The 57671-nt window shown below is 61.6% G+C and carries 48 protein-coding genes, 1 tRNA gene and 2 pseudogenes (1 of these 51 running past the window's edge); 38 read left to right on the forward strand and 13 right to left on the reverse strand.

The window, feature by feature from the left end; all coding sequences use genetic code 11:
- The 3 genes from NKI16_RS15480 to NKI16_RS15490 form a co-directional block, all read left to right on the forward strand.
- Window positions 1-113: the 3' end of an ABC transporter transmembrane domain-containing protein gene (locus NKI16_RS15480; RefSeq protein WP_352570088.1), read on the forward strand. It extends 2602 nt beyond the left edge of the window; the window shows 113 of its 2715 coding nt (coding positions 2603-2715); its start codon lies off the left edge, out of view; it ends in the stop codon at window positions 111-113.
- Between the two features lie 157 nt (window positions 114-270).
- On the forward strand, window positions 271-720 hold the full coding sequence (locus NKI16_RS15485; protein ID WP_023675957.1) for a cyclic nucleotide-binding domain-containing protein: 450 nt from the start codon (window positions 271-273) through the stop codon (window positions 718-720).
- A 122-nt stretch (window positions 721-842) separates the two neighbouring features.
- Window positions 843-1697: an MBL fold metallo-hydrolase gene (locus NKI16_RS15490; RefSeq protein WP_352755869.1), complete on the forward strand. Its 855-nt coding sequence runs from the start codon at window positions 843-845 to the stop codon at window positions 1695-1697.
- Window position 1698: 1 nt separating this feature from the next.
- Here the strand turns inward: NKI16_RS15490 and NKI16_RS15495 are convergent, their stop codons facing one another.
- Together NKI16_RS15495 and NKI16_RS15500 are read right to left on the reverse strand one after the other, a co-directional pair.
- Window positions 1699-2523, reverse strand: a complete 825-nt coding sequence (locus NKI16_RS15495) for a polysaccharide deacetylase family protein (protein ID WP_352570086.1) — start codon at window positions 2521-2523, stop codon at window positions 1699-1701.
- On the reverse strand, window positions 2520-3608 hold the full coding sequence (locus NKI16_RS15500) for a glycosyltransferase family 4 protein (protein ID WP_352570085.1): 1089 nt from the start codon (window positions 3606-3608) through the stop codon (window positions 2520-2522). Before NKI16_RS15500 ends, NKI16_RS15495 begins: the two co-directional genes overlap by 4 nt.
- Window positions 3609-3682: 74 nt before the next feature.
- On the opposite strand from NKI16_RS15500, the gene NKI16_RS15505 reads away from it, so the two are divergent.
- The 8 genes from NKI16_RS15505 to NKI16_RS15540 all read left to right on the forward strand — a co-directional run bounded on the left by NKI16_RS15505 (window position 3683) and on the right by NKI16_RS15540 (window position 14501).
- Entirely contained in the window at window positions 3683-4861 is a 1179-nt protein-coding gene (locus NKI16_RS15505) for a DUF3095 domain-containing protein (RefSeq protein WP_352457190.1), read from the forward strand.
- 105 nt (window positions 4862-4966) lie between these two features.
- Window positions 4967-6310: a nucleotide sugar dehydrogenase gene (locus tag NKI16_RS15510; protein ID WP_352570084.1), complete on the forward strand. Its 1344-nt coding sequence runs from the start codon at window positions 4967-4969 to the stop codon at window positions 6308-6310.
- Between the two features lie 45 nt (window positions 6311-6355).
- Window positions 6356-7696, forward strand: a complete 1341-nt coding sequence (locus NKI16_RS15515) for an adenylate/guanylate cyclase domain-containing protein (RefSeq protein ID WP_352570083.1) — start codon at window positions 6356-6358, stop codon at window positions 7694-7696.
- A gap of 148 nt (window positions 7697-7844) precedes the next feature.
- Complete coding sequence (locus NKI16_RS15520) at window positions 7845-9740, forward strand: ABC transporter ATP-binding protein (RefSeq protein ID WP_352570082.1); 1896 nt, start codon at window positions 7845-7847, stop codon at window positions 9738-9740.
- Window positions 9737-11635, forward strand: a complete 1899-nt coding sequence (locus tag NKI16_RS15525; RefSeq protein ID WP_352570081.1) for an ABC transporter substrate-binding protein — start codon at window positions 9737-9739, stop codon at window positions 11633-11635. The genes NKI16_RS15520 and NKI16_RS15525 overlap by 4 nt, the downstream gene beginning before the upstream one ends.
- Before the next feature lie 2 nt (window positions 11636-11637).
- Entirely contained in the window at window positions 11638-12636 is a 999-nt protein-coding gene (locus NKI16_RS15530) for an ABC transporter permease (RefSeq protein ID WP_352570080.1), read from the forward strand.
- Complete coding sequence (locus tag NKI16_RS15535) at window positions 12633-13814, forward strand: ABC transporter permease (RefSeq protein WP_031211575.1); 1182 nt, start codon at window positions 12633-12635, stop codon at window positions 13812-13814. The genes NKI16_RS15530 and NKI16_RS15535 overlap by 4 nt, the downstream gene beginning before the upstream one ends.
- A gap of 207 nt (window positions 13815-14021) precedes the next feature.
- Window positions 14022-14501: a class I SAM-dependent methyltransferase gene (locus NKI16_RS15540; protein ID WP_352457162.1), complete on the forward strand. Its 480-nt coding sequence runs from the start codon at window positions 14022-14024 to the stop codon at window positions 14499-14501.
- A gap of 37 nt (window positions 14502-14538) precedes the next feature.
- On the opposite strand, the gene NKI16_RS15545 is transcribed toward NKI16_RS15540, so the two are convergent.
- On the reverse strand, window positions 14539-15954 hold the full coding sequence (locus NKI16_RS15545) for an adenylate/guanylate cyclase domain-containing protein (protein ID WP_352782297.1): 1416 nt from the start codon (window positions 15952-15954) through the stop codon (window positions 14539-14541).
- Between the two features lie 204 nt (window positions 15955-16158).
- Between NKI16_RS15545 and NKI16_RS15550 the strand changes: the two genes are divergently transcribed.
- From NKI16_RS15550 to NKI16_RS15560, 3 genes are all read left to right on the forward strand, one after another.
- Window positions 16159-16983, forward strand: a complete 825-nt coding sequence (locus NKI16_RS15550) for a hypothetical protein (protein ID WP_352782299.1) — start codon at window positions 16159-16161, stop codon at window positions 16981-16983.
- A gap of 72 nt (window positions 16984-17055) precedes the next feature.
- The gene (locus tag NKI16_RS15555) at window positions 17056-17580 is read left to right on the forward strand and encodes a GNAT family N-acetyltransferase (RefSeq protein WP_352450247.1); all 525 of its coding nucleotides are present in this window, start codon (window positions 17056-17058) and stop codon (window positions 17578-17580) included.
- A 203-nt stretch (window positions 17581-17783) separates the two neighbouring features.
- Window positions 17784-19175 (forward strand): hypothetical protein, encoded by a 1392-nt coding sequence (locus tag NKI16_RS15560; RefSeq protein WP_352570077.1) that lies wholly within the window; start codon window positions 17784-17786, stop codon window positions 19173-19175.
- A 97-nt stretch (window positions 19176-19272) separates the two neighbouring features.
- Here NKI16_RS15560 and NKI16_RS15565 read toward each other — a convergent pair.
- Window positions 19273-19498 (reverse strand): annotated as a pseudogene (locus NKI16_RS15565) (adenylate/guanylate cyclase domain-containing protein); the annotation flags it as partial.
- A 216-nt stretch (window positions 19499-19714) separates the two neighbouring features.
- Here NKI16_RS15565 and NKI16_RS15570 point away from each other — a divergent pair.
- Window positions 19715-23014 carry an adenylate/guanylate cyclase domain-containing protein gene (locus tag NKI16_RS15570; protein ID WP_352782300.1) on the forward strand — a complete coding sequence of 1100 codons (3300 nt, stop codon included), beginning with the start codon at window positions 19715-19717 and terminating at the stop codon, window positions 23012-23014.
- 19 nt (window positions 23015-23033) lie between these two features.
- The gene (locus NKI16_RS15575; protein WP_352577329.1) at window positions 23034-23714 is read left to right on the forward strand and encodes a redoxin domain-containing protein; all 681 of its coding nucleotides are present in this window, start codon (window positions 23034-23036) and stop codon (window positions 23712-23714) included.
- 85 nt (window positions 23715-23799) lie between these two features.
- Here NKI16_RS15575 and NKI16_RS15580 read toward each other — a convergent pair whose 3' ends face one another.
- Window positions 23800-26772, reverse strand: coding sequence for a trifunctional glycosyltransferase/class I SAM-dependent methyltransferase/polysaccharide deacetylase (locus NKI16_RS15580; protein ID WP_352782302.1), 2973 nt, complete (start codon window positions 26770-26772; stop codon window positions 23800-23802).
- A 161-nt stretch (window positions 26773-26933) separates the two neighbouring features.
- On the opposite strand from NKI16_RS15580, the pseudogene NKI16_RS15585 reads away from it, so the two are divergent.
- The 6 genes and pseudogenes from NKI16_RS15585 to NKI16_RS15610 form a co-directional block, all read left to right on the forward strand.
- Window positions 26934-27079: pseudogene (locus NKI16_RS15585) on the forward strand (IS110 family transposase); the annotation flags it as partial.
- A gap of 612 nt (window positions 27080-27691) precedes the next feature.
- Complete coding sequence (locus NKI16_RS15590; protein ID WP_031211579.1) at window positions 27692-28357, forward strand: DUF3450 domain-containing protein; 666 nt, start codon at window positions 27692-27694, stop codon at window positions 28355-28357.
- A gap of 94 nt (window positions 28358-28451) precedes the next feature.
- A complete protein-coding gene (locus NKI16_RS15595; RefSeq protein ID WP_352782303.1) occupies window positions 28452-31022 on the forward strand; it encodes an OmpA family protein in 2571 nt (856 codons plus the stop codon).
- A 15-nt stretch (window positions 31023-31037) separates the two neighbouring features.
- Window positions 31038-31529, forward strand: coding sequence for a Rab family GTPase (locus NKI16_RS15600; RefSeq protein ID WP_245274668.1), 492 nt, complete (start codon window positions 31038-31040; stop codon window positions 31527-31529).
- A gap of 3 nt (window positions 31530-31532) precedes the next feature.
- A complete protein-coding gene (locus NKI16_RS15605) occupies window positions 31533-32603 on the forward strand; it encodes an adenylate/guanylate cyclase domain-containing protein (protein ID WP_023675981.1) in 1071 nt (356 codons plus the stop codon).
- 440 nt (window positions 32604-33043) lie between these two features.
- Window positions 33044-35269 (forward strand): mechanosensitive ion channel family protein, encoded by a 2226-nt coding sequence (locus NKI16_RS15610; protein ID WP_023675982.1) that lies wholly within the window; start codon window positions 33044-33046, stop codon window positions 35267-35269.
- Window positions 35270-35401: 132 nt separating this feature from the next.
- Here the strand turns inward: NKI16_RS15610 and NKI16_RS15615 are convergent.
- Window positions 35402-35476 (reverse strand) — tRNA-Gly (locus NKI16_RS15615).
- Window positions 35477-35706: 230 nt separating this feature from the next.
- Here NKI16_RS15615 and NKI16_RS15620 point away from each other — a divergent pair.
- The 4 genes from NKI16_RS15620 to NKI16_RS15635 all read left to right on the forward strand — a co-directional run bounded on the left by NKI16_RS15620 (window position 35707) and on the right by NKI16_RS15635 (window position 38561).
- Window positions 35707-36204, forward strand: coding sequence for a prolyl-tRNA synthetase associated domain-containing protein (locus tag NKI16_RS15620; RefSeq protein WP_352577320.1), 498 nt, complete (start codon window positions 35707-35709; stop codon window positions 36202-36204).
- 85 nt (window positions 36205-36289) lie between these two features.
- Window positions 36290-37282 (forward strand): thioredoxin, encoded by a 993-nt coding sequence (gene trxA / locus NKI16_RS15625; protein WP_352782304.1) that lies wholly within the window; start codon window positions 36290-36292, stop codon window positions 37280-37282.
- A gap of 163 nt (window positions 37283-37445) precedes the next feature.
- Window positions 37446-38117, forward strand: coding sequence for an LON peptidase substrate-binding domain-containing protein (locus NKI16_RS15630; protein WP_023675985.1), 672 nt, complete (start codon window positions 37446-37448; stop codon window positions 38115-38117).
- A 204-nt stretch (window positions 38118-38321) separates the two neighbouring features.
- Window positions 38322-38561, forward strand: a complete 240-nt coding sequence (locus NKI16_RS15635) for a Trm112 family protein (protein WP_023675986.1) — start codon at window positions 38322-38324, stop codon at window positions 38559-38561.
- A 42-nt stretch (window positions 38562-38603) separates the two neighbouring features.
- On the opposite strand, the gene NKI16_RS15640 is transcribed toward NKI16_RS15635, so the two are convergent.
- The 3 genes from NKI16_RS15640 to NKI16_RS15650 are packed head-to-tail and all read right to left on the reverse strand — an operon-like array spanning window position 38604 to window position 44402.
- Window positions 38604-41912: an error-prone DNA polymerase gene (locus NKI16_RS15640; RefSeq protein ID WP_352923204.1), complete on the reverse strand. Its 3309-nt coding sequence runs from the start codon at window positions 41910-41912 to the stop codon at window positions 38604-38606.
- The gene (locus tag NKI16_RS15645; RefSeq protein ID WP_352636475.1) at window positions 41909-43387 is read right to left on the reverse strand and encodes a DUF6504 family protein; all 1479 of its coding nucleotides are present in this window, start codon (window positions 43385-43387) and stop codon (window positions 41909-41911) included. The genes NKI16_RS15640 and NKI16_RS15645 overlap by 4 nt, the downstream gene beginning before the upstream one ends.
- Window positions 43320-44402 (reverse strand): ImuA family protein, encoded by a 1083-nt coding sequence (locus tag NKI16_RS15650; RefSeq protein WP_352923207.1) that lies wholly within the window; start codon window positions 44400-44402, stop codon window positions 43320-43322. Before NKI16_RS15650 ends, NKI16_RS15645 begins: the two co-directional genes overlap by 68 nt.
- Window positions 44403-44585: 183 nt before the next feature.
- Between NKI16_RS15650 and NKI16_RS15655 the strand changes: the two genes are divergently transcribed.
- Together NKI16_RS15655 and NKI16_RS15660 are read left to right on the forward strand one after the other, a co-directional pair.
- Window positions 44586-45008 (forward strand): metallopeptidase family protein, encoded by a 423-nt coding sequence (locus tag NKI16_RS15655; RefSeq protein WP_352594348.1) that lies wholly within the window; start codon window positions 44586-44588, stop codon window positions 45006-45008.
- 7 nt (window positions 45009-45015) lie between these two features.
- Window positions 45016-45441 (forward strand): hypothetical protein, encoded by a 426-nt coding sequence (locus NKI16_RS15660; protein WP_352782305.1) that lies wholly within the window; start codon window positions 45016-45018, stop codon window positions 45439-45441.
- Window positions 45442-45451: 10 nt separating this feature from the next.
- On the opposite strand, the gene NKI16_RS15665 is transcribed toward NKI16_RS15660, so the two are convergent.
- Both NKI16_RS15665 and NKI16_RS15670 read right to left on the reverse strand, forming a co-directional pair.
- A complete protein-coding gene (locus NKI16_RS15665; RefSeq protein ID WP_352458330.1) occupies window positions 45452-45658 on the reverse strand; it encodes a DUF1737 domain-containing protein in 207 nt (68 codons plus the stop codon).
- Window positions 45659-45686: 28 nt separating this feature from the next.
- Window positions 45687-46568: an HpcH/HpaI aldolase/citrate lyase family protein gene (locus NKI16_RS15670; RefSeq protein ID WP_352697023.1), complete on the reverse strand. Its 882-nt coding sequence runs from the start codon at window positions 46566-46568 to the stop codon at window positions 45687-45689.
- Window positions 46569-46846: 278 nt separating this feature from the next.
- On the opposite strand from NKI16_RS15670, the gene NKI16_RS15675 reads away from it, so the two are divergent.
- From NKI16_RS15675 to NKI16_RS15690, 4 genes are read left to right on the forward strand one after another with little or no spacing between them, the layout of a single operon-like run.
- Window positions 46847-48391: a DUF4153 domain-containing protein gene (locus NKI16_RS15675; RefSeq protein ID WP_352594350.1), complete on the forward strand. Its 1545-nt coding sequence runs from the start codon at window positions 46847-46849 to the stop codon at window positions 48389-48391.
- Between the two features lie 4 nt (window positions 48392-48395).
- Window positions 48396-49088 (forward strand): response regulator transcription factor, encoded by a 693-nt coding sequence (locus NKI16_RS15680; protein ID WP_352450230.1) that lies wholly within the window; start codon window positions 48396-48398, stop codon window positions 49086-49088.
- The gene (locus tag NKI16_RS15685) at window positions 49076-50662 is read left to right on the forward strand and encodes an ATP-binding protein (protein ID WP_352782307.1); all 1587 of its coding nucleotides are present in this window, start codon (window positions 49076-49078) and stop codon (window positions 50660-50662) included. The genes NKI16_RS15680 and NKI16_RS15685 overlap by 13 nt, the downstream gene beginning before the upstream one ends.
- 30 nt (window positions 50663-50692) lie before the next feature.
- Window positions 50693-51859 carry an NAD(P)/FAD-dependent oxidoreductase gene (locus NKI16_RS15690; protein WP_352450228.1) on the forward strand — a complete coding sequence of 389 codons (1167 nt, stop codon included), beginning with the start codon at window positions 50693-50695 and terminating at the stop codon, window positions 51857-51859.
- Between the two features lie 17 nt (window positions 51860-51876).
- Here the strand turns inward: NKI16_RS15690 and NKI16_RS15695 are convergent, their stop codons facing one another.
- Window positions 51877-52302, reverse strand: coding sequence for a GNAT family N-acetyltransferase (locus NKI16_RS15695; RefSeq protein ID WP_352782350.1), 426 nt, complete (start codon window positions 52300-52302; stop codon window positions 51877-51879).
- Between the two features lie 167 nt (window positions 52303-52469).
- On the opposite strand from NKI16_RS15695, the gene leuD reads away from it, so the two are divergent.
- From leuD to NKI16_RS15725, 6 genes are all read left to right on the forward strand, one after another.
- Window positions 52470-53075, forward strand: a complete 606-nt coding sequence (leuD, locus tag NKI16_RS15700) for a 3-isopropylmalate dehydratase small subunit (protein WP_352450224.1) — start codon at window positions 52470-52472, stop codon at window positions 53073-53075.
- A 61-nt stretch (window positions 53076-53136) separates the two neighbouring features.
- Entirely contained in the window at window positions 53137-54066 is a 930-nt protein-coding gene (locus NKI16_RS15705; protein WP_352782310.1) for an Ivy family c-type lysozyme inhibitor, read from the forward strand.
- A gap of 110 nt (window positions 54067-54176) precedes the next feature.
- Entirely contained in the window at window positions 54177-54560 is a 384-nt protein-coding gene (locus NKI16_RS15710; RefSeq protein ID WP_352470853.1) for a RidA family protein, read from the forward strand.
- A gap of 48 nt (window positions 54561-54608) precedes the next feature.
- A complete protein-coding gene (locus tag NKI16_RS15715) occupies window positions 54609-54962 on the forward strand; it encodes a VOC family protein (RefSeq protein WP_352782312.1) in 354 nt (117 codons plus the stop codon).
- 91 nt (window positions 54963-55053) lie between these two features.
- Window positions 55054-56157: a 3-isopropylmalate dehydrogenase gene (gene leuB, locus NKI16_RS15720; RefSeq protein WP_352782314.1), complete on the forward strand. Its 1104-nt coding sequence runs from the start codon at window positions 55054-55056 to the stop codon at window positions 56155-56157.
- A gap of 4 nt (window positions 56158-56161) precedes the next feature.
- Complete coding sequence (locus tag NKI16_RS15725; protein WP_352570049.1) at window positions 56162-56671, forward strand: GNAT family N-acetyltransferase; 510 nt, start codon at window positions 56162-56164, stop codon at window positions 56669-56671.
- A 278-nt stretch (window positions 56672-56949) separates the two neighbouring features.
- On the opposite strand, the gene NKI16_RS15730 is transcribed toward NKI16_RS15725, so the two are convergent.
- Window positions 56950-57657, reverse strand: coding sequence for a DUF805 domain-containing protein (locus NKI16_RS15730; RefSeq protein WP_352570048.1), 708 nt, complete (start codon window positions 57655-57657; stop codon window positions 56950-56952).
- Between the last annotated feature and the right edge of the window lie 14 nt (window positions 57658-57671).

Consider the following 57671-nt stretch of genomic DNA (forward strand, 5'->3'; position numbering starts at 1 on the left):
TGGCGATGATGTTCGATCGCGTTATCGTCTTCGACTCGGGTCAATTGGCGGAAGACGGAACACACGAGACACTTTTGGCAGGGAACGGTATCTTCAAGGAACTGTTGTCATAGAGCAACGGACATTCAAATGGGATCATTCTGCCGGTGCACGATATCGGGCTCGCCACCTTTCGCGTGGTTTGTCTCGCCATCCCGGAAAGAGAATTGATTCCATCTGGGCGTCCGTTGCTCTAGTCTGGCAAACGCGAATTTTGGAAGGTTTGCGACAATGCTGCTCAAGGATGAAGTTGGAATGCTGCAACGCGTTCCCTTGTTCTCTGCCATCGAGCCGACAAAGCTCAAGCTGCTTGCGTTCACATCCGATCGTGTGAGCTACAGCGCCGGCCAGATCCTTTTCCGGCAGGGCGACGAGGGAGACGCCGCCTATGTCATCCTTTCAGGCAGGGCGGATATTCTTGTCGATTCCGACAGCGGACCGATAAAAGTTGCCGAACTGGAGCCAAATTCGATCGTTGGCGAGATCGCCATATTGTGCAACAGCTCCCGCACTGCCACCGTCAGAGCGGCAAGTCCGCTGGAAGCCCTGAGAATCCGCAAGGATCATTTCCTGAGGCTTATGAGGGAGTTCCCGGAAATGACCATCGAGATATTGCGGGTTCTTGCCGATCGCCTAAGCCATACGACCGCGGATCTGATCGACGCACGAAGCGCCAAATAACGAAGGACGTGCGCTCGATCCTCGCCGTCGTGACGGCACTGTCCTCTCGCTGAGAAGATCACCCGGAGAAAGCCTGTCTCGCCTAGCAGCAGTTGTTTGGATATGATGGGCGAAGGGGTAGCATGGACGACAACGTTTTCCTGGTCAGGTTTTGGGGTGTCCGCGGCAGCATTTCGGTATCAGGGCCAGAATTCTCTCGCTATGGCGGCAACTCAATCTGCGTCGAGATGCGATGCGGTAAGCATACGCTTCTGTTCGACGCAGGCTCTGGCCTACGGCCTGCCGGCGCGGCGCTTCAGGCGTTGGGCGTGACCGATTTCGACCTGCTTTTCACCCATTGCCATTACGATCACATCATCGGGCTGCCGTCTTTTGCGCCGATCTATGACCGGGGCGCCAAGGTTACGCTTTGGTCCGGGCATCTTGCAGGACACATGACGACCCGGCAGATGGTCGATGAGTTCATGCGGCCGCCGTGGTTTCCGGTGAAACTGGAGGCCTGCAAGGCAAGCCTCGACTATCGCGATTTCGTATCCGGAGACGTGCTTCGCCCGCGCGAAGGGGTGGTGGTCCGAACCGGCAGTCTTATGCACCCGGGCGGCTGCATAGGCTACCGGGTCGAATGGGGCGGCGGCGTCGTGGCGGTGATCACAGACACTGAGCACGAGCCGGACAAACTCGATCAGGCGGTGCTCGGCCTGATCGAAGATGCCGACCTCGTCATTTACGATTGCACCTACACCGAGGAGGAAATGGAACGCCGCCGCGGTTACGGGCACTCGACGTGGCAACAGGGCGTCAAGCTCTGTGAGGCGGCCGGTGCGCGGAGGCTTGCGCTGTTTCACCACGATCCGACACGCACCGACAAGGAACTGGACAAGATCCAGAAACTGGCCAAGGACAGGTTTACCGGCGCTTTTGCCGCGCGGGATGGCCAGACGCTCAAACTTCCAGTCCCATTGCGCAAAAGGCGCTGAGCTATTTTCCTCTATCTCTTTGTTTTGACGCAATTCCGGACGGAAACCGTTCATACTTTCCTGGAATTGTTCTACCGGCGCTGCGCCCGATCAATGTCCTGATCGGAAGCCATGCGCAGGCTTCAGTCTGTGCGGTGACTGTGAACAGCCGTTCGAGGAAGAGCCAGGCCGATTCATCATGTACGAGATGGTGGGTGAGCAGGCCCACCGGTTCGCCCCCATCGAATGCATGCTGCAATTGCGCGATGATAGCCTGAACCAATAGGCCATGATCGCGGCAGCCGCGCGTGCCATGCCAATCCATGATGTCGACATTGCTGTTGATGACCGCAAGTGAAGCCGGCCTTGGCGGCCCATAGACCGACAATGCCGAAAATCCTATCGATCCAAGGTCGGATACCAAGCCGGCGTCGATCCTGTTCCAGGGTGGCACCAGCATCGGAACGGCACGTGCGCCGTGCAGGCCGGTTACGTGCGCCAGCCCGCGAGCCAGATCATCGAGCACCGCCTCGCGTGGCCGATGCGCGCCGAGCTCCTGCTTCTTCTGGCCCTCGGGCGCATGATTTCGGTGCGCCCAGCCATGGATGGCGACCGTGGCATGCGGCGCCTCGTCAAGCCGAACGACAAGCTTCTCGTCAGTCAGGGCGGGAATGACGGCCAGAGTCACCGGAACCGCGAATTCACCGGTGAGGTCGAGCAACCGATCAAGCGCAGGCGTCGGATCCACGGCGTCATCGTCGCGCAGCCAGAACTCTGCCTTACGGTCCGCCCGCTGCCGGCTCGCCAGTTCCTCCACCAAGGGTTGCCAGATTTGATCGGATGTCATGAGACCGGGATCTTCGCAAGAAGTTCGGCCAGACGCGCCGCTGCAGCACCGAGAGAACGTTCTTCGAGGATGAAACGTCTGGCTTCTGCGGCCATGATGGATCTTTCGTCGTTACGGGCCAGAAGCCTTTCAATGGCAGAAGCGAACGCCGCCACATCGTCCGGCGGGGTGAGAAACCCGGCCTGGCCATTCCGGACGACCTCCGGCACGCCGGCGACGTCCTGAGCCACAACCGGAAGGCCGGCGGCCTGTGCTTCAAGATAGGCAACGCCATAGGCCTCGCCGAAACCCGGCCAGACGTAAATTCCCCCACTGTAGAGGACATCCGGCACGGCGGCTGGCTCAATCGCGCCAAGCCATTCGATACGCTCGGCGGGCAAGCCGGCGAATTGCGCTTTGATCTCCTCGCGGGCAGGTCCGTCCCCGACGACCGACATGGTCCAGGGCAGGTGACCGATCGAACCGAGCGCCTGCGCCAGCATGCGATAGCTTTCGACTTTGTCGCCCGGGCGCATCATGGCGACGGTAACGAGGCGCGTCGGACAACCCCGTGCCGGCGTTTCCCGGAATAGCGAGGTGTCGATGAAGGGCGAAAGCATGCCGAAAGCGGCGTCGGGTACCGCATCTGCCAGTCCCTGACGATCCCTTTGCGTGAAGCAGATGTTCAGCACCGCCTGTTCGACGGCTCGCGCCACCAACGCTTGCGTATCGGCCCACAAACCGGTGTTGCGCCGCCTCGAATGGGAGGCTTCCGCTGTCACATAGGGGACACCAAAGGCCAACGCCAGTTCGGGCCCGATCAGGTCGGGCGCCTTGTAATAGGGATGATAGGTGAACCACAGATCGGGCTTGCCGTCACGATCCCAAAGCCTTGCCAGCCGCGCGGCTTCCTCCCGGGCCTCGATCTTGAGCGCATCGAAACTTTTCCAATCCGGTTCGCGTAGATAGAAGCGCAATTCGGATGCCAGTTCGACGCTATGTCCTCCATGCTCCAGCGCCTTGACCAGCATCCGTGCCATCTGGCGGTCGCCGGAGGCAACGGGATGATTGGGCGACTTCAGCGGCGCATAGAAGGCAATTCGCATCGCCGGACCCTATCATCGGAAAGCCTGCGCAAGTCAATTTCGAAGCATGATCGACTTCACCCTCAAGCACTGGAATGTGCTATCTGATGCTCATGGAAACAGCTGCCGCGTCCGATCCGTTTGTTGCTTCTCTGCCGGTCTTCGCAAAGTTTGAAAGCGTTGCCGATATTGATAACTATCGGCCTCTCCCCGATGGCTGGGCGCTGGCCACCGCAGACATCGTCGGCTCGACCAAGGCGATCGAGGCGGGGCGCTATAAAACCGTCAATATGGCCGGTGCCAGCGTCATTTCGGCGCTGCTCAATGCGCTGGGTAGGCAAGATCTTCCCTTTGTCTTCGGCGGCGACGGCGCGCTCGTGGCGTTTCCCGGCTCGGCGCTGGAGATCACCCGCAACGCGCTGGCGGCTGTCCAGAGATGGGTGGCGGACGAACTGGATCTGACCTTGCGTGCCGCAATCGTGCCGATAAAGGATATAAGAGCGCAAGGCCTCGACGTTCGCGTGGCGAGGTTCCAGGCCTCCGATGCGGTCTTCTATGCCATGTTCGCCGGAGGTGGCGGCAGTTGGGCGGAAGCCGAGATGAAAGCGGGGCGCTACCGCATCGATCCTGCGCCGGCCGGCGCGCGGCCGGACCTGACCGGCCTCTCGTGCCGCTGGAACCCGATCGAAGCCCGGCATGGCGAAATCGTCTCGATCATAGCCATACCGGGGGCGTCGCGCGACTTGCGCGGTTTTCAGTTTCTGGTTTCCGACATCATCGCCCTTGCCGGCAGGCAGGAACGCGATGGCCACCCGGTGCCGGTGAACGGGCCGGACTACAGTTTGCTGCCCGCCGGCCTCGATATCGAGGCGCGGGCCACGGCGCCGGCAGGACGGCGATGGCTGTCGAAGCTGTGGATAGTGTTCCTGATGACGCTTACGGCTGTTACGGATAGATATGGCTGGACGATCGGCAGATTCGATCCGAAGATCTACAAACGCGAAGTGGCCAGCAATTCGGATTTCCGGAAGTTCGACGATGGCTTAAAGATGACCATCGACGTTGACGCGGATGTGTTGCAACGGATCGAGAACCGGCTGAAACAGGCGGAAGAGGCGGGCATCTGCAACTATGGCCTGCACCGCCAGAAATCGGCCTTGATGACATGCCTCGTCGCATCGCCGCTGCAGCGCGATCACGTTCATTTCATCGATGGCGCCGCCGGCGGCTATGCGATGGCTGCCGCAAGCCTTAAGGCGAAGGTGCCGGTCTGACGGCTTGCGGACATCGATTTTCCGCAATATGCCTCGGGGCTCTTGTGAGCGGTGAGCCTCACCATGGAAGCGGACGGCCTGTCCGAATTGACGGGAAGCAGATTTTTGGACGCCTCACGATCGACATATGACCGTCTTCTGAACCGGATTTCGACGCGTGCCGCGCAAGTCGGCGTGATCGGACTGGGCTATGTCGGGTTGCCGCTGGCGGTTGCGATCGCACGCGCCGGCTTCCCTGTTTGCGGCTTCGACATCGAAGCCCAAAAGGTCGAGAGCCTGAACAACGGACAATCCTACATCGAGGCGGTGACGTCGACAGCCCTTGCCGGCCAGGTGGCGAGCGGACGGTTCCGCGCCACTGCGGATTTTGCCGAACTGGCCGTCTGCGATGTCATCATCATCTGCGTTCCGACACCACTGACGAAACACCGCGAGCCGGATCTCTCCTTTGTCAGGAACACCGCCGGCACCATCGCGAAGCATCTGCGTCTCGGCCAGCTGATCGTGCTGGAATCGACCACCTATCCCGGCACCACCGACGACGTGATCAAGCCCATCCTGGAAAAAATCGGCTTGCAGTCGAGGATAGACTTCTTCCTCGGCTTCTCGCCCGAACGCGAGGATCCCGGCAACCGCAGCTTTGAAGTCGCGACGATCCCCAAGGTCGTGGCAGGTGACGGCATTGAAGCGGCGACGCTCGTGCAGGCTTTCTATCATGGCGTGGTCAAGACCGTCGTTCCGGTTTCCACCACGGCGACCGCCGAGGCGGTCAAGCTGACGGAAAACATCTTCCGCTCGGTCAACATAGCCCTCGTCAACGAGTTGAAGATCGTGCTCGGTGCGATGGGAATCGACATCTGGGAGGTGATCGAGGCGGCAAAGACCAAGCCCTTCGGCTACATGCCGTTCTATCCTGGCCCTGGACTTGGCGGGCACTGCGTTCCGATCGATCCCTTCTACCTGACGTGGAAGGCTCGCGAATACGAACTGCCGACCCGCTTCATCGAGCTGGCGGCAGAGATCAACACGGCCATGCCGCGTCATGTGGTCGATGAACTGGCGAAGGCGCTGGACCGGCGCTGCGGCAAGGCGCTCAGCCGCTCGCGCATTCTCATCATCGGGCTCGCCTATAAGAAGAATGTGCCCGACATCCGCGAAAGCCCCTCATTGCGGCTCATTGAACTCATCGAGGAATGGGGCGGCAAGGCGGAATTCCACGATCCGCATGTTACCGAAATCCCGGCCACACGGGAGCATATGGCGATCAAGGGGCGTCGCTCGGTCGAATTGACCGATGTGGCCTTGAAGGATTTCGACGCTGTCGTCGTTGCAACCGACCACGACGCGATCGACTATCAGGCGATCGCGGATCACGCTCTACTGATCGTCGACACACGCAATATTTTTGGCCGCCTCGGGCTAGCCCGAGAGACGGTGGTGAAGGCCTGACGGCGTCCGAGCCGGCGAATTTGTGCAAGGAGATTTCGAGATAGCATGAGCACAGCGCAAGCAGAAATTTCTGCCATTCTCATGGATAAGGTTGCCGATTGGCTGACCCAATCGGCGTTGGCGGGCGACGACCTGGAAACATTGGTAAGGGGCTTTTGTGAACGGCTGGCTGCTGCCGGCCTGCCGTTGAAGCGGGTGCATTTGAGCTTTTCGATGCTTCATCCGCTTTATGACGCGCTCGGCTTCACCTGGCTCCGCGGCCAGGGCCTGGAAGTGGAAGGCTTCCGCAAGGAGAACGGCGTTCATTCCGACAGATTCCTGACCAGCCCATACTACCATCTGCTCAGCCACAAGCTCGACCATCTGCGGCGCCGGCTCGACCCGTCGGTGCCGTCGGAATTTCCTGTTTTCGATGACCTCAAGCTGATGGGCGTCACCGATTACATGGCTTTCGTCCATCCCTTCAGCGGCAACACCAGTCAGGGCATGATCGGGTCTTGGTCCACCGACAGTGCTGCAGGCTTCAGCGACAGCATGATTTCGGCGCTGCTGCGCATCCAGAACCATCTCGCTATCGCAACCAAGATGGCGGTGCTCACCAAGCTTGCCGACAACATGATGACCACTTATCTCGGCGGCGACGCCGGCAGGCGCGTGCTCGACGGCCAGATCAAGCGCGGCGAGGGTGATACAATCCGGGCGGCACTGGTCATGGGCGACATGCGCGGGTCGTCAAGACTTGCCGAAACCTCCGGCCGCGAAGTCTATATCGATACGCTGAACCAGTTTTTCGACGCCGCTGCTGCACCTTTCAATCGCAAGGGCGGGCAGATCATGAGTTTCATAGGTGATGGCTTCATTGCCGTCTACCCTTGCGCAAGGCACCGTTCACAGTCCGAGATCGCCTGCCAGGCTGCTCTTGCAGCAGCGCACAAGGCCACCGCGCGCATGATGGATCTCAATCTGCGCAGAAAGCAGCAGGGATTGAGCGACATAAACTATGGTATCGGCCTGCATGTCGGCAATGTGATGTTCGGCAATGTCGGGCTTACCGACCGGCTCACATTCTCTGTCTTCGGCTCGGCTGTAAACGAGGTCCAGCGCCTCCAGACCCTGACCAAGAAATATCCGCACAGCGTTCTCGCCAGCAAAGATTTCGCCAGCTATTGCGGCGCCAACAACTGGCTGGCGCTCGGCATGGAGGAACTGGCGGGCATCAGGCAGAAGCTAACGGTGCTTTCACCCGATTTGTCGGGTACTCTCTCGCTCGACGAAGACGGTGCGCTGGAGCCGATTTACGACCGAATATCGGACGCCGAGCAGGTCATGCTGCTTCATCGCAATGCCGCGCGGCCGTCCGCGGGCGACCCGAGGAAGCTCCAGTAACCGCCACGATCTGATCCGAACGCGTTTGGTAACAGTCCGGTCGCCGGTTCCGCCAGGGAACTGGCGACTGTTCGAATCCAAGTTGCTCTAGGCTGGCAATGCGATAGTCTCGCCTTCTGGACCTGCCAGAGTGGGGGCTGGTGTGAGAATGAATTTGGGCGTTGATCTGCTGCGGATCGAGGATGTTGGCATCTCTTTTGCCATTATAGGGGGACCGTTGCATGCCGTCAGGCGTGCAAATCTTCGCGTCCTGCCCGGCAAGGTTACCGCGCTTGTGGGCGAGTCCGGTTCCGGAAAATCGGTTCTCAGCCAGGCAGTGATGGGCATTTTGCCGAACACAGCCCATGTTCGCGGCCGTATCCTGTTTTCCGATCCTGAAAAGCCCGGCACGACGCAGGATATCCTGCAGATGCCGCGTGACGGACTCGAAATCCGGGCGTTGAGAGGCAGCCGCATCGGCAAAATATTTCAGGAGCCGATGACATCACTGTCGCCGCTGCATACGATCGGCAATCAGGTGAGCGAATCCCTGCAGATTCATACGCCCATGGCTTGGGTGGAGCGCAAGGCGCGGACCGAGGAAATGCTCGGACTTGTCGGCTTTCCCAACCCCAAGCGCGCCTATGACATGTATCCCTTTGAACTTTCGGGAGGATTGCGTCAACGCGCCATGATCGCCATGGCGCTTATCTGCCGGCCCGCGCTGTTGATCGCCGACGAGCCGACGACGGCGTTGGACGTCACCATCCAGGCGCAAATCCTGCAATTGCTGCGCGAGCTTCAGACGAAGCTGAACATGGCGATGCTGCTGATCACGCACGACCTTGGCGTAGTCGCCAACGTCGCCGACGAGGTGGTGGTCATGTACCATGGCGAGATCATGGAAGCGGGACCTGTGGAGGCGATATTCCGCCGGCCGGGCCACCCTTACCTGAAGGGCCTGATGGCAGCCGTTCCGCATTTCGACCTGAAGCCCGGCGAAAGGCTAAAGGCGCTCCGCGAGGTGCCGGTGAATGTCGGGAACCTGCTCGGCAAGCAGACGGCGCCGGCATCGAAGGGGCCGGACGACATCCTGCTGTCGGTCAGGGATCTGACAAAGACCTTCACGATCCGCAAGTCCGGATGGTTCGGCGGAGATCATCAAACCTCTGTTCGCGCCGTGGACGGCGTGAGCTTTGATATCAGGCGGGGTGAGTGCCTGGGTCTTGTCGGCGAAAGCGGCTCCGGCAAAACCACCGTCAGCAAGATCCTCATGCGGGCTGTCACCCCTAGCGGCGGCTCTGTGATCTTCAATGGCCGCGATGGTCCGATCGACGTCTTGGAAGCCGAGGGAGACGCCCTGCGCATGCTGCGCGCGAAAATCCAGATGGTCTTCCAGGATCCGGTTTCGTCGCTTTCACCCCGCATGACGGTGGAGAACATTTTGAGCGAGCCGCTGGAAATCCATCGACGTGGCAATGCCGCGTCCCGACTCGCCACGGTCAAGAGCCTGATGCAGGCAATCGGGCTCGACCCGCGCTTCATAAAGCGTTATCCGCATAGTTTCTCCGGCGGGCAGCGTCAGCGTATCGGCATCGCGCGCGCGTTGGCGTTGGGGCCTGAACTCCTGATCTGCGACGAGCCGGTTTCGGCACTCGATGTCTCTGTCCAGGCGCAGATCCTGAACCTTCTGAAGGACCTGCAGAAGGAACTGGGCCTGACCTACCTGTTCATATCCCACAACCTGGCGGTGGTGGACTACATGGCAGACCGCATCGCGGTGATGTGCGGCGGGCGTATCGTCGAGCTCGCGCCGCGCGAAATTCTGCTTAGGAAACCGGTCCACCCCTACACGCGCTCACTGGTCGCCGCAGTACCTTTCCCCGATCTCGACAGGCCGATGGATTTCAAGACGCTGAAACTCAGCGGCGCTTCCGACACCAGCGCATGGGGACCGCAATTCCGCGACGAGGGCGACGAGGACATGCTGTCGCCGCTCGATCTTGGCGGCGGCCACCTCGTGCTGGCCCGAAGTTCGGCCGATGTCAGCGAGCTACGCCATTGATCAGCCGGCGCACCGTCCTTGGACTCATGGCTTCGGCATTTCTGCCGGGCACGTTGCGCGCCGGCGATCTGGAGCCGGAATTTCTTGAGCCGCAGCTGAAGGCCAGAGCGCTGCCGGCACTCGCCGAACGCCTGCCCAAGCGCCCGCGCGCGTTGAATCTCGCTGCGATGGGCCGGCAGCCCGGCCAATATGGCGGCACGCTGCGCACGATCATCGGCAGCCAGAAAGATATCCGGATGATGACGATCTACGGGTACGCTCGCCTGGTCGGCTATGACGAAAAGCTTAACCTGCAAGCCGACATTCTCGAAAGTTTCGATGTAGCGGATGATCGTGTCTTCACTTTCAAGATACGAGAAGGACATAAATGGTCTGACGGTAGCCTGCTGACGTCGGAGGATTTTCGCTATTGCTGGGAAGATGTCTGGCTGAACGATGAGCTTTCGCAAGGCGGGCTTGCCCCGGCCCTGCTGGCGGACGGCAAGCCGCCACGCTTCGAGATCGTCGATCCGTTGACGGTCCGCTATAGTTGGGATGCGCCCAATCCCGACTTCCTGCCCAAGCTCGCCGCTGCTTCGCCCCTATCGCTTGTTCTGCCGGCCGCCTATCTCAAGCAGTTCCACAAGAAATACCAGGATCCATTCCGGCTCGCCGGCCTAATGAAGGAGAACCGGGCCCAGAAATGGACGCTCTTGCATATCCGCATGTCGCGGCAGTATCGCCCGGAGAACCCGGAACTGCCGACGCTCGATCCCTGGCAGAACCGGACCAAGCCGCCGGCTGAGCAGTTCGTCTTCGAGCGGAACCCGTTCTTTCATCGAATAGACGAGAATGGCCGGCAACTGCCCTATGTCGACCGGATTGTCATGAATGTCAGCTCGTCGGCGATCATTTCCGCCAAGACCGGTGCGGGCGAGAGCGACCTGCAAGGCATGGGAATTGACTTCACCGATTACTCCTTCCTGAAGGATGCGGAGAAGCGCTACCCGGTGAAGATGCATCTCTGGAAACGCACACAAGGTTCGCGGCTGGCGCTGCTGCCCAATCTGAATTGTGCCGACCAGGTGTGGCGTGGCCTTTTTCGTGACGTGCGCGTGCGCCGCGCACTTTCGCTCGCTGTGGACAGGCGCGAGATCAATTTGGCTGTGTTCTACGGATTGGCGCAGGAAAGTGCCGATACGGTCCTGCCGGAGAGCCCGCTCTACCGGCCGGAATTCGCGAAAGCCTGGGTCGCCCATGATCCCGACCAGGCCAATGCCCTGCTCGACGAGGTCGGGCTTCAGGCGCGTGACGATGACGGCCTGCGGATACTTCCCGACGGACGCTCGGCGCAGCTCGTAGTGGAAACGGCCGGCGAAAGCACGCTGGAAACCGACGCGCTCGAGCTCATCACCGATCACTGGCGCAAGATCGGCATCGCCCTGTTCATCCGGACTTCGCAGCGCGACATCTTCCGCAGCCGCGCGCTTGGTGGCCAGATCATGATGTCGATGTGGTCGGGCATCGACAATGGCGTGCCGACCGCCGACATGAACCCCTACCAACTGGCCCCAACCGTCGATGACCAGCTGCAATGGCCGCTCTGGGGTGCTCACTACTTGTCCCGTGGCAAGGTCGGCGAAGCGCCCGATCTTCCGCCCGTGGTCGAGTTGATGGCTTTACTCAGGCGCTGGAACGCATCGACCGAAGCCACGGAGCGCGCCGAGATCTGGAATTCAATGCTGTCGATCTATACCGATCAGGTGTTTTCGATCGGCACGGTAAACGGAACGCATCAGCCGGTTCTGGCATCCTCGCGGCTGCGCAATCTGCCTGACAAGGCGCTCTACGGCTACGACCCGACCGCCTATTTCGGTGTCTATATGCCGGATACATTCTGGCTTGGAGAGTCCTGAGCGTGCTTCGATATTTTGTCTGGCGCATCGCCGTGATGGTTCCAACGCTGCTGGTCATATCGGCACTGGTGTTCACGATCATCGAACTTCCCCCAGGCGACTATTTCGACAGCTATGTTGCCGAGCTTCGGGCTCAGGGCGAAGCGGTGGATTCCGATCGCATCGAGATGATGCGCAAGGAATATGGTTTCGACAAGCCACCGGTCATTCGCTACTTCTACTGGGTCGGCGGGATGCTGCACGGCGATTTCGGCTATTCCTTCGAATATGAGCTGCCGGTTCGCGACGTCGTCGGGGACCGAATGTGGCTGACGGTGCTGGTTTCCTTCGTCACGATCATCTTTACCTGGCTCATCGCCTTTCCGATCGGCATGTACTCCGCCACGCATCAATACAGCTGGGGCGACTACGGCCTGACTTTCTTCGGCCTTCTCGGCCTTGCGATTCCGAACTTCATGCTGGCGCTGATCCTGATGTATTTCGCCAACATCTGGTTCGGCACGTCTATCGGCCATCTCATGGACCAGCAATATCTCGGCGAGCCGATGAGCTGGGCCAAGGCGAAGTCGATCCTCGCCCATCTCTGGATTCCGGTCTTGATCATCGGCACCGGGGGCACGGCAAGCATGATCCGGCGGCTGCGCGCCAATCTGCTCGATGAGCTACATAAGCAATATGTCGTGACCGCGCGGGCCAAAGGCCTTCATCCCTTCAGGGCGCTGGTCAAATATCCGCTGCGCATGGCGCTCAATTTCTTCATTTCAGATATCGGCTCTATCCTGCCGGCCATCATCTCCGGCGCCGAAATCACGGCAATCGTGCTGTCTTTGGAGACGACCGGGCCGATGCTGATCAAGGCGCTGCAAAGCCAGGACATGTATCTGGCAGGGTCGTTCCTGATGTTCCTCGCCTTCCTGACGGTCATCGGCGTCCTGATTTCCGACTTGGCGCTGGCGCTACTTGATCCGCGAATTCGTTTGCAAGGCGGCAGCACCAAATGAACACGCAATCGCCGCTGCCCGCTCCGGGCGCCCCGCTGCAACACTACGTTTCCATTGCGCCCTTTGACCTGGAGTCGGTCGAGGCGATGACGCCGGAGCAGTCGAAGGTCTTTCAGGCGTCGCAGCTGCGGCTGATGTGGTGGAAATTCCGTCGGCACCGGCTTGCCCTTGTATCCGGCATATTCCTGGCAGCGCTCTATTTCGGGATACTGATCTGCGAGTTCCTGGCGCCCTACGATCTGCACACGCGCAACATGGACTACATCTATTCGCCGCCGCAGCGAGTGCACCTGTTCCACAACGGCCAGTTCGTCGGGCCGTTCGTCTATGGCCGCCAGATGACGCTGGATATGGACACGCTCAAGCGGAACTACGTCGAGAAACAGGATGATGTTCAGCGGATCCGTTTCTTCTGCAAGGGCGACAGTTACCGGTTCTGGGGCCTTATCGAAGGTGACAGGCATTTTGTCTGCCCCGCCGAAAACGGCCAGCTCTTTCTGGCCGGCACTGACAGGCTGGGGCGCGATGTGCTCTCGCGCATCATCTATGGCGCACGCATTTCACTGACAATCGGCCTCGTCGGCATCAGTTTCAGCTTCCTGCTCGGCATTGTCATCGGCGGACTGGCCGGCTATCACGGCGGTATCTTCGACCTGATCGTCCAACGGATAATCGAAGTTCTGCAATCGATCCCCAGCATTCCGCTATGGCTGGCTCTGGCGGCGATTATGCCGATAACCTGGAGTCCGATCCTGATCTATTTCGGCATCACCGTCATCCTCGGGCTGCTCGACTGGACCGGACTGGCGCGGGCCGTGCGTTCAAAGCTTCTGGCCTTGCGCGAGGAGGATTACGTTCTGGCCGCGCAATTGATGGGCGCCAGAAGCAGCCGCATCATCGGGCGGCATCTCATTCCCGGCTTCATGTCGCATCTGATCGCGACGGCGACGATCTCCATACCTGGCATGATCCTGGGCGAGACGGCGCTGAGCTTCCTCGGGCTCGGGCTGAGGGCACCGATAACCAGCTGGGGCATCCTGCTCACCGAGGCGCGCAGCGTCAGCGTGATCGCGTTCTATCCATGGCTGCTTTTGCCGATGCTCCCCGTCGTTCTCGTCATCTTGGCGTTCAACTTCCTCGGCGACGGGTTGCGGGACGCCGCGGACCCCTACAAGTGACAGCGCTATTCCGCCGCGCGCAGTGCCGCCGACTCCACCCGTATGATCCTTGTCGGCAACTGTTCGCTTGTTGCAGTGTTCATCGTCCGCCTCTACACGCGGCAAGACTCGATCGGGGTTTAACACGTCGGCCTCGGGTTTCAGCCGCGAAACGCTCTGGTCGGGGGCAGTTGATTTCGTGAACTGGTTCTGGACATACAATCGCACATGAGTCGCCTTGACAGTTTCATCCGGAGGATGACCGCACAGCGCGACATACTTGATCATGTCTGCGCCGAGGTGGCAAAGATGGAGGGGCCCGTGCTCGAGCTCGGCCTCGGCAATGGCCGGACGTTCCACCATCTGCGCGAGCGCCTGCCCGGACGCCGGATCGTAGCGTTCGACCGCGCACTTGCCGCACACGCCAGCTCAATTCCCGAAGCTGAAAACCTCGTGCTCGGCGAAATACGCGAGACGGCGAGCAGGTTCATTGGCATCGACGCCGCTCTTGTTCATGCCGACATCGGCACCGGCTATGAAGATCGCGATGCAGTGACCTCTACCTGGCTTCCCGATCTGACCGCGCGCCTGCTTCGCGTCGGCGGCATCGCGGTCAGCGGCACGCCGCTCGATCACCCGCAGTTGCAACGCCTCCCGCCGCCACCTTCGGTTCCCGCCGATCGTTATTTTATCTGTAGGCGCGTGTGAGGGGCCGGGACGAGCCAAATCTTCAGGGGCCAAGCCTTCAGGGGATCGTATATACTGCTATCTCCCGGTCAATGCCGCGCAGCGAGACCTCGTGGGGCACGGGCGTCAGCGCGTTCCTGTGCAAGAGATCGGCGGTGAGATTGTCGTCGACCACCGCCCGAGTGGCGAAGATCGCCTGTGCGTTGGCAAGGTTCTGGACCCGCGAAGCAATGTTGACCGTCTGGCCGAAATAGTCCTGTCGCTCATTCATAGACACGGCGATGCAGGGGCCGGCATGGACTCCGATCTTGAGCAGCAGATCCTCGCGCCCGCTCTTGTCGTTGAGCGTACGCATGGCATCGCGCATCCTGAGGGCTGCAGCAATCGCACGATCAGGCGTCGCGAAGGTCGCCATCACCGCATCACCGATCGTCTTCACCACGGCGCCTGCCTCCGCCGTGACGATCTCGTGCAGAACCTGGAAATGCTCGCGCACGAGATCGAAGGCTGAAAGGTCGCCCACCCGCTCGTAAAGCTCGGTCGATCCGCGCAGGTCGGTGAACAGGAACGTCAGGCTGGTGATCTTCAGGCGCTGGTTGATGTCGAGTGTATCCGTGCGATAGAGATCGCGGAACGTCTGGTTGGTGAGCAGGCGCTTGGCGGTCAGGAAGGGCCGGCGTTTTCCCAGGAAATCATGCAATGCCTGGCCGGCGATGAAGACCGTCGGCAGCACGCGGGTGTCGGTCCGGTTTTCCAGCGAAATGCGCAACGGGCCGGGTTGCATCTCCAGCGTCTGGTTCTGGACATGGTCGCGGTCGAAGGCCAAAGAGAGGCTCCGGCGCTCCTTTGTTGGTTCGCCCTTCCCGTCGATGAACTGCGCTGAATGGGTGACCGGCTCGAAGACGATGATGAATTCAGACGGAAGCTGTATGGTCAGAACCGCCTTTTCACCGGGCGCAAGCTCGATATCCTCCAGGGAGAACGCTTCTAGCTTTTTCGCGAAATCCTCTTCCGGCAGATCGACGCCGGACGCCCAGTAGATCTGGCGGAAATATTCCGCCACCGGCAGTTCGTGTGGATTGTGGGCGGCAATCCTGCGCACGCGGGGACTGACGGTGAATGTCACCTCGACCATCTCGTCGAGGGTCGGTGAATAGCCCTCTGAGCACAGCGCGCAGGTGTATTCGTCCTTTTGCAGGGTTTTCAGCGTGGCGTTGGTGTCGAGCACGCCGCCACAGCCGGGGCACAGAACATTCCAGGAAATGTCGAAGATGCCCACCCGCGCCGCATGGAGAAAGGCGCTTATTGCGCGCTCCTCGTCGAGGCCATGCTTGCTGGCGAAGGCTGGCGCATTGATGCGGCAAAGTTCGTGGTCCTCGCCCTCCGCGATGGTTCGCTTGATCGCGTCGATCGCCTGCGGATCGACATCGGCCGATTGTCGCAGAAGTGAGAATAGATCCTGAGCTTCGTTCATCGTGCAGGCTCCGGAAAATGCACCTCGAGGCATTTTGACCGGACCGATCTTTGGTCCGAGTATTCCATCTTACTTCGAAACGGACCGTACGGCCATTCGAATGGATAAGCCTGGTGACCGTTCAATTTCCATTCGGCGGATTTTAACCGGCCGCAAGCAGCACTATGATGGTCCATGGAGCATTCATCTTTGGGATTTTCTCCCATGCCGACATCAGACAATCCGCCATTTCCCGCGGCCCTGCGCCTTTTTTCTGCGGGGGTCATCGTCGTCCTGATCGTAGGCGCCGGCCTGCTTTTCATGCCTGCGATGGTGAAACCGGGCTGGCCTTGGGCCGTCACGCCGTTCAATGCGCGCTTCCTCGGTGGCTTCTACACCGCCGAAATGGTCGTGATGGCGGCACTGCTGGTCTGGAATCGCTGGTCGCCCGGCAGGCTCGTGCTCGTCATGGCCTTCATCTTCACCGTCATCGTGTCGGTGGCTTCGTTCATCAATCTCGGCTATTTCAACTTCGAGCGCAAAGCGCCCTGGCTGTGGTTTTTGGTCTATCTTGCATCGGTCGCGGTATCCGGGCTGTCCCTGTGGCGGGCCAGGGCCGGTCCTTCTGCAAAAGGCGTGACCTTAAATCCCGCATGGCGCGGCTACATGCCGGCGGAATCCGCGATCCTTGGGCTCTATGGCGTCGGCCTGTTGCTGTTTCCCCTGACATTCAGTGGCATCTGGCCATGGCCGATCGATGCCTTCCACGCTCAGGTCTACAGCGCCATCTTCCTCGCCGGTGCGGGCGGTATATATCTCGTCTGGAGAAGCGCGCCGCGCGAGGAACTGCTGGTGCTCGGGTTGGCGCAGTTTCTGGTTGGCCTGCTTACCATCCTCGGCGTCGTCATCACCGACGCTGCGGTGCACCGGATCGACTGGACGGCGACCGGGACATTGTGCTGGCTCGCCCTTTTCGGCTGGATAGGCATCAGCGGCGTCTTCAAACTCTACGCCGCCTCCCGGTATTTTAGCTCGCAATCGGCATCATAGGTCAGAGACGGCTGGATTTTCAGGTGGCGTCCGGTGCATCGTACCGGGCCGATTGCCTTCGCCGGGAACGCCATGACCAGCACGACCTCGCCACCCTCCGAGAAAATCGAGCCGCTGCTGCGGTCCGTCCGGCCAAGCGATGCGGAGGCGCTTTGCGCTATCTTCAACATGCCGGGCTTCCGCTGGGGCACGCTCAGGATGCCTTTCGAGATGGTGGAGCAGGTGGCGCGGCGCATTGCCAAGTCCGGCCAGGAAACCACCTGGATCGTTGCCGAGCTGGACGGCAAGGTCGTCGGCCATGGCAGCCTGGTCGTGCAGGGTTCACCGCGCCGTTCGCATATCGGCGAGATCAATATTGGCCTTGACGATGCCTTTGTCGGCAAAGGTATCGGCTCTGCCATACTTGGCGCGCTGCTTGACGTGGCCGACAACTGGCGCGCCCTGAAGCGGGTCGAATTGACCGTCTATGCCGACAACGAAGCGGCTCTCCGTCTCTACAAAAGCCACGGCTTTGAGGTCGAAGGCCGGCATGTGAAGGCCGGCTTTACCGACGGGCAGTACCACGACCTCCTGAGCATGGCCCGGCTGCGGTTCTAAGATCCGCTGTTTGGCGTTAGCTGTTTAGCCAGTCTGACAATTCGTGCCGAGCGAACAGGTGATTGCTCATGGAGAGCTGCGTAGGATACGGCCATTTCGTCTCACGCCATCTTAATCGAGTTGACGATCTATGTGTGGGCCGGCCGCATCCAGCAAGTCTGGTCTCGCTTGGCGTTTGCACCGCAAGCGGCTAGACGGGACCAATGACCGCCGTCTTTGATCCTACCTCTACCCCTACGCCTCCGGTGGAAATTCTGGCTGTGCTGTCGCTGCTCTGCCCGGAGGTCGTGCGCGACATCGAGCAGAACTGGAATGCACCGGTTTCCGACTACGCCCGCCATCTTTGGCGGCCGGTGGCAAGGCCTGCATCGGGCCCGGCGATCGCTGCCCGCTCGATCCTGCGCGAAGTCCTGCATCAGCGCCTCGGTATGACCATGCAGCCTGACGAGATCGGCAAAGCCCTCGACGAGTTCGAGCACAGACCGGTGATTCAGTCCGGCCTGCACTGCCTGCTTCTGATGGACCGGATCACCTTCGATGCCCTCCTGCTTGCCTGGCTCGGCGCGGTCGAAAACGGGCTGTCGGCCTTCGTCGGCTTCATGGGAACGACGATGACCATGGAGACAGTTGGCCGGGAGGGGCCGGGATGGCTCGACGTCGGCGACGACAAGATCAACCTCTTTGGCATGGGGCGCCACAAACTGTGCCGCAAAAGCGCCTGCGTGGCCGGTCCCGTCTCCCTCAACAAGCGCGCGCTCGAAGCGGTGGGCGACGAAACGGATGGCAGCCGCTGGCTGGGCACACTGCTTGCCAGCCAGGACAAGGTGTTTGAAACCGCCGCCGATGCGCTGACTGCCCTGAACCAGGATCTGGTCGCCAATTGGGATCGTGCCGGCATGGCCCTACCGGTTTTCATCGATGATCGGGCCGCCGCGGCTGCCATGGCGCGGCATCTGGAATATGACGGCAGCCTTCTTTCCAGGCTGCTCATTGAACCCGCAAGACGCCAGCGTCTCGAACATGCCTGGCAAGAGGCCGCATCGAGCCCATTTGGCAGATTCCTGCCCAATGCCACGGACTATTTCTGGGGCATCCGCGAGGAGCGCGTGCGCAAGCTCGTTCTCGAGAACGGGCACCTGATCGAGCCTGACAGGCCGCAAGGTCTTTCCATCCCGTTCGAGCGGCCACATCTCAGGCGGGCGCTGCTGGAAGGCGTGCTGCTGCCGAACTTGTTCCTGACGTTCCTTGTCCTTGCCATATTGCCGCGCGTGCGGGTCGTGGGCGGCCTGAGACAGATTGGCTACGTAGCGCTTTTCCACTCGATCCTTCTGGCCGTGCTGGACGAAAACGCGCCGGAAGAGCGCGATCTGGCCGCGGAGCTGCAGGTTCGGGAAAATGCCTGGGGCATGCGGGTCATCGATGAAAAGATCTCAGTCCGCGAGCAGCTTGCCGGCCTGCCGGAAGTGGCGCTCTTCCCAAACCTGCTCCGGCAATACCGATTGCGGACATTTGCCGAGACGACCGACGACCTGAAACTGGTTGGCGAAAACGCCAGATGGCGCAAGATCGGCCAGGCAGAGATCAAGCCGACCTGAGACTAGTGCGCAACCGCAAGCGACGGCGATCTATCGGGGAGCCTCTAGCGTCTGATCCGGCCGCATAGGCCTCACCTGTCATTGCACCGCACCGCCCCTTGCGGAGCCCATCCACCACGTGTTCGAAATCGACCGGTTCTTGTAGGGCAAGACTTTGCGACGGTATTCCAACGAATAGTCGGGATTGACGCGAAGCACCTCCTGCCATGCCGCGCGGGCTTCGGCGAAACGGCCCAGATGGCCGTAGCTGCGGGCCGGAAGCGCGCGAGACGTCGGTGACAGCGTTGCGAGTCAGCCCGTTGCATCAAGAGGTCAACGGCCTCTCATCTTCATGATAGCAGGAAGACGGAGGGTAAGAGGGAACTTTCGCAGACGACGGCCACGCAGCCGCCCGAATGGGCAGCGCTCTGCCACCGGACCCACACGGATCGCTCGCTGCCGCTTGCCCGTCGACGACTATCGGTGCATCCTTGTGAATAGCCTGGCCGTGAAGTGTGGGCGAGATCACGCCGTCACGGCCACTAGTGAGGTCTTGTTCGATGGACTGCTCGGGCTGCGGTTTCGAGATTGAGGGCGGTTACGCCTTCTGTCCGAGGTGTGGCAGGCGCCAGCCCGTGCCATGCGCCAGTTGCGGCTACACCTGCGCACCTGATTTCGAGTTCTGTCCGAAATGTGGGGCAAGCGTTGGTGCGCCCGCAAAAGCCGTCGAACGGCCTGCTCCGGCACCAAGCCGGACCATTGTGCCGTCTTCTCGAACTCCGTCGCTGCTTCCGAACATCGAAAACGAAGAAGGGCTGCATCCCGTCTCTGACGCCGATCGCCGGACGGTAACGGTCCTGTTCGCCGACCTTTGCGGCTTTACGACACTCAGCGAGCAGCTCGACCCCGAGGTCATGCAAGCGCTGCAGAACAAACTGTTCAAGGAATTGACGGCGGCCGTGCGAAACTTTGGTGGTTTCGTCGACAAATTCATCGGCGATGCACTGCTCGCTTTGTTCGGTGCGCCGGTCGCGCATGAGGACGATCCGGAACGTGCGCTTCGCGCCGCTCTCGACATGATCGCCCGGACGGCGCGGCTCGGCGAAAGCACCCCCCACTCCGGCTCGCCTCTGTTACTCCACATCGGCATAAACACTGGTCCGGTCGTTACTGGCGGATTGGGCATCGGCACCGCCAGATCCTATTCCGTGACCGGCGACACAGTGAATACGGCGCAACGCCTGCAATCGCTGGCCGCACCGGGTGAGGTGCTGGTAGGCGAGCTCACTCACAGGCTGACCCGGCATGCCTTCTCTTACGAGTCGCTGGGTGATGTCGTGTTTCGCGGCAAGGCCGGCAGCGTGCTCGTTCATCGACTGGACGCACCGCTAGCGGTGCCGCGTGCAGCGCGCGGGCTCGAGGCGCTCGGCCTCAGTGCGCCGCTAATAGGTCGTGGTGCGGAGCTCAATAGAATGATGGCGAGCCTTGACCAGGCGTGCGGCGGCTCGGCCCAACTTGTCCGCCTCGTCGGAGAAGCCGGCATCGGGAAATCGCGGCTGGTGAAGGAGTTCGTCGCCCGCGTCGGCGACGAGGAGCGTTTTCGCAACGTCGCCGTGCGGCAGGCCACGTGCTCACCGCTGGGTGAACAATCTTTTGGCGCCTTGGGCGCAGTGGTGCGCAGCGCTGCCGGGATGATGCAAAACGACAATGGGGACGAAATGCGGGGGAAGCTCGCAGGCTTGCTTGCCGATCTCGGCCTGCAGGGCGAGGAGGCGAAGCGGCTGATGCCTTTGCTCTACCATGTGCTTGGCCTTGGCGACCCCGATGCCACCTTGCAGCATGTCGAGCCCGAGCAGCTGCGGCGGCAAATTCTCTACGCAGTCCGCACAATCATCGAACGGCGGCTTGCGTTGTCGCCGCTATTGATTGTCGTCGAAGACCTGCACTGGGCGGACGCCGTGTCGCTCGAGGCACTACGTTTCGTGATGGACAGGTTGGAACGCACGCGGTTGATGTTGCTGGTCACGCATCGTCCGGCGCCGGACAACGACCAGCTCGACTCAAGTCGGGTCAGTCACACAGCGCTCAGGCTTCCGCCACTCAACAATGATGACGGACGCAGCCTGCTGGCAGCGCTTTTCGGCGAGAGCTGGGTAAGCTCCGCGGGAGGGCTTCTCGACCAGATCCTCGAGCGCGCGGGCGGCAACCCCCTTTTTGTAGAGGAAATCGTTCGCGGCCTTATCGATCGCGGTGTACTGATGCGAGAGGGCCAGCGATGGCGGACTGTGGCAGGCGAAGTCGCAACCGGCATCCCCGCCACTATCCAGGCAATGTTGCTTGCCCGCGTCGACCGGCTGCCCCAAGAGGCGCGCCGGTTGGCCCAGGAGGCCGCGGTAATCGGCCCGCGCTTCGATGCCACACTTCTGAAAACCGTGACAGCCGACCCCGGCCGGCTCGAAGCCGGCTGCGAACTGCTTTGCGATGCGGAAATCATCGAGGAAGTTGCCGGATCAGGGTCGGTCTCGTCTCAAAGCTACCGCTTTACGCAAACATTGCTGCAGGACGTGATCTACCAGAATCTGCTCCTGCAACGCCGGACCGAAATCCACGGGCGGATCGGTGCTGCCTTGGAGCAACTGTGCGGCGACGAGCCGGAACGGCTCGAGGATTTGACCGTGCTCGGTCATCATTTTGCACAGAGCGCCGAGCGGGAGAAGGGCGCGCATTACCTGCAGGCGGCAGGCGATCGCGCTCGCATGATATATGCCAACGACGACGCCCTTCGTTTCTACGAGCGAGCACTGACTGCGTTGGGCGCGATCGGGCAAACACCGCTCAAACTGGCAATTGCAGAGCGCATTGCCGATTTGAGCGGCCCGGCAGGCCGCCGCGAGATCGCGCACCACCACTACGAGACGGTGTTGCAGGCATACCGCGAGTCGGCCAATCGCGTCGCCTCGGCGCGAGTTTTGCGTAAGATCGGTCGGCTACTCTGGGATGTCGGCAAGCGGGACAAGGCAGAACCCCGCTATGCTGAGGCGGCAGCGCTCCTCGATGGAGCGGATGCCCCGATCGAGCAGGCGCATCTGTGGCAAGAACGTGGCCGACAGGCGTTCCGTAGTGGAGATCACGCTCTCGCGGCAAAATGGGCAGACGCGGCGCTGGATTGCGTAGGCACACTGACAACGGAGCATGTCTCCGAGGTAAGGTGTGATGCCACTCTTGTGACCGCCGAGGCACTCAATACCAAGGCTGTCGCGCTGGCTCGCCTTGGGCGAAACCGTGAGGCCGTGCGTCAGGTTGAGCGTAGCATTGAATTGGCCGAAGCCGCCGGTCTGCTGGGCGCGGCCTGCCGCGGCTACACCAATCTCGGCGTGCTTTACACGACCATCGATCCCGCAAAGGCGATGGAGGTCTGTCGGCGCGGTCTTGAAGTGGCGCGCCGTATTGGTGATTTGGGTTTCCAGGCGCGCCTCCTCGCCAATCTGGCGGTCGCTTGTTGTACTTTCACGGATCGCTGTCCAACGGAGGGCGTGCCTGCTGCCGAGAAGGCCATCGAGATCGACCGGGCGCTCGACCAGCGCGAGCACCTGCCGGTGCCGTTGATCGTGCTTGGGCAGATCCACCAGTGCAACGGCCGTCCGGACCTGGCGGTTGGGTTGTTCCACGAAGCACTGGACGTAGCTCGCGAAACGGGCGAACCCCAACTGCTGTTTCCGTGTTATGATGGTCTCGCAACGCTTAATCTCGACCTCGACAATCTGGCCGAGGCCGAACGCTACTTTTCCCTGGCGCAGGGTATATGCGCCCAGCACGGGCTCGACCCGGAAGCGCTTGTGGTGCTGCCTTTTCTCGACTAGCCGGGGTTGGAGGTTGGAAATGTCCGCGCGTAGTGACTTGGTGCCGCTTCAACCGGGCGACCGTGCGCCAAACGTGGTACTCGACGCCATTACCCAGGAAGGCAAGATCGCGCTTGACGATTTTCGCGGCCAAAAACCGGTGCTGGTCGGCCTGTTTCGAGGTCTGCATTGCGCGTTTTGCCGGCGCCATATCGCCGCCCAGGCGCGGCTTGATCCGGAGCTGCGCGAAAAGGGCGTGGAGAGCCTGACGGTGGTCAACACGCCGATCGAACGGGCGCGTCTCTATTTCCGCTACCATCCGATGCCGAATCTGCTTGCGGCCTCCGATCCTGAACGCGCTTCACATCGTGCTTTTGGACTGCCCAATCTCGAATTCACCCAAAACGAGACGAACTGGCCGTACAAGGTCTCGATGGCAGCGGCAAAGGATATGCGGGTCGACCTACCAGGCGAGTTGCCCGGTCCTATGGATCCTCTTGCGGCCAGCGAAATCCTCAACAAGAGGGACCATTACGAGCTGACCGAAGCCGACGAGCAGATGCTAGCAACGGGACACGGACAATTGGTCGGTCAGTTCCTGCTGGACCGGCAGGGGATCGTCCGCTGGAGCTTCACGGAGGTTCCCGAGGGTGGGCGATACATGTTTGGGGCGCCAAGCCCGCAGGAGCTGATGTCAGCCGTATCCCAAGTCGCCCAATAGACTTGCGAACGAGGTAAGCGGGCGGGACACCGAATAAAAAGCGGAACCAATTTGTTACAAATCTAGATACTGGCAAGTTCACCGTTCATGCGAGCACGGCCTCGACTTTGCCAACAAAGTCATCGAGCAAGTGATCTCCGCGAATCTCGATGCGCGGAAGGTCGATGGGATCGCAATCAAGGTCCGCCGGCCCGTGTCTGCCGCCGAAGCCGATTCGATAGCCGCACTCCTTGGCCAGCCTGCCAAGCCGTCGGTCGGTGACAGAGAAGGGTGCCGCGAACGCCGTGGTTGGCCGACCGGTCCATCGTTCGATGAACATACGAGAGCGCAGGAGCTCGGCGGCCAAATCAGAGCTCGACAGACCATCGATCGCGCGATGCGTCGCCAGATGGCTTCCGAAGAACGCACCTTCGCCGGCGAGGCGTCGCACCGTCCCAGCGTCCATAAGCTGCGTCGGCGGGCCGCTGTAGGCGTCCCATTGTGCACTTTCACCCACCAAGTCCGTCACCAGGAACACTTCCGCGGTCAGGTCGTTCGTGCGCAAGGCCGGCCAGGCATGGTCGGCAAAGTTCTGGAAGCCGTCATCGAAGGTGATGAGCACTGGGCGGCCAACGAAAGGCTGACGGTTGACGATGAACCATTCCAGCTGCTCGGAGCTAATCGCGTGAAAGCCATTGGCGCGCAGCCATGCCATTTGGCTGGCGAATGCGGCGGGCGCGAGCCGAAAACGGGCGAGCGCGGCCGGACCATCATCGGCGACGCTGTGATACATGAGGACGGGGATACGCTGCCGCCGCTCGCTACGTGCCACGTCGCGGCGCAAGGCCCGCGCCCCGCCCCAGACGATATTTCGCGCGACCCCGATTTCAACGGGTGCGCGGATTGGCACATGATCTACCATCGGTTCCGTCGCCACGTCGCCTGGTGACAAGCGGCGGAAGCGGTCTATGCGGTAGAGCTCGGTCTGGATCGATTGCTCGAGTACGAGGCCGTGGGTCGCTGCCAGGGTCTCTGAGATCGCTTGTGCACCGAATGTGTTCCAGTCGAAGCCCGTCCTTCCAACATTGTCTCGTAGCACAAATGCGTGTGCGCTGATGAAACTGCCGCCAGGCGCCAACGCCTCAATGAGTTTTTTGGCGATGCGCCGCAACTCGGTGAGATCGTCCAGGTAGTAGAGCACTTCCGAACACACGATCAGATCCATTTCGCCCGGCAGCGTGTCCGCAGAGAAATCCAGTACGCCGAACTCAACATTCGGCTGATCGCTGCATCGCGCGCGCGCCCGTCCGACGGCTACGGCGGAGATGTCAGTTGCGGTCAAATGGCCCACGCGCGGCGCCAGCTGCCGCGTGAAGTGGCCCTCCGCGCAGGCCAGCTCAAGCGCCCGTCCGATGGGACCGGCAGGCAGAATTTCGAGCTGCCGCTCATATTTTTCCTGCTCATAGGGCGAACCGTAGTTCCAGGGATCCTCGGTCGCGAAATGGCGATTCCAGAAAGATGTGCGATCATTGTCGCGCCCATCCGCGGCCCGTGCACGGCGCGGCGCTGTAAAAGGCTCTTTAGTTTCGGCGCTCGACCGAACCAGCGCCTGCGCTTCCGCGGCCAATCCCGCGAGTTTGCCGAAATGGCTGTCCCGATCAGACCGGCGTCCCGCAATGGACAACAATGCCTCGGCTGCAAACATGTTTGACTTGTCGGCACCGGCGCCCTTTTGCGGTGCATCTACAGGCGATCGCCTTGCAAGTCGCGCGGCTGTGTGCATAGGCCGCTCAGGGGGCACGAAATTCAGGATCAATTCAATCCAATGACGCCTTGTCACTCTCCCGAGTACGCCGAACTGCACGAGAGCCTCGATCTGACCATCCATCATCAGATGGGCATAGATTTGATCGATTCCTTCCGGCACTTCGATCGAGGCCGGATTTCGCGCGTCGACACGAATTCCAAGTGTCCGCGCCAGCCTGCGCGGCGCGGCAAGATCGTCGACATCGAGCAGCATTTGCTCAAAATGATACTGCACGCGGCGAGCCGCGTCGGGATTATTCCAGACCTTGCCGAGTTCGATGATCAACTCGGTGAGGGAGCCGCCGAACCTGTCCCACCTGGCAGCCAATTGCGCTGGCACCGACAGGCTTCCTACCATAAGGCCATCGACGGCCACCTTGGCGATCTCACGCGCCCACTTACGTCCTGCCGGGAGCGCGCGCAGGGACTGCGGGTTGATCGAGCGCGAGCCGCAGCCGCAATCCGATGCGGCGTTCCACAACGCGAACCACGCGAGTGCTTCTGAAGCGGTGCGGCCGTTCGCCTCGATCGCTCCATTGGCGTGAGCCGATGCCGGGTTTTTGACCCTGGGATCGGCGGAAAAGCCGCGGGCGATCACGATTTCCGCATCTGCCAGCATCTGCGTCGAATTGCGGCTGAGCGAGTTGGGGCTGACCCGATAAAAAGCGAGCGGCTCGTCGAGCATCACCCAATTTTTGCCTAGACGTGCGAGGCGCTGCCACAGATCCCAGTCCTCGCAAGTGCGCAGCGACACATCGAAGCCGCCCAACTCGGCAATTGTCTTCCGGTCGACGAGCAGCGCGTGAGTGCGGATCGCGCACCGGCGCGCGAATGTTTCGAAGGGCTGGATCGCAACCTCCGTCGCGATGCTCGACTGGGTGAGTTCGCCATCGGGCATCACGCGCCGGGAACCGCAATAGGCGGCGACCGCATCGGGCGCGGCTTCAAGTGCGGCCAGCATTTTCGCAAGGAAGCTGGCATCAACCCAATCGTCCGCATCCAGAAACATGAGCCAGTGGCCGCGCGCTGTCGACATCCCGATATTGCGCGCGCCGGCGGCGCTATACGCGCAAGAGCTCAACGTCCGAAACCGGGCATCGTGCTCCACATAACCGGCGATGATCGCGGGGGTGCGGTCCGTGGAGGCGTCGTCGACGATGATCGCCTCCCAATCCACTATTTCCTGATCGAGAAGGCAATCGAGTGCGCGCGCCAGCGTTACCTCCGCGTTGTGCGCAGGAACCACGATTGAAACCAAGGGATTATGCGCCACGCCGTGTAACCCGCGCGTTGGTTCGAAGGTAGAACAAGAGTCCCGAAACATAGCCGGCGATTTCCTGCCAAAGGAAACGGTCCTCAGGGACGCTGCGTCCAAACAGTCTCCTGCGAACTCTTCCGAGCCGCCGCGACGCCGCCATTTGGCTGCAGAGCGAGCTTGCTCCTGTCGTGCTACCGAAGTTGGAAGCCTGGCGCAGCATTCGCATCCGTGCCGCCGAGCTTGGGCGCCAGCTGTCGCAGATGCACGTCAAAGCCAAGCATGCCGCATACTCATGTCGATCCCCGGAGTCGGCGCCATGACCACAGGCGGCGGTCCCGGGCACCGTATGAGTGCAATAGCTATGGCAACCTGACGTCTTTTGCAATTGGGGGCGCAACAAATGCCGCCCACTGAAGCTTTGGTGTGAATGACTGCAGTTATTGGGACTGTCGCTCCCCTCCTATCGACCGAAACGCCTCGATTCCGAGGTGCATTCTCGAACAGCCATTCTCCGTGCGAAAGAAGACCTTCCTTCTACCGTTGGGCCCGCATCGGAAGCTGATCGTCGCAGTATACAGTCGGGTGCGAGACGGTACGTGCACCGCCAGATCAGCTACTTTAGACACTTCTAATGAGTCTGCGCTACTTAATTGCGCTCCAGTAGCTATAGCCTGACATTGTATTACTCATTTCGATAGTAGATTGCGTCCAATGATCGATTAGATTAGCCGGTTATGGCTGCTATCACAAAGAGATGCGAGAGCGACATCAATCGGAACTCGTGCATTTGCTGCTAGTCCAAGAGATGTAAAAGGGAGGCACGAATTGGCTTACGTCAAGAAGATTCCGGCTTGCGAGCCGGGTATTTTGCTGGCATGCTTGCTGGTTTCTGAGTGATGCACTGTGGCAATTGTTCAAAGAAGGGGGCATAAAGATGGCCAAGGAATCTTCGAATACCGCTTCTTCAGCAAATAAAGCGGACGCAAATCTGATAAGTAATGCAGACGGAAGCGGGCTGACCTTCATGGCGGGCCAGGCTCGCGAGAGCGGGGCCCCCGGCGACGCTGTAGGTGTCGACAAGATACGTGATCTGCTGTTCGGCAACCAGATGCAGGACTATGACCGCCGCTTTTCCAAGCTTGAAGAACGGGTCTTGCAGCGCTTCAAGGATGTCGAATCCGAGGCCAAGCGCAATCTTGAAATGTACGAGTCAAATGCAAAGAAGCAGGTCGACTCGCTTGCGGCGCAATTGCGGAACGAAAAAGACGCGCGAGCCGACGCCGATAAGGAGATTGACCGGAATCTTCGCGAGCAAAATCAGGCGCTCGAAAAGCAGGTGCGCGCGTTGTCGGATCAGTTGAGCGAGCTTGAGCGGGAAGTTGCGGACCGGATAAATCGAAACGATCATTTGCTGCGTGAGGAAATCAAGCAAAAGAATGAAAGCATTCAGATGCTGATGGAGAAAATGTTTTCCGATCTTGGCAATGTCAAGACCGACCGAAATCTTTTGGCTGGCCTGTTTGTCGAGGTTGCAAAATGTCTAAATCAGGATCCCGTCGGCAGCAAGAACAACTCGGAGCGTACCTGGAAAGTGAGTTGATCGGAACTTGACGTCGACTGTCGACCCAATCAGCCTCCCTCAAAGAGCAGCTTCGAACGATACAGAGATTGATCGCGAGGCTCTGGCTCGCCTTTTGATCGAAATTGCCCGGAACGTTGATCCGGACTATCGTGCGCGTCTCGAAGGAGTTCCAGCCGCCGATCCTCGTATGGAAACGCTGCGCCAGTTGCTGGTCGGCCGCGAAATTTCGGAGCTTTCACGAGTTACGCACCTGCTCGACGAACCCGAGCAGCTTGCGGCTGCACTGGGGAGCGTTCTCCCCAGTGCAGCCGCACGTGCGCCTCATGCGCAACTCGGAGAGGCCCTTGCGCCAGCTGTCGAGAGGGCCGTGCAACGGTCCATCCAGAAGAGCCCACGTACGCTGACGGATATATTGTACCCGGTGTTTCTGCCGGCTATTCGCAAGTCGATCGGCGAAAAGATCGACCAGACCTTTCAATCGCTGAATGAAACTTTAAGACATATATTTACCTGGCATGGGCTCAAGTGGAGATTTGAAGCTTGGAGAACAGGTGCAAGCTTCTCAGAAGTTGTGCTTAAGCATTCTCTTGTCTATCGTGTAGAACACGTCTTTCTAATCAATCGCAATTCCGGGCTTTTGATAGCGCATGTAACTGCCGATAATGCAACTAGCGAAGATCCTCAACTCATTTCTTCTATGCTTAGTGCAATTCAAGATTTTGTAAAAGACTCATTTAACGAGAAAGAACAGAGCGGCCTGGACACCATTCGTTTCGGGGAGCTTCGTCTCTGGTCGGAAGTTGGACCGTTTGCGACCTTGGTTGCGGTGATCCGGGGAAATCCGCCGGAGGAGTTACATGAAATGATTCGCGATGTATTGCTTCGCGTCCATGATGAATGCTCACAGGCTCTAGAGCAGTTTGACGGCGACAGTTCGCAGTTGGCCGGCGTAGAGACGCAGTTGCAGACCTGTGTTGAACTGAAGCAGGAGGAATCAAACCAGGGATTTCCGTGGCTGGTAGTCGCTGCAGTCCTGCTGGTTTTGATTCCGGCAGGCGGTTGGTTCTTTCTTTCCTGGCAATCCGGGCAGCGCTGGCAGGCCTATGTGTCGCGACTGGGGACCCAGCCGGGCATCATCGTTGCCGAACAAAAGGTGCGCGATGGCCAATTCTATATTGCCGGCCTGAGAGACCCGCTTGCCGCCGACCCGCAGGCTCTGTTGGCCGGAACGCAGGTCGATCCCGCCCGCGTTCATTCGCAGTGGCAATTCTATCAGAGTCTTGATCCGGAGTTCGTGTTGAAGCGGCTAACGGCGTCGCTGGTTCCGCCGGATTCAGTACGACTTTCGATCGTCAATGATCGCATCGTTGCCGAGGGTGAGGCTCCCGACACCTGGATAGATCGGGCGCGCGCAGCGGCCCAACAACTTTCGGCAGGCGGACCGGAATTCGATATCTCCAGGGTTCGTGATGTGAGCCCCGAAGCACGCGCGGCGGAGCGCTGGCAGGCCTATGTGTCGCGACTGGAGGCCCAACCGGGAATCATCGTCGCCCAACAAACGGCGAGGGGCGGACATTTCTATATTTCCGGCCTGAGAGACCCGGAGGCCGCCGACCCGAAGGCTCTGCTGTCCGGAACAGGGGTCGATCCTGCTCGCGTTCATTCACAGTGGCAATTCTATCAGAGCCTTGATCCGAAGTTCGTCCTGAAGCGGCTGGTGGTGTCGCTGACCCCGCCGAAATCGGTTCGGCTTTCGATCGTCAATGATCGCATCGTTGCCGAGGGTGAGGCTCCCGACACCTGGATAGATCTCGCACGCGCAGCGGCCCGACAGCTTTCGGCAGGCGGACCGGAATTCGACATCTCCAAGGTTCGTGATGTGAGCCCCGAAGCACGCGCGGCGGAGCACTGGCAGACTTATGTGTCGCGACTGGAGGCCCAAGCGGGAATCATCGTCGCCCAACAAACGGCGAGGGGCGGACATTTCTATATTTCCGGCCTGAGAGACCCGCAGGCCGCCGACCCGAAGGCTCTGCTGTCCGGAACAGGGGTCGATCCTGCTCGCGTTCATTCACAGTGGCAATTCTATCAAAGCCTTGATCCGAAGTTCGTGGTGAAGCGGCTGATGGCGTCGCTGACTCCGCCGGATTCAGTACGGCTTTCGATCATCAAGGATCGCATCGTTGCCCAGGGTGAAGCTCCTGCCGCCTGGATAGATCGGGCGCGGGTCGCCGCCCAACAGCTGTCCGCGGACGGACTCTCTCTAGAAATCTCCGAGCTGCGTGAGTTGACCCCTCCGCAACTCACTCATTTGAGGGAGGCTATTCAAGCGGTCGACATTTTGTTCGATTCTGGCAAGGCTGTACCGGGACCAGAGCAACTGCCGGTTCTCGACAAATTGGCGAATCAGTTGAAGGAATTGGCCAAGGCCGCCCGCAAGGCAGGCGTAACAGCACAGTTCATGTTGACCGGCCATTCGGACGAGACGGGCCGTGAAACGGCCAAGTTGTCGATCAGCGCCGCGCGCGCGGAAACAGTTCGTGCGCTTCTCAAGAAGCGCGGCGTCGATCCGGAGTTGCTCTTGGTTCGCGGCGCGGGCACCTTTGAGCCAGCGGAGATTGAAAATAGCCGAACCGGGAACTCCGCCAACCGCAGAGTTTCGGTTACGGTAAACTTCCACTAGGCGGAGCCCAGGATATTGCAAAAGAAGATCTGCATGTTGGGCGGGTTCGCTGTCGGAAAGACCAGTCTGGTTCGCAGGTTTGTGCAAAGCATCTTTTCAGAAACCTACTTGACCACGGTGGGAGTGAAAATCGACAAGAAGAGCGTCGCATTCCCGGACAAAACCGTGGATCTGATTTTGTGGGATTTGGCCGGCGAAGACGATATCGGCTCATTCCGCGTCAGCTATGTGCGAGGTGCGAGTGGGCTCGTGCTTGTCGTCGATGGAACACGCGCTGCTACTCTTGCCGTGGCGCTCACGTTGCGCGAGCGGGCCGAGGCTGAATTCGGCGCTATGCCGTTTGTATTGCTGTTCAACAAATCCGATCTGGCCGATCGGTGGGCAATATCGGATAGTGAAATTGACGAACTGAGGCAACTTGGATGGCAAGTCTATCTAACAAGTGCGCTTTCGGGTGAGCATGTTGATGATGCGTTTCGTCAACTTGCTTCGATGGTCAGCAAATAAACCATGCACGTCTTGCCAAGAGAAGTTAAAAGCTGGATTTACGATTTCTTCTACAACGAGCGCTCGGTCGCATATCTGAAAATCGACGCCCAGCTTTGCATAGCTGCGAAGGGCGGTAACGTTAAACATTACGGACTCTCGTCAGTTCGCATAGGTAAGCCTGTTGCCGAGCAGCTTGAATTCATGGAAGGTTTGTTGCCCTGCCCGGAGCTTCCATATGATATGGCCATGGTCGAACTTCCCAGCGGGCGTGTCGCGGACCTCCATCTTTTTGCTGACAATGCCTGCGTGTGGCTGCTCTTTCTTGACGCCAATGCCGAACGCGACAATAGGCAGCGGCTTCAACAGAAGGCTTATGAAATGACGCTCCTGCAAGAGAGGGAGCGTCAACTCAACGAGAAATTACAATCGATGAACGAGGCGTTGAGGGCGAGCCAAGAGGGATTGTCGCGTGAATACCAGCGCGCCGAAGCCCTGCTCCTCAACATTCTTCCGGCGTCTATCGCGGAGCGGCTAAAAGCGCACGAAGAAATTGCAGACAACTACGCAGAGGTGAGTGTGCTTTTTGCCGACATCGTCGGTTTTACGGAAAGAGCGCGGAACGTCGGAGCCGTGACGACGCTCGCTATTTTAAATTACTTCTTCAAAGCGGCGGATCTGCTCTCGGAGCGATACGGCTGCGAAAAGATCAAGACAATCGGCGATTGTGTGATGGTGGTCGCTGGCCTGCCCGCCGCGCGATCCGATCATGCGGAAGCCCTTGCGCACTATGCGCTTGAACTGCGGAAGGCGGTTAAGCTCGAACGCTTCGCAGGAGAACCGATAAGACTCAGAATTGGAATTCACTCAGGACCAATCGTGGCGGGCGTCATAGGCAAAAGGCGGTTTGCCTATGACCTATGGGGCGACACCGTTAATCTCGCCGCACGTATCCAAACGTCCGCGGAGCCCGATGAAATCCGTATTTCGGATGCAACTCATCAACTGCTTGGACCAAATTTTGCTTGCGACCCGCTCGAGGAAACGGAATTGCGTGGTACAGGTCGTGTGCGAATGTGGCGGCTCCCGGCCTGATTTGCCGCATGGCAGTGCCGACCCGGAAGCGCATTGCATCTCAAGCAACATCATGGTTTCGAATGTCCGCAGCGGTGCGCGAAGCAGTTGACCACCGAGCGACCGCCAAAGGTCTGTCCTGGTCAACTCAGGAAATCAGTTCCTGAGATTTAACGTCGATGCCCAGTTCATAGAACTGGCCGGAGGCCTGGGCCGAGGTCGGAATGCCCTGCCCCCGCGGCTAAATAAACACCGCCAAGTACCCGGCGCAACGGTCTGGCTCGGAACGATGACGTCTTGCACCGCAACATCGGTTTCTTCAAGGTAGGGCAACAACGGACATAGATGTCGTTGCTCGCCGATCTGACCGGAAGGTTAACAGCACGATGCCACTCATGACTCGACGATTGGGAGCCAGGAACCTGGCGCGCCCGGCACGGCGTCTCGGAGACCTGACTGCGATGTTTGCCCTGATTGCCAGGCCGCTCGTCTTTGGGATCGCCCTTTTGTTGGCTGGTCAGGCGCAGGCGCAGGCGCCGGCGACCGTCCCGCCTGAAAGGGTCAAACAGTTGTTCGAGCTTCTCGACGATCCGTCAGTGAAGGCCTGGGTGGCCGAACAGCGAAATCAGGACGCCGGGTCAACGGGAGCGCCCGCCGAGAGAGGGGCTTCGCCGACCGACGCATCGTCCGGCGCCGTGGCCGCACCAGGCCAGATGAATACGATGGCATCCTCGACGCTCGATGGAATCAGGCATCATATCGAAAGAATCGTGCGAACTTTGCCCTTGCTGCCAGGCCAGTTCGCGCGCGTTCGGGCAGAGACGATGGAGGATATGTCCAGCAAGGGGCCTGCCGGCGTATTTGTGCTGATTGCAATGTTCATCGCTGCCGGCCTGGCACTCACTTGGGCAACGTTCAAGCTCACCCGTCCATTTCGTCTTTGGATTATCGCGCAACCGAAGGATACGCCCGTTGGGCGAGCCAAGAAGATTGGTGGCCGCCTGCTTTATTCCAGCATGCTGATAGTCTCTTTCGCACTGGGCAGCGCCGGCGCGTTCATGTTGTTCGACTGGCCGATGCTTATCCGCGAGATTGTACTGACATTTCTGATGGCGGCAGTCGTTACATGGGGTGTGCGCATGTACGTCATGGCGATGCTCGTCCCTTCCTTCATGAACGTCGAGAACGCCGTCGAGGTTCGTGCTTTGCCGATCACCAACGAAGCGGCTGACCATTGGTCCTATTGGCTACCCCGGATCGTCGGCGTCTTCGCCTTCTTCGGCGCCGCGTTTATCCTCTTGCCAGGTCTCGGCATCGATCAGGACGGAATGATGGTCCTGTCACTGGGCGCCGATTTCGTGCTGCTGTTGCTCCTGCTGCTCGCCATTTGGCGTCGGCCAAGAACGCAGCGAGACGGTGCGCGCCACATCGGTCACACGGAAGCGACATGGCTATTGACTGCTTATTTCGTCGTCCTGTTCCTGCAGCGTATCGCCGGCCTTTATACATACTTCTGGTTCACCTTCGCCGCATTCTTCCTGCCTTTGGCAATCGTGGTGACGCAGCGCGGGGTTAATTTCGTTCTGCGGCCAGGTTCGGAAGATGTCGGCCGGCCCACGATCCCGGCGGTGACGATCGCTGTCATCGATCGCGGAATCCGAATGATTTTCATCCTGGCGGCGGCTTACCTTCTCGCACGTGTCTGGGGTCTGGACATGCAATCCATGCGGGACAGCGATACGACGACGACGTTCATATTGCGCGGCTTGATCAATGTCGTGGTCATTGCCCTCGCCGCCGACTTCGGCTGGTCGATCATCAAAGCTTTGATCGAACGAAAGCTGGGCATCGAAACACCGCACCCTGTGATCAGCGACGAGGACGTCCCGATCCTCGATCCGCAGCAGGCGCGGCTGCACACGCTCTTGCCGATCCTCCAGAATATTCTGCTCGCATCGATCATCGTGATGGCGGTGCTTATGATGCTCGCCTCGCTGGGTATCCAGATCGGCCCATTGATCGCCGGCGCTGGCGTCGTCGGCGTCGCCGTGGGCTTTGGGGCACAAACCATTGTCAAGGACGTCATTTCAGGCGTGTTTTTTCTGCTCGATGATGCGTTCCGTGTTGGCGAATACATTTCATCGGGCAATTACAAGGGTACTGTGGAAAGCTTTTCGCTGCGCTCGGTGAAGCTGCGCCACCATCGTGGTCCGCTGTTCACGATACCTTTCGGTGAACTCGGGGCAGTCCAGAACCAGAGCCGTGACTGGGTTATCGACAAATTCAACATCACCGTTGGTTATGACACTGATATCGACTTCGCTCGCAAGCTGATCAAGCGGATCGGCCTCGAACTGGCGGAAGATCCCGAGTTCAAACACTGGGTGCTCGACCCGATCAAGATGCAGGGCGTACAGGAGTTCGGCGAATACGGCATCGTATTGAGGGTCAAGGCCACAACCAAGCCGGGAGGCGCCTTCGGTATGAAACGCAAATTCTATGTACGCCTCCGCCAGGTCTTCAAGGAGCAGGGAATCGAACTCCCATTTCCAACCGTCCAGGTCCAGGGGCTACAGAACCAACATGGGGCAGAGAATGCACCGTTGGAGATCACGCCCGAGTTGAAAATGGCCGTCGCGCAGTCGCACACTATTCGGCGCAGAAAAAAAGCTAGCACAACGGAATAGAAAAGCTGCGACACCTGCTGGTCACAGTGCGGCTTTCCGCGCATCGCCCATGGCAGGGACACTCTTTTCGCCACGTAAGCAAAAGGCGCCCCGAAAGGCGCCTCTTAATCGCTTGGTTCCCCTCAAGGAAACTGGAGCGGGTGAAGCGATTCGAACGCTCGACCCCAACCTTGGCAAGGTTGTGCTCTACCCCTGAGCTACACCCGCTCGCGCGGCTTTTGGGCCGCAAGCCGCGCCTATATGGCTGAAGAGCGCGGCGATTGCAACAGGGAATTCGCAGGCTTTTTGCTTCGTCGGCAATGCGAACAAGCCTCCTGCGAGACGTCGCAAGGCAATCGCCCCCGCGTTGCGCGACGGGCTTGTCTTGGCCGCATCATTGGCCGTAAACGGCGTTAGCCGAACAAGCCGTTGAAAGCGGGCCATCAGAAGAAAGACCGATGCCGAAGACCGAAGCCGAACTTTTCGCCTTTCTTGCCGGACTCGGGATCGAGGTATCGACGCGGCGGCATCCGCCGCTGTTCACGGTCGCCGATTCGCAGGCGCTGCGCGGCGAGATTCCCGGCGGCCACACCAAGAACCTGTTCCTCAAGGACAAGAAGGACAATTTCTTCCTGGTCAGCGTCGGCGAGGAGGCGGTGGTCGATCTCAAGCATATCCACCATCTGATCGGCGCTGCCGGGCGCGTGTCTTTCGGCCGGCCGGAGATGCTGATGGAGCTTCTCGGCGTCGTCCCGGGCGCGGTCACGGTGTTCGGGCTGATCAACGACACTGAGCGAAGGATCAAGGTCGTGTTGGACGAGGAGCTGATGAGCCATGCGGTGGTCAATGCCCACCCGCTGACCAACGAAGCGACGACTTCCATCGCTGCCGCGGACCTGGTCAAATTCGTCGAGGCAACCGGACATGATGCTGTTATCTTGAAAGTCTCGGCATGATCGCCACATGGGTGACTGAAACCGGGTTCTAAAGAAGGATGTTGCGCCCGTCCCTTGGCCGGCGGCGCGACCGAAAGGCGACGAGATGAGTGATAGCAACCCCTTTGGCGGCCCATTTGGCAGCAATGGCGGCCGGTATGCCACCACCGTGCAATATGGCGGCACCGATGCCGCGCGTGAGAAGGTCGCGCTTGCGGAGGCGCCGGCCGACGTCATCAAGGACACAACGACCGCTGGATTTGCCGCCGACGTGATCCAGGAATCGCGTCACCAGCCGGTGCTGGTCGATTTCTGGGCGCCGTGGTGCGGCCCTTGCAAGCAATTGACGCCGCTGCTGGAGAAGGCGGTGAAAGCCGCCGGTGGCAAGGTCAAGCTGGTCAAGATGAATATCGACGACCATCCATCGATCGCCGGCCAGCTTGGCATCCAGTCGATACCGGCGGTCATTGCCTTCAAGGACGGCCAGCCGGTCGACGGCTTCATGGGCGCCATTCCCGAGAGCCAGATCACGCAATTCATCCAGAAGGTCGGCGGCAAGAACGGCGGTGCGCCGCAAGTTGCCGAGGCGCTGGCCGCGGCCGCCGAAGCGCGCGACGCCGGGGACGTGCAGACGGCGGCCGACATTTACGATGCCATCCTGGAACAGGCGCCGGAGACGATCGAGGCGATCGCTGGCTTGGGCGATCTGCTGTTCGAGGCCGGCGATGCCGAAGGTGCCGAGGCGGTGCTGGCGCGGGCGCCGGAAGCAAAGAAGGATGCGGCCCAGCTCGCCGCGCTGCGGGCCAAGATGGCGCTCGCCGCGCAAGCAGCAGTGCTCGGCAATCCGGCGGAACTGGAACGGCGGCTGGCCGAAAATCCCGGGGATCACCAGGCACGGTTCGAGCTTGCCATGATCCAGAACGCGAAGGGTGATCGCATGGCGGCGGCCGACAATCTGCTGGCGATCATCAAGGCCGACCGCTCGTGGAACGACGACGGCGCCAGAACCCAGTTGCTGCAGCTCTTCGAGGCATGGGGCATGACCGACGAAGCAACGCTGTCGGCACGGCGCAAACTGTCGTCGCTGCTGTTTTCCTGAGCCGGCGCAGACTGTTTTGTCGCGCGGGCTTGCGGTGGGCCGCGGCTGCGCCAGATTAGGTTTTCGGACGGCGTTCGATTTCAGGTTTCCGGTGTTGCGCCTTGTGCCGGCCGGGAGGAGACGGATTTGGTGCGCTTCCTGACAAAGCGATCGGAGGATTGAGGTGCAGGCGGGAAACGCGCATTACCGGCTCGCTGCGGACTTACCGTCGACCATGCCGATCTTTCCGCTTGAGGGCGCATTGCTGCTGCCGGGAGGCCGCATGCCGCTCAACATCTTCGAGCCGCGCTATCTGCAGATGGTCGACGAGGCGATCGCCGGGCCGCGGCTGATCGGCATGATCCAGCCCAGCCTTGACGGTGCGCTGCGTCCCGACGGCGAGCCGGAGCTCTGCAATGTCGGCTGCGCCGGGCGCATCATTGCGCTGTCCGAGAGCGGCGACGGCCGTTACCTGATTTCGCTGCAGGGCGTGTGCCGGTTCCGTATTGTCCAGGAGCTCACGGTCAAAACACCGTTCCGGCAGTGCCGGTTGGCACCCTTTCTCGCCGATCTCGACGAGGAGCAGGCAGACGCCGAGATCGACCGGCCGGCGCTGCTCAAAGCGTTTCGCGCCTATCTGCAGGCTAACGATCTGGAGGCCGACTGGGAAAGCGTCAGCCGCGCCGAAAACGCCATGCTGGTCAACGCACTGTCGATGATGGCGCCCTACGGGCCGGCCGAGAAACAGGCGCTGCTCGAAGCGGCCGATCTGAAGACACGCGCCGAGACCCTGATCGCCATCACCGAAATGGCGCTGGCGCGCGACAATGAGGATTTCGGTTCGAGTTTGCAGTAGGTTCTTGCCTTCTCCCCTTGTGGGAGAAGGTGGATCGGCGCGCAGCGCCGAGACGGTTGAGGGGTACTGGACGGAGTGCCGTCGGTGCCAAGCTGGAACACCCCTCATCCGACCGAGCTTCGCTCGGCCACCTTCTCCCACAAGGGGAGAAGGAAGTTCGCGCTCGAAACCTTAACCCGATTTGCCCAGATAAGGACAAACCAAATGGCGGATGGACGTGACGGGAACAGGACTGTCGACCCCAAGCTGCTGGAACTCTTGGCCTGCCCGCTGACCAAGGGGCCGCTTGCCTGGGATCCGGAGCGCGGCGAGCTTATCTCGCGGGTGGCAAAGCTTGCCTATCCGGTGCGGGACGGCATTCCGATCATGCTGCCATCGGAAGCGCGTGTCATCACCATAGATGATGCCATGCCACCGCCGCCGCGCCTGGGTGGAACGCCCTGAGTGCTGCGGTTCAGAGCCGCTCCGTCGCGATCTTTCGCGCCTCTATTGAAAATTGCGCCCTTTGGGCATGACCTTCTCTGCCTTTCCCAGTAGTTCCGTTTGCGCGATGCTGCCAGGCTGAGCCTCGTCTGCACTGCTCGACAGTCTGTCCGCAGGCCTTGCCTGCTCAAGCAGCACCGACAGCCACGGCGTCAGATCCTCGACCTTCTCGGCGACGATATGGATGACGTCCGATTCCGATTGCAACTTGCCGGTGACGCGGATGAGACGCGCGCCCATGACGATGGGGCGGAAGCGGTCAAAAGTCCTTTCCCAGAAAATAATGTTGGCGACCGCATTCTCGTCTTCCAGCGTCAGGAAAATCGCCTTGCCATTGCCCGGCCGCTGCCGCACCAGCACGAGGCCGGCGACCGAAACGCGCCGGCCGTCCCGCACCTGGCCGAGCCGCACATTGGGCGTGACGCCGGAACGATCCAGCCTTTGACGCAGGAAGGCGACCGGGTGCGCCTTCAGCGACAGGCCAAGCGAGCGGTAGTCGTGGACGACGTGCTCGCCGAGCGGCATTGTCGGGAGCCTGGTTGCAGGCTCCAGATCGCGCAAGCGGATCGCCGGCTGGTCGAACAGCGGCAGCTTTTCGGCGGCACTCTTGCCGTCGAGCGCGCGGACCGCCCATAGAGCGTCGCGACGGTTCAATCCAAGCGACCGGAAAGCGTCGGCCTGCGCCAGTTTTTCGATCTCGTCGACGTTGAGGCCCGAGCGCAGCCAGACGTCGCGTACGGATGCATAGCCGGCGCCGCGCCTCGACACAAACGCTTCCATGCGCTCCTTCGACAGGCCCTTGACCTGGCGAAAGCCGAGCCGGACGGCATGGCTGGTCCGGATGACGCCGCGCATCTGGGCATGGCGGTCAAGGATACGATCCGGATCGAAAGGCGATTTCTCCAAGGCGCAATCCCAGCCGGAAAAATTGACGTCGACCTCGCGGATCTCGACGCCGTGGTCATGCGCGTCGCGGACAAGCTGGGCCGGCTGGTAAAACCCCATCGGCTGGGAATTCAGGATCGCGGCGCAGAACACGTCGGGATAGAAGGTCTTGAACCAGCAGGAGGCATAGACCAGCAGGGCGAAGGAGGCGGCGTGGCTCTCGGGAAAGCCGTATTCGCCAAAACCCTCGATCTGCTTGAAGCAGCGCTCGGCGAAGTCTTTTTCGTAGCCCTTGGCGACCATGCCGTCGACCATTCTCTTGCGGTAATTGCCGATCGTGCCGGTGCGCTTGAATGTCGCCATGGCGCGGCGCAGTTCATCGGCCTCGCCCGGCCTGAAGCCGCCAGCAACGATGGCGATCTTCATCGCCTGCTCCTGGAACAGCGGCACGCCCAGCGTCCTGCCGAGTATTTTTTCCAGTTCCGGCTTGGGATATTCGGGTTTTTCCTTGCCTTGCCGGCGGCGCAGATAAGGGTGGACCATGTCGCCTTGGATCGGGCCGGGCCGCACGATCGCCACCTCGATGACGAGGTCGTAAAAGCTTTTCGGCCGCAGCCGCGGCAGCATCGACATCTGCGCGCGCGATTCGATCTGGAAGACGCCGATCGTGTCGGCACGGCAGATCATGTCGTAGACATGCTTGTCCTCGGCAGGCAGAGTGGCCAGCACATAGGGCAGGCCGTACTCGTCCCGCGCCTGCGGATAATGATCCTGGAGCAGGGTGAAAGCGCGCTGCAGACAGGTCAGCATGCCGAGCGCCAGCACGTCCACTTTAAGGATTTTCACCGCGTCGAGATCGTCCTTGTCCCACTCGACCATCTTGCGCTCGTCCATCGCCGTCTTGACGATGGGCACGATCTCGTCGAGCCGGTCCCGGGTGATGACGAAACCGCCGACATGCTGCGACAAATGACGAGGAAAGCCCATGATCTCGTTGGCGCATTCGATCACATGCCTTGTCGATGGATCGGTCTGATCGAGGCCGCCGGCCTTTGTCTCCTTTTCGCCGAGCTCCGAGGTCGACCAGCCCCAGATCGAACTGGACAGCGCGCCCCGGACGTCGTCCGACAGGCCCATCGCCTTGGCCACTTCGCGCATCGCCGAGCGGCCCCGGTAGCTGACGACGGCGGCGGCCAGCGCGGTGCGCTTGGTGCTGTATTTGGAATAGATGTACTGGATGACCTCCTCGCGCTTTTCATGCTCGAAATCGACGTCGATGTCGGGCGGCTCGTTTCTTTCCTCGGAAATGAAGCGTTCGAAAAGCGTTTCGATCTTGTCCGGGCCGACTTCGGTGATGCCAATGCAGAAGCAGATGATCGAGTTGGCGGCAGAGCCGCGCCCCTGGCAGAGAATGTTCTGGCTGCGGGCGAATTTGACGATGTCGTGGACAGTCAGGAAATAGCGCGCGTAGTTCAGGCGCTCGATCAGAGCGAGCTCCTCCTCGATGCGCTGCGTCACAAAAGCGGGCACGCCCGAGGGGTAGCGGATGGCGGCTCCCTCCTTGGCCAGCCTTTCCAGTTCGGCCTGCGGCCCAAGACCCGATTCCGTCGGCTCGTCGGGATAGTTGTATTGCAGGTCACTGAGCGAGAAGGTCAGCTCGCCGGCAAAACGCAGCGTTTCCGCCAGCGCTTGCGGATGCCTGCGGAAAAGCCGTGCCATCTCCAGCGGCGGCTTTAAGTGACGCTCGGCATTGGCCGCCAGCTCCAGCCCCACCTCGGCGACGGGCACATTGAGGCGGATCGCCGTCAGCACGTCCTGCAGCGGGCGCCGTTCCGACGTATGGTAGAGAACATCGTTGGTCGCCATCAACGGGATGCCGGCCAGCTCCGCCATCGCCGCCGCCTGCTCGATACGGAAGCGGTCGTTGCCGCGGCAATCCGGCGAAACCGCAAGCCGCAGGTTTTCACCGAAACGATCCGTGAGCCGGCTAAGGAGTGCGAGGCTGGTTTCCGCGTCCGCCGACACATCCGGCAGTATGGCGAGCGACAGGAGATCGCCCCATTCGAGAAGATCGCTCTGTTTGAGGAGCGTCGCCCCTTTTTCGTTCTCGTCACGCAGATTGGCCTGCGTCAGCATGCGGCAGAGATGCCCCCAGCCCTTGCGATCCTGCGGGTAGGCGAGGATGTCCGGCGTGCCGTCGCAAAAAACCAGGCGGCAGCCGGGATGATAGGAAGCACCCTCCACCTTGGCCTGCTGCCAGGCGCGCACCACGCCCGCCACCGTGTTGCGGTCGGCGAGACCGATCGCCGAAAACCCCAGGAATTTTGCCGCGACCACCAGCTCCTCCGGTTTCGAGGCACCGCGCAGAAACGAGAAGTTCGACTGGATGCCGAATTCGGCATAGGGGTTGGCCGTCAGCGCATTCATGCGAAGATCCCATGCATGAACCAGCGCGGCGAGGGCTGCGAGGCGCTGTAAAGGCCCTGGCGATAGAGCCAGTAACGGCGGCCGTCGGCATCCTCGATGCGGAAATAATCCCGGGTCGGGGCATCTTCTCGTCCCGCCGCCCCTCGCCACCATTCCGGCGCGATGCGCTCCGGCCCTTCGGCGCGCGCGACCCGATAGAGCGCGCGCCGCCAGCGGAAGTTCAAAGGCGGGCCTTCCGGCATTTCGGTGGCCGGCACCTCGATCGGCTCGGGCGAACGGAAAAGCCGGATCGGCCGTTCCGGCTGGAAGACGGTCGAGGGAGCGTCCTTCGCCTTGTCCGGCTGCTTCGGCGGCGAGCTTCTCTGCGGCGCCTCCGTGAAGGGAAGGGTGGCGACGGCGCGCTCCGGCAAATGGCTCTCGACGGCGACCGGCTTCAAGACCGCGCCTTCGCCGAGCCGGGCGCGAATGCGGTCGGCAAAAAGCGCGATATCGGCACCGTCGTCGCTCGTCTCGCCGGCAAGGTCGGCCTGCTGCATGTCGAAGGCGGCGGCGGTCAGCACCGAAAGGCGCACGAGATCGAAGCCATAGCCGGCGTCGATATCCTGTTCGAGCGCGGCAAGCCTTTCGTGGAACAATTTCTGGATCAGCCGCGGCTCGCGCAGAGGCCGCGAGGTGCCGACGGCGATGCGGCTGACGCCGCCATCGACGCGGAAAAGCAGCAGCGCCAGCCGCCTTGCGCCCTCGCCGCGACGCTCGAGGTCGCTCTTCAAGGTGGTCGCCAGCATGCCGGTCAGCCGCTCGATGTCCTCGGTCAGCATGATCGGCTCGGCAAGGTGACGCTCGACCGAAAGCGGTGCCACCGGCAGGCGCGGCGACACGGCCTCCTCGAGGCGGCCAAGCGCCTGGTCGAGACGCAAGAGCAGCGATGCGCCGAAGCGGCGGGCCAGCGGCGCGCGCGGTGCCGCCATGACGGCGCCCGCCGTGCGCAGGCCGACGCTTTCGAGGCTGGCGCGTACCTCCGGGTCGATGCGCAGCGCCGCCAGCGGCAAGGGCGCGAGAAGCGCTTCCTCCTCACCATCGGGCACGATGCGGTCGCCAGCAAACCGCGCCGCCGCCCAGGCAGCACCAGGCGTGGCGGCAAGCCCGGCGCGGACATCGAAGCCCTGATGGAAAAAACGCGACAGGATATCGTCCAGCATCGAGCGTTCGCCGCCGAAAAGATGGGTGCAGCCGGTGACGTCGAGATAGAGGCCGTCGGTCCCGTCAAGCGCCACCAGCGGGGTATAGCGGTCGCACCAGTCGGCGAGGCCTTCGAGCAGGCGCCGGTCGGCCTCCGGATCGGCCTCCACGATGTCGATCGAGGGATGCATGGCGCGTGCGTCGGCTATGCCCATGCCGCGCTTCAGATTAAGCGCCTCGGCCCGCTCGTCGAGGGCGGCGATGCGCTGGGCGTTCCGGTCGCGGTGACTGATCACCAGCGGCAGGTGATCCGACGGCCGGGAACGCCAGGACCGCCCCAGACGCTGCCGCAGGATCCTCTCGGCGGCGAGATGCGGAAACCACAGGGATAGGAGTCTTTGGCCGTTCTGGGGCCCATTCCTGAGACCTTCCTTGCTCGCCCCGTCTTTCTTCGAATATGCGTTCATCGGGGTTCCACTCCAGTGTGAATTTTCCGGGCAAGGCCGTGCGGCTCTTGCCGATGGCGACGGTGAAGGCGGGTCGGCCGATCGAGCCGGCGAGCGGCCCGGCAAGCGTCTTACGCGTTGCCGCCGGTGCCGCCGACAGGATGAGGCGGACGGGCGCTGCCGTCGGTTCGGGCTCGCCGGCCTGGCGCAGCAGGAACAGCGGCCGGCCCGCACTCTGCGCGCGGGCGTGCAGCCGCCGCGTCGCGGTGAGGTCAAGCCGCTGCGGGCTGCCGCGGATTTCGAGGATGACGGCGGCCAGCGCCGTCATCCGGGCAGCCGCCTCGGCGATCCACAGCGCATCGAGCAGCCTTGGCGCCTCGGAAAACAGCAATTGCTCCGGCTCGATGCCGAAGAAGGCGTGAAGCCCCCTGGCATAGGGAAAGCCGGCCTCGCGGAAAACCTCGGATGTGCCGATCCACAGCACCGGCAATCGCGGCCCCTGGCTGAGGATCAGGCTGACGAGCGACAAGGCAAAACCGGCAACGGCCCCGGCATCGCGGGTCGCGGCGCCATGAAACTCGCTCACCGCCGCCTTCGGCAGGCCGCCGCTCAGCGCAGCATCGAGGCGCTCGGCGCCGGTGCGCAAAAACGCATCGGGCGGCGCCATGGCGAGGCCGCGCCGGACAATGGTCAGATTCCGAGCGGGTGTCGGATGCCGAGAGGGTGTCAGACTCTGACGAGAGACATCCGCGTCAAACGACGAACTGGCCGGCGCCTCCAGGCGCTCGGGCAAGGTCCCTTCGATCTTCGCGATCTGGCGGCGCAGGGCAAAAACAGTCTCCCGCGCCACGGCGCTTGTCGCCATGACGGTCAGCTTCCACTCACAATTGTTCCTGTTATGTTCCCTAGAATTCCAGAGGCCGGCCAAAGAGTCAAGCGGAGTCATGGGGAATTTATTCCTGTAGTGGGGGCGTGACACGGTCACCCCAGCCCGACCATTTGCCGAGTCCGGCCCGAAAGCCTATATGCCGGGATCAAAGGACAAAGCATGGCTCGCATCTACCAAACACGCATCTGGCACGACCAGCTTTCGCCAACGATGGAGGAAATCGAGCTCCTGGCGCTGGAGGCCTATGCCCATCTGCCGGAGGACTTTCGCAAGTTGACCGGCGAGATCGTCATTCAGATCGCCGAATTCCCGACCGACGAGATCATGGACGACCTTTCGCTGGAAACGCCCTTCGACCTGCTCGGCCTGTTCGAGGGGCGCGGCATCGCCGAGCGCTGGAACCCGCAGACCGGCGAGGGGCCGAACCGCATCACGCTCTATCGCCGCGCCATCCTCGACTACTGGGCCGAGAACGAGGAAACGCTGGGCGACATCGTCACCCATGTGCTGATCCACGAGATCGGCCACCATTTCGGCCTGTCGGACGACGATATGGAGCGGATCGAGGAAGCGGCTGAATAGCACTCAGATGACAGAAGCAGAATTTGCCGATCTGATCGATTGCAATTGGCCGTATCACGACATTTCACTGAGCCGGGAACTGATCGAATCCGCAGTGAGGATTTCGCCGAATGCCGCGTTCTTAGCACTTAGCGAGCTTTGCCATCTGCCCGCAAGTGCTGCCGTCGAGCCCGCCATTCTCCTAGCTCTGGTCGACTTTTGGCTATCCGAAGTCGACCACCCGGTGGCATCTCTGACTGCAGAATGCGCGATCTCCTTGATCGAACGCAAGCGACTGCCGGTTCCCGAGATACTTACGAAGATGGGTTACGCCTCCGGTTATCCCGGCCTCCTTGCAGCGCTATCGATACTCTATTTCAGCTGCGATGACGTCGACGGGCTCGCAGACGCGCGGCTCAACGAAATCAGAGCCGTCTGGGAAAGGCTGCCGTAGCCGGTAGCACCTACCAATCGCTGAGCTTGGTGTCGGGGCCGTATTCCTGGCCCTCGATGTCCTTCACCACGGCCTGGCCGCAGCGCATGGTCTTGGCCTCCTTGTCATAGGCATAGGTCGGCGAGCCGAACAGGTGCCAGCCCTTGTTCAGCGCCGCCGTCACCTTGTGGCAGAAGCTGGCATCGTCCGGGCCGGACAGAAAGCGGTAGAGTTTCATTCTTCAATCCTGTCGTCAGTTACGTTAGTCATGCGCGAACAGCGGCGGCCTTCGCCAGCAGTTTTTCGGCCTGCGCCAGATGCAGCCGCTCGACCATCTTGCCGTTCAGCGCAACTACCGCCCTACCGGTATTTTCGGCGAACGCGAAGGCATCCTTGACCGCGCGCGCCTCGGCTATTGCTTCGGGCGACGGTGCAAAGGCGCGGTTCGCGGCTTCGATCTGAGCTGGATGGATCAGCGACTTGCCGTCAAAACCCATGGCGGCCGCTTCCGTGCACTCGCGCGCAAACCCGTCCATATCGCGAAAATCATTGAAGACGCCATCGAGCAGGTCGAGGCCGCCGGCGCGCGCGGCGAGCACCATCTGCATCAGCCATGGAACGAGATAGCGCCGGTCGGGCATGGCGAGAATTCCGGTGTCCTTGACCAGGTCATTCGTTCCGGCAGCGAAACACACCAGTCGAGAGGCCGGATCGCGGCCGAGCTCGGCAATCGGCCCAATGTTGAGCAGCGCCTTGGGCGTCTCGATCATCGCCCATAGCTTGACTTCGTCGGCGATAAAATTGTCGTCGAGCACGTCGCCGGCCTCGAGAATGTCGCGCGGCGTGTCGACCTTGGGCAGCAGGATGGCGTCGGGCGAGCATTTTGCCGCGGCCAGCAGGTCGGCGCCGCCCCACTCGCTCGACAGCGCGTTGATGCGCACGACCATCTCGCAGCGCCGGTTGGAATGGCCGGCGAAAATCGCCGCCAGTTTTTCGCGCGCGGAAAGTTTATCGGCCGGGGCGACGGCGTCCTCGAGATCGATGACGACGGTATCGCAGGCCAGCGATTGGATCTTGGCCAGCGCCTTGTCGTTCGAAGCCGGGACGTAAAGCACCGAGCGGCGCGGGCGGTAGCTTTCGGTGGTCATCTTCGATCTATGCCGCCTGCAGCTAGCCGAGGCAAGCCGTGCATAAAAACTGCACGCAATTTCGGAAAATCTCCTCGTCTCCGCCCCGCTTGCCACCCGACCGGATGCGACAAGGGCGGCATGCAAGAGCAAAAGAACTCCCGTTGGTCCCTGCCGTACCGGCTTCGCCGCGAAAGCTGGTGGCTCGTCGATCCGCCCCAGACTTTGGCAACCCTCCTCCCTTTCGTCCGGAAATCCCTGCCCACCAGCCGCATCAAAGCCGCCGAGAAAGCCCGATCATGACAGTATTCCTCTCGGCGGCGCCGAGCTATTGCAGCCGCTTCGGCGTTGCCGTCCTGCTCGTCGCGTTGGCCGATTTCTTCTTCTATGGCCAACCGGCGGGCATCACGCTTTTCCTGTTCGGCGTTGCGATTGCAGCGGCGAGCATGGCTCTCCATCCTCTCGACGTCTTCAACGATGGCAGGTTCTGGTTCAAGCCGGTTGCGCTGTTTATGGCGCTGCTGCCGCTTGTGGAAAATGTCAGCGCACTGTCCGTCTCGATCGCGCTGGCGGCGACGGCCATCCTCGCGCTTTCACTGGCCGGACGGTTGCGGCGCGGCCTTGCCCGTATTGCCGGCCAACTCTCGCTGTTCCTGCTTGCAACGCCATTTCGGCTCGTCCTTGATTTCTTCCGCTGGCGCACGGCGGCGCGGCGGCTTGGCCGGCGGCGCGTGCGCCTTGCGGCGATCGCCGTCTGGGTCATGCCGCTGGGCCTCGGCGCAGTGTTCCTCGCGCTGTTCGGCGCCGCCAATCCGGTCATCGAATATTGGTTCTCGCTGATCGACCTGATGGCACTGCTCGACGTCGTCCAGCTGCCACGTCTCGGCTTCTGGCTGTTCGTGCTTGCCTGCGTCTGGGCCTTTCTGCGGCCGCGGCTGCCGCGCTTTCTCCGCCGCCGCAGGGTGTCGCCAGCCAGCGCACCGGCGACGCCGGCCACCAGGACCACCATCGAGGACATCGTCTTCGGCAAGGCCGCTATCCTCCGCGCGCTCGTCGTCTTCAACATCCTGTTCGCGGTGCAGAGCGCACTCGACGCCACCTATCTGTGGGGCGGCATCGCGCTTCCCGACGGGCTGACCTATGCCGCCTACGCGCATCGCGGCGCCTATCCGCTGATCGTCACGGCGCTGCTGGCCGCCGGCTTCGTGCTGGCGGCGCTGCGGCCGGGAAGTGCGACCTCCGGCGATCCGCTCATCCGCCGGCTGGTTTATGCCTGGGTGGCGCAGAACATCCTCCTGGTGATCTCGTCGATCCTGCGGCTCGATCTCTATATCGGTATCTATGCGCTGACCTATTGGCGTGTCGCTGCGTTCGTCTGGATGGGGCTGGTGGCGGCGGGCCTTGTCCTGATCATAGCCCGCATCGCGCGCGAAAAGTCCAACGAATGGCTGCTTGCCGCCAATCTTCTGACGCTATCGGCGACGCTCTATGCCTGCTCGTTCATCAACTTTGCCGCGCTGATTGCCAACTACAATGTCGACCATTGCTTCGAAATGACCGGCCAAGGCACCCAGCTCGACGTCTGGTACCTGCGCTCGCTCGGGCCCGGCGCCTTGCCGGCGCTCGATCGCTTCGTCCAGCACCAGAGCAGGACGGTTTCCGCGGAGGATGCCTCCATCCGCGAACTCGCCGGCTGGTATGCACAGGACGAAGCACGCTTCCGCGCCGGCCAGGAAAGCTGGCGGGGCTGGAGCTTTCGTGACTGGCGGCTCAACCGCGCCCTCGACAGGCGTGGCCCGTTCGTGGTTCCTCCGATGTCCGAACCCTTCATGCCGGGCCGCTGATTTGATGCCGCACCACATACTGGTCGCCGACGACGACCCGCACATTCGCGAAATCATCTGCTTCGCGCTGGAAAAGGCCGGCATGAAAACGCTGGCGGTGCCGGACGGCGCGGCTGCCTTGCAGGCGATAGAGCGCCATGCGCCCGATCTCGTCGTGCTCGACATCGGCATGCCGGAAATGGACGGGCTGGAAGTGTGCCGGCGGCTGCGCCACACATCCGACCTGCCGGTGCTGTTCCTGTCCGCGCGGGATGAAGAGATCGACCGCGTCCTCGGGCTGGAGATGGGCGGCGATGATTATGTCACCAAGCCGTTCAGCCCGCGCGAGCTGGTCGCCCGCGTCAACGTCATCCTGCGCCGCGCGCGGCCCACGCCGGAACCAGCCGACGACCGGCAATTCTCGCATGGCAGACTGTTGCTGGTTCCGGCAAGCCATACAGCCAGCTTCGACGGCAAGCCGCTGGCGCTGACGTCGATCGAATTCGCGATCCTTAAAGGCTTTTTGGCGCGGCCGGCGTATGTGCTTGGCCGCGACATGGTGATGGCCAACGCCTATGCGGCCAATATCCATGTCGCAGACCGCACCGTCGACAGCCATATCCGCAATATCCGCGCCAAGCTGGCGGCCGTCGGCTGCGTCGATGCGATCGAGACCGTGCACGGCGTCGGTTTTCGGCTGGGCGGATGCGGCGCGTGAGCGCCCAAGAACTGATTGGCAGCAAATGGCGGCCTCGCCTCGCCACGGTCGTCATCGCCATCCTGATCATGGTGATGGCGCTGCCGCTGGCCGGCCTGTTTTTCTTCCGGCTCTACGAGAACCAGCTGATCAGGCAGACCGAGGCCGAGCTGATCGCCCAAGGCGCCGCCCTTGGCGCGATCTATGCGCAAGAGGTTCGCGAGGCCGGCCTTGCCCCGGAAAAGCTCGGCGCACCCGTGCCTTCACCCAACACCAGCGATCGGGCCTCTCCCTACCAGCCAATCGAACCGCGCCTCGATCTTGCGTCCGACAGGATCCTGCCGACCCGGCCCGCGGCCACCGCGGCCAGCGCCGATCCCGCCTTCGCGGCAATCGGCGCACGCCTGTCGGGCATTCTTGCCGAGACGCAGAAGACCACGCTCGCCGGCTTCCGGCTGCTCGATCCCAGAGGCGTGGTCATCGCCGGCCGTGAGGAGGCCGGCCTGTCGCTCGCCGCTGTCGACGAGGTTGGCGCAGCGCTTGCCGGCCGCTACGCCAGCGCGCTCAGGCTGCGGGTTCCCGACCAGCCGTCGCCGCCGCTCTATTCGGTCAGCCGCGGCACCAAGGTTCGCGTCTTTGTCGCCATGCCGGTTGCGGTCTCCGGCAAGGTCGCCGGCGTCGTCTATCTGTCGCGGACGCCGAACAACATCGTCAAGCATCTCTATGGCGAGCGCGGCAAGGTGGCGCTGGCGGCAATCACCATCCTCGGCGGCGCGCTGCTGATCGGGCTGGTCTTCCTGCGCGCCGTCAGCCGTCCGATCTATGCGCTGATGGAACGCACGAAACGCATCGCCGCCGGCGACCGCGCGGCGATCAGGCCGCTCGATCACCACGGCACGCGCGAAATGGGTGAACTCTCTGCTGCTTTCCTCGACATGGCCGAAAAGCTGCACGCACGCTCCGACGGCATCCAGACCTTTGCCACCCACGTCTCGCACGAGCTCAAATCGCCGCTGACGGCGATCCAGGGGGCCGCCGAACTGCTGCGCGATTCGGGCAGCGCGATGGACGAGGCCGAGCGGCGGCGCTTTTCGGACAATATCGTCACCGATGCCGGCCGGCTCAATCTGCTGGTGCGCCGCCTGCTCGACCTGGCGCGCGCCGAAAATCTCGAGCCGAGCGGCGAAAGCACGTCGCTCACTGCTGCACTGGCGCTGCTGCCGGCCGACGACAGGCTGGCGGTGCGCGTCGAGGCGGGCACCGAGATCGGGCTGCGCATATCGGCCGAAAACGCTGCGATCGTGCTGGCCAATCTCATCGACAATTCGGCGCGGCACGGCGCGACGCTGGTATCGGTCACAGCCGCAAAAGCGGACGGCAAGGCCACCATCGTGGTCGCTGACGACGGCGCCGGCGTTTCGCCCAGCAACCGAGGCCGCATCTTCGAGCCGTTCTTCACCACGCGCCGCGATTCCGGCGGCACCGGCATGGGCCTCGGCATCGTGCTGGCCCTCCTGAAAGCGCATGATGGCACGATCCGGCTGGTTGACTCGGCGAGCGGCACGCGCTTCGAAATCATCCTGCCGGCGGCGTGACTCGGCGGTTCAGATCGGAAGGGCCAAAAGGTGCATTACGACATCGTCATCATCGGCGGAGCCATCGTCGGCTCCTCGGTCGCCTATTATCTGCGCGAGGAAGGGTTTTCGGGCTCGATCGCGCTTGTCGAGCGCGACCCGCAATTTTCCCGCGCCGCGACCACGCTGTCCTGCGCCTCCATCCGCCAGCAGTTCTCGATCCCGGAAAACATCCGGCTGTCGCAATTCACGCTGAAACTGTTCCGGCGGCTCAGGGAAGAGTTTGGCGCGGACGCCGATATCGGCTTTCGCGAAGGCGGCTACCTCATCCTTGCCGGCGAGAACGGGCTGCCGATCCTGCGGGCCAACCACGAGGCGCAGATGGCCGAGGGCGCCGACATCGTGCTCGAGGATGCCGAGGCGCTCGTCCGCCGCTTTCCGTGGCTGTCGGTCGAGGGCATTTCCGCCGGCGCCTATGGCCGCAGCGGCGAAGGCTGGTTCGACGCGCATGCGATGCTGATGCTGTTCCGCAAGGCACTGCGAAGCAAGAACATCGATTTCATCACAGCGTCGGTGACCGGTATCGAGCGGCAGGGGAAGCGCGTCGCCGGTGTGACCCTCGACAATGGCGAGCGGCTCGAGGCCGGCACCGTCGTTAACGCCGCCGGGCCGAATGCCGGCAAGGTGGCAGCAATGGCCGGGCTGGCGTTGCCGGTGGAGCCGCGCAAGCGCAATGTCTTCGTCTTCGAGGCGCGCGAAAAATATGACGACATGCCGCTGCTGGTCGACCCGAGCGGCATCTATGTCCGGCCGGAGGGCTCGGTCTACATCACCGGCGGCGCCGAGCCGGAAGAGGGCGAAGGACCGGCCGACCCCGCCGACTTCGACCCCGACTGGCCGCTGTTCGAAGAGGTGATCTGGCCGGTGCTGGCGACCCGCATTCCGGCCTTCGAGGCGATCAAGCCGACGCGCGCCTGGGTCGGCCATTACGACTACAACACGCTCGACCAGAACGCGGTGATCGGCCCGCACCCGGAGGTCGGCAATTTCCTCTTCGCCAACGGTTTTTCCGGCCACGGCTTGCAGCAGGCTCCGGCGGTCGGCAAGGCGCTGGCCGAACTGATCGTGCATGGCGGCTATCGCACGGTGGATTGCTCGGCGTTCGGGTACAGCCGGATCGCCGACGGGCGGCCGTTTCGGGAATTGAATGTAATCTGAGAACTCCGCGGCAGGCGTCAGCGCTTGCGGCCGAACCAGAATGCGTTGGGCATGCGCTCCATGCCGATACGCTCATAGAAGCCGACGGCGTCGGGCATGGATGTCAGGCTGATGGCAACGGAAGGTCCGAGTTGCCGGCGTGCCTCATCCATCAGGCCCTTGCCGATACCCAGCCCTTGCGTCGATGCAGAAACAGCGAGCTCGGAGATATAGCAGACCCAGGAAAAATCGGTGATGCCGCGAGCGACACCAACCAGCGGCTTGCCCGGTGCATCGATGCGCGCGGTGAGCACCAGGTCGGCACTCGTGAGCATCGCCTTCAAACGGGCATAATCATCGACGGGCCGTGTCTCGCCGAGGCCGGATTCCACCAGAACGCGGCGGAACTCGGCGATGCCGAGGCCCGGTTCGCTGGCATAAAGGATCGTGGATCGCGTTGTCATGTCGACAAAAGTGCACCATGGGCTGGTGGTTTTGAAGCTGTTTTGTACCGATTTTGTGTTTCGATCGACGACGGAAGTCCAAAAACAGCCGTCTTTTATTTGCCCGCGGCATTGTGTAAACCGAGCGCCAGCAATTCCCCGCAACGAGAAGAAGACGGGCAAGAACCATGGAAAAATTCACCAAGCTCACCGGTGTCGCCGCGCCGATGCCGATCGTCAATGTCGACACCGACATGATCATCCCCAAGGATTATCTCAAGACGATCAAGCGCACCGGGCTCGGCACCGGCCTGTTCGCCGAAATGCGTTACAAGGACGACGGCTCGGAAAACCCGGACTTCGTGCTCAACAAGCCGGCCTACCGCAAGGCGCAGATCCTGGTCGCCGGCGACAATTTCGGCTGCGGTTCGAGCCGGGAACATGCGCCGTGGGCGCTGCTCGATTTCGGCATCCGCTGCGTCATCTCGACCTCGTTCGCCGACATTTTCTACAACAACTGCTTCAAGAACGGCATCTTGCCGATCACCGTCAGCGCGGAAGACCTGGAGAAGCTGATGGACGATGCCTCGCGCGGTTCCAACGCGACGCTGTCGGTTGATCTCGAAGCCAAGGAAATTCGCGGGCCGGACGGCGGCGTGGTCAAGTTCGACCTCGACGAATTCAAGCGCCACTGCCTGCTCAACGGGCTCGACGATATCGGTCTGACCATGGAGAAGGCCGGCGCCATCGCTTCGTTCGAGAAGAAGAACGCTGCTGAGCGCCCCTGGGCCTGAGCGGTACGATGACCCGGCCGCGACAGGCCGGGTTCGTGGCGGCTGAACGGAGGGAACAGTCATGACACGTTCGCTTCTTGCCGGGGCCTGCGCGCTGGCGTGGATTCTGATGCCGGTGGCAGGCGCGCATGCACAGACCGACGTGGTGCTCGTGCCGGCTGACGATGCGTCCGGCGGGGCCGCCGACCAGGGCGCGTTGAGCAATGCGGCCCTAGCCGACAATGACAAACAGGCGCCGATCCCGTTCGAGGGCGGCCAGCTGACCATCACCCAGGAGGAAGAATACGGGGAACGGGTACTCGCCTTCGACGGCAAGGAACTGGCGCGCAATTACGACGTCTTCTTCGACAAGATCGTCGAGGTCGGCGGCGTCAAGGTGGCGCTGGTCGATGTCGGCGACGGCGGCAACCAGTGCGGCCCGGCCAAGGTGATCGTGTGGAAGCCGGAGGGCGGTGCGATCCAGACGACCACGGTCGAGCAGGATGAATGCGGCGCGCCGCCGGCCGCGATCTCCGACAGCGCCGTCTATTTCGTACCCTATCTGCTGCCGGGCGATTCCAAGCCGGCGCTGCAATGGTCGCCGACGGACGGACTGACGACGTCCGGTAATCTGACCTACATGCCGGAGCCGGGCACCGACTGGAAAGACATCGATCCGTCGAAATACGACAACATCATTGATGCCTTTCACAACGAGGCCGTCTACAGGCTAGCCGAGACGCTGCTCGGCAAGGACATGCCCGACATGGCGACCAGCCTGCTGGTCGGCGGCGGCACGGAAAAAACCGCGTCGTGTGCCTTCTTTGCCAGCGGCTGCGTGCCGCATGATTGCGGTGGCAATGACGGCTTCATGGCGGTCGACCCGGTCAAGCACAAGCTGTATTTCGCCCGCCGCGGCGACAAGCCCGAGCCGGACGCGTGGCCGGCGGTGAGTACATGGCCGGCCGACGTCAAGGAAGCGCTGGACAAGGCGCTGGGGTCGGCGAATTAGAAATCGTTCTGCCGCGATCCTTCGCGCGCCCCGGACATCCCCGCTTGGGGGGAGATCGGCCGTCACCGCTGCTTTCGCCAAACCGCCTACGCTGCAAAAAAAGAGGACCTATGCGAAAACTGATCTCCACCGGTTCGCCCTTCGAGAAGACCGCCGGCTATTCGCGCGCCGTGGTGCAGGGCGACTGGTGTTTCGTGTCCGGAACGACCGGCTACGATTATGCGACCATGTCGATGCCGGAGACTGTAGAGGCACAAACGCGCAATTGCCTGGCGACGATCGCCAAGGCGCTCGGGGACGGCGGCTTCGAGATGGCCGATGTGGTGCGGGCACATTACTATATCACCGATGCGGCTTTCGTGGATGTGGTGTTCCCGATCCTCGGCGAGGCCTTTGGCGAGATCAGGCCGGCGGCAACGATGATCGTGTGCCAGCTCAACAAGCCGGAGATGAAGATCGAGATCGAGGTGACGGCGCTGCGGCGCACAGCCTGATGCCTGTCACGGTTGCGACAACGACACGGTCAGCACGAGGATCGGCCCATGGTTAAGGTCAGGCGCATCGTTGCAAACATAGACACGCAGGATATCGCGGCGGCAAAACCCTTCTATCAGGATGTGCTCGGCCTCGATCTCAAGATGGATATGGGCTGGATCGCTACCTACGGCTCGCAAGAGACGATGTCCGTGCAGGTCAGCTTCATGGCCGAAGGGGGATCAGGAACGCCGGTTCCGGACATCTCTATCGAAGTCGACGAGGTCGATGCCGCGCTTGAAAGCATGAGAAAGGCCGGCTTTGCCATCGAATACGGTCCGGCGGACGAACCCTGGGGCGTGCGGCGCTTCTTCGTATGCGACCCGTTCGGCAGGCTGGTCAATATCCTTTCGCACCGGTAGCGACACCGGGCGGCAAAGCGCGGGCTTGCGCAGAACCCGCTTGGCCTTTAGCAAGGCCGCGTTCATGCGCTAAACGATTGGAACGGTTCTCATGGCTTCGAAAAATCTTCTCCTGCTTGCCGGCGACGGTATCGGCCCCGAGGCGATGGCCGAGGTGAAGAAATTGATCGCCGCCATGAACGATAAGCTCGGCAGCGATTTCGTCACCGATGAGGGCCTTGTCGGCGGCTGCGCCTATGACGCGCATGGCGCGGCGATTTCCGATGCCGACATGGCCAAGGCAATGGCGTCGGACGCGGTGCTGTTCGGCGCCGTCGGCGGACCGAAATGGGATGCCGTGCCTTACGAGGTGCGCCCGGAGGCGGGTCTGCTGCGGCTGCGCAAGGACATGGAGCTGTTTGCCAATCTCAGGCCGGCAATCTGCTATCCGGCGCTGGCGGCGTCCTCCTCGCTGAAGCAGGAGGTGGTCGAGGGGCTCGATATCCTGATCGTGCGCGAGCTCACCGGCGGCGTCTATTTCGGCGAGCCTAAGCAGATCATCGACCTCGGCAACGGCCAGAAGCGCGGCATCGACACCCAAATATACGATACGTTCGAGATCGAGCGCATTTCGGGCGTTGCCTTCGAATTGGCGCGCACGCGCAAGAATCACGTCACCTCGATGGAAAAGCGCAACGTGATGAAGTCGGGCGTGCTGTGGAACGAGGTCGTCACCCAGACGCACAAGGCCAAGTATGCCGACGTCAAGCTCGATCACATGTTGGCCGATGCTGGCGGCATGCAGCTGGTGCGCTGGCCGAAGCAGTTCGACGTCATCGTCACCGACAATCTGTTCGGCGACATGCTGTCCGACATCGCCGCCATGCTGACCGGCTCGATCGGCATGCTGCCGTCGGCCTCGCTCGGCGCGCCGGATGCGAAGACAAAAAAGCGCAAGGCGCTCTACGAGCCGGTGCACGGCTCGGCGCCCGACATCGCCGGCAAGGGCATCGCCAATCCGATCGCCATGATCGCCTCCTTCGCCATGTGCATGCGCTATTCCTTCGGCATGGTTGAAGAGGCCGACCGGCTGGAAGGCGCGATCGCCGCCGTGCTCGATCAGGGGTTGCGCACCAGGGATATTCATTCGCCGGGGATGACCGAGGTCGGCACCGCTGAGATGGGCGGCGCGATCATCGCCAAGTTCCTGGGCTGATCCTATGGCGGTCGACGTCCGCTGGGCGACGACTGGGGATGCGGCGGCACTCACCACCGTGCTTTGCGAAATGGCGGTGCATTACCGGCAACCGCCACTCGACGCCAGCCAGGTTTTGTCGGCGGCGCAGAAATGGCTTGGCGACGAAAGCCCATCCTATCCGCATTTTGCGCTCGCCTTCGTCGATGGCGAAGTTTGCGGGCTGGCCTCGGTTGCGATCGCGCATCCCGGCATCGATCTCGAGCGGCTGCTGTTCCTCAAGGACCTGTTCGTGCGCGATACCGCCCGCGATGGCGGTGTCGGTCGAGCGCTGATGGCATTCCTCGCCGGCAATTGCATGCGCGAAGGCATCGGCCGTATCGATCTGACCACGGAGGACTGCAACGAAGGCGCGCTGCGCTTCTATGCCCAATTTGGTGCCGAGCGTCACGAGCAGAAGGTCTTTCTCAGGTTATCCGGCGAGGCGCTGCTGGCGATCGCGGCTGGTTCCTCGACGCGATCTTGGAAGCCCTAAATTGGAGATTGGCCGAAACATCTCCCCCTTCGTCATCCTGGGGCGAAGCAAGGAGCGAAGCGACGCGGCGCAGACCCCAGGATCCATGCCGTTACCCGGCGGCAGTGCTCGGCCGACCAGAACCGAGTGCTTCTTCGTGGTGGATATGAGCGCCATTCTGAACCGCTGCGTTCCTCGGCTTATGTCGCGGCATGGATCCCAGGGTCTGCGCTCCGCTTCGCGTCGCTCCGCCCTAGGATGACGAAGGCGTGGCGGCCGGCGACCCAATCGTGGAGGTACTAAACCCTGACACCTACTGGCACCGGACCCCACTGGTTTTCGCGCGGCTGGGTCGGGATCAGCGCAAAGATCAGGATGATCACGGTGCCGAAGGTCGGGATCAGGAAAAGCAGGAAGAGCCAGCCGGTCAGGCCGATATCGTGCAGGCGACGCACGTTCAGCCCGAACCACGGCAGGGCTGTCGCCAGCAGAAAGAGGCCGAAAAGGCCGACCGCTACTGCCGGCAGTTCAGCGGTATTGCCCATGGCGCCGTCGATAAAGACACCGATGCCTATGACCACGAGCAGCGCGATCGTCCAGAACAGGCAATAGCCCCAATATTCCTTGCGGCAGGCACGGCCGGCGAAGTTGAAGTAATTCTCGGTCAGACCCAGCCAGAAATAGTTCCACAGGCCGGCCGATTCGGCCGGACTTTGTTCAGCGGAACGGCCGAAATGTTGCGGCTGACGTGCCGCTGGCGCGTTGCCGGCCTGAGATGGCGCGGCGGTTGCAGTGGAGGCGTCGGCAGGCGCACTGCCAGGTTGGGCGCGGATCGAAAAAACATCGCGTGCCCGTCCGCCAGCCGGCTGGAATTCGACGGTCGTACCTCCGGCAACCGATGCTTCGCGGCGCAAATCTTCGCGCGCCAAAGTGTAGCGGTTGCCGTCGGCTCCGATGATGAAGCCGAAACCCTGGTCTTCGTCGTAATGAAGAACTTCGCCGCGCATGTCCTGCCCACCCC

The organism is Mesorhizobium sp. M0698 (assembly GCF_040320455.1).
Classification (GTDB): Bacteria; Pseudomonadota; Alphaproteobacteria; order Rhizobiales; family Rhizobiaceae; genus Mesorhizobium.

Coding starts and splice junctions, on each gene's coding strand:
- NKI16_RS15485 (WP_023675957.1), top strand. CDS start 271: ATGCTGCTCAAGGATGAAGTTGGAATGCTGCAACGCGTTCCCTTGTTC.
- NKI16_RS15490 (WP_352755869.1), top strand. CDS start 843: ATGGACGACAACGTTTTCCTGGTCAGGTTTTGGGGTGTCCGCGGCAGC.
- NKI16_RS15495 (WP_352570086.1), bottom strand. CDS start 2,523: ATGACATCCGATCAAATCTGGCAACCCTTGGTGGAGGAACTGGCGAGC.
- NKI16_RS15500 (WP_352570085.1), bottom strand. CDS start 3,608: ATGCGAATTGCCTTCTATGCGCCGCTGAAGTCGCCCAATCATCCCGTT.
- NKI16_RS15505 (WP_352457190.1), top strand. CDS start 3,683: ATGTGCTATCTGATGCTCATGGAAACAGCTGCCGCGTCCGATCCGTTT.
- NKI16_RS15515 (WP_352570083.1), top strand. CDS start 6,356: ATGAGCACAGCGCAAGCAGAAATTTCTGCCATTCTCATGGATAAGGTT.
- NKI16_RS15520 (WP_352570082.1), top strand. CDS start 7,845: ATGAATTTGGGCGTTGATCTGCTGCGGATCGAGGATGTTGGCATCTCT.
- NKI16_RS15535 (WP_031211575.1), top strand. CDS start 12,633: ATGAACACGCAATCGCCGCTGCCCGCTCCGGGCGCCCCGCTGCAACAC.
- NKI16_RS15540 (WP_352457162.1), top strand. CDS start 14,022: ATGAGTCGCCTTGACAGTTTCATCCGGAGGATGACCGCACAGCGCGAC.
- NKI16_RS15545 (WP_352782297.1), bottom strand. CDS start 15,954: ATGAACGAAGCTCAGGATCTATTCTCACTTCTGCGACAATCGGCCGAT.
- NKI16_RS15550 (WP_352782299.1), top strand. CDS start 16,159: ATGCCGACATCAGACAATCCGCCATTTCCCGCGGCCCTGCGCCTTTTT.
- NKI16_RS15555 (WP_352450247.1), top strand. CDS start 17,056: ATGACCAGCACGACCTCGCCACCCTCCGAGAAAATCGAGCCGCTGCTG.
- NKI16_RS15560 (WP_352570077.1), top strand. CDS start 17,784: ATGACCGCCGTCTTTGATCCTACCTCTACCCCTACGCCTCCGGTGGAA.
- NKI16_RS15570 (WP_352782300.1), top strand. CDS start 19,715: ATGGACTGCTCGGGCTGCGGTTTCGAGATTGAGGGCGGTTACGCCTTC.
- NKI16_RS15575 (WP_352577329.1), top strand. CDS start 23,034: ATGTCCGCGCGTAGTGACTTGGTGCCGCTTCAACCGGGCGACCGTGCG.
- NKI16_RS15590 (WP_031211579.1), top strand. CDS start 27,692: ATGGCCAAGGAATCTTCGAATACCGCTTCTTCAGCAAATAAAGCGGAC.
- NKI16_RS15605 (WP_023675981.1), top strand. CDS start 31,533: ATGCACGTCTTGCCAAGAGAAGTTAAAAGCTGGATTTACGATTTCTTC.
- NKI16_RS15610 (WP_023675982.1), top strand. CDS start 33,044: ATGTTTGCCCTGATTGCCAGGCCGCTCGTCTTTGGGATCGCCCTTTTG.
- NKI16_RS15620 (WP_352577320.1), top strand. CDS start 35,707: ATGCCGAAGACCGAAGCCGAACTTTTCGCCTTTCTTGCCGGACTCGGG.
- trxA (WP_352782304.1), top strand. CDS start 36,290: ATGAGTGATAGCAACCCCTTTGGCGGCCCATTTGGCAGCAATGGCGGC.
- NKI16_RS15635 (WP_023675986.1), top strand. CDS start 38,322: ATGGCGGATGGACGTGACGGGAACAGGACTGTCGACCCCAAGCTGCTG.
- NKI16_RS15640 (WP_352923204.1), bottom strand. CDS start 41,912: ATGAATGCGCTGACGGCCAACCCCTATGCCGAATTCGGCATCCAGTCG.
- NKI16_RS15650 (WP_352923207.1), bottom strand. CDS start 44,402: ATGGCGACAAGCGCCGTGGCGCGGGAGACTGTTTTTGCCCTGCGCCGC.
- NKI16_RS15655 (WP_352594348.1), top strand. CDS start 44,586: ATGGCTCGCATCTACCAAACACGCATCTGGCACGACCAGCTTTCGCCA.
- NKI16_RS15660 (WP_352782305.1), top strand. CDS start 45,016: ATGACAGAAGCAGAATTTGCCGATCTGATCGATTGCAATTGGCCGTAT.
- NKI16_RS15665 (WP_352458330.1), bottom strand. CDS start 45,658: ATGAAACTCTACCGCTTTCTGTCCGGCCCGGACGATGCCAGCTTCTGC.
- NKI16_RS15670 (WP_352697023.1), bottom strand. CDS start 46,568: ATGACCACCGAAAGCTACCGCCCGCGCCGCTCGGTGCTTTACGTCCCG.
- NKI16_RS15675 (WP_352594350.1), top strand. CDS start 46,847: ATGACAGTATTCCTCTCGGCGGCGCCGAGCTATTGCAGCCGCTTCGGC.
- NKI16_RS15680 (WP_352450230.1), top strand. CDS start 48,396: ATGCCGCACCACATACTGGTCGCCGACGACGACCCGCACATTCGCGAA.
- NKI16_RS15685 (WP_352782307.1), top strand. CDS start 49,076: ATGCGGCGCGTGAGCGCCCAAGAACTGATTGGCAGCAAATGGCGGCCT.
- NKI16_RS15695 (WP_352782350.1), bottom strand. CDS start 52,302: ATGACAACGCGATCCACGATCCTTTATGCCAGCGAACCGGGCCTCGGC.
- leuD (WP_352450224.1), top strand. CDS start 52,470: ATGGAAAAATTCACCAAGCTCACCGGTGTCGCCGCGCCGATGCCGATC.
- NKI16_RS15705 (WP_352782310.1), top strand. CDS start 53,137: ATGACACGTTCGCTTCTTGCCGGGGCCTGCGCGCTGGCGTGGATTCTG.
- NKI16_RS15710 (WP_352470853.1), top strand. CDS start 54,177: ATGCGAAAACTGATCTCCACCGGTTCGCCCTTCGAGAAGACCGCCGGC.
- NKI16_RS15715 (WP_352782312.1), top strand. CDS start 54,609: ATGGTTAAGGTCAGGCGCATCGTTGCAAACATAGACACGCAGGATATC.
- leuB (WP_352782314.1), top strand. CDS start 55,054: ATGGCTTCGAAAAATCTTCTCCTGCTTGCCGGCGACGGTATCGGCCCC.
- NKI16_RS15725 (WP_352570049.1), top strand. CDS start 56,162: ATGGCGGTCGACGTCCGCTGGGCGACGACTGGGGATGCGGCGGCACTC.
- NKI16_RS15730 (WP_352570048.1), bottom strand. CDS start 57,657: ATGCGCGGCGAAGTTCTTCATTACGACGAAGACCAGGGTTTCGGCTTC.